The following is a 55,929-nucleotide window of genomic DNA, read 5'->3' as shown; positions in this document are numbered from 1 at the left end:
CGAACATGTAGGAGCCGTCGCCGATCGTTGCGATCACCTGGCGGCTACGGTCGCCGAGCTGGGCGCCGAGCGCCGCCGTAAGACCGAAGCCGAGACCGCCGGAAAGCGGCGTCGAGAAGAAAGACTTCGGGTGCTTGAACTCCATCACCGACGGATCGATGCCAAGTTCATTCACAACGGTGGTCTTCTCGTCCATAATGGCGGAGACGCAAGCGCTCACATAGGCTGGCGTCATCGGCGAACCATTGCCGAGGGCAGCACGCTTCGCGGCCGCTTCGAACTGGGTTGCCTTCACCTTGGCCCATTTCTCACGACGCTCAGAGAAGGTTTCGCTCGCCGGCACCTTTTCCGCCATGGCTGCTGCGAGCGCTGCGATTGTCTTGTTGGTGCCGCCGGCGAGTGCGATGTCGATCGGGAAGCTGCGGATCGGCACGCGGCTATGCTGCGGGTCCGGGCCGATTGCGATGACCTTGGCGCCTTCGGCGGGGGCAGTATGATCGGAGATCCACGGAACCGCGGCGTTGATGACCACGACCACGTCGGCTTCCTTCAGCACCTGCGTCGAGTCGCGGCCTACCATCATCGGATGATCGGAGGGCAGTGCCAGGCGGGTCGCCCACATTTCGACGGTCGGCAGGGCGTATTTGTCGATGAAGCTTGCGAGCGGCTCGAAATCGGAAGCAAGCTCCGGGCTCTGCGTAATGACGAGCGGGTTCTTTGCCTTGGCGAGCAGGTCGGCGGCCTCGGCGACAAGCGCCGGATCGGCCGGACCGTAGGACGTGGGTGCAACGGTCGAACGATGGCCAGTCACAATCTCCGCACCTTCGGCCAGTGCCTCGCGCGGCAGGCTGAGATAAACGGGCCCGCGCGGCTCGCTCATGGCAATGCTCATGGCGCGGTCGATGACGATTCCCGCCTGTTCCGGATAACGCAGCTCGTAATCCCACTTGACCGCTTCGCGCACCATGCCGGCCTGGTCGAACATCTCCTGGCCCCAGTGGATTGGCGAGGAGCGCGAGCCGAAGCGGCCATGTTCGGTGATCGGCGTGCGGCCGGAGAACATCATGATCGGCACGTTCTCAGACCGGGCGTTGATCAGGCCCATGACGGAGTTGGCGAGCCCGACATTGACGTGGACGATCACGCCTGCCGGCTTGCCGGTCATCAGGTAGTAGCCGTGCGCCATGCCCACGGCGACGCCCTCATGCGGGATGACCAGTGGTTCGGGCATCTCCAGCCCCGTCTCCGACTGGCGGGCAAAGGCCTCGATGATCGATGGGAAATCGGTCCCGCCGTTGGCGAAAAGCACGTCGATGCCGGCAGCCTTCATATGGGTCAGCACGGCTTCCGCGGCGAAAGGGCCGGTCGGTTTTACATGTTTCATGGCAGTCTCCTCCTGAAAACTCTTGATCTAAAAATCCGCCGGCTCAAGTGATGCTGATCGTCTTCGTGACCATGTAAGCCTCTACCCCTTCGATGCCGACTTCGGAGCCGTGACCGCTGTATTTGACGCCGCCGAAGGGCGTCTCCGGCATGGAGATGTTGAAGGAGTTGATGCCCACCATGCCGGCTTCCAGATTGTCGGAGAGCCGGGCGATGGTTTTGTGCGAATTGGTGAACCCGTAGGCCGCAAGGCCGTAGGGAAGATTGTTGGCCTTGGCGATGGCGTCGTCGAAATCGGAGAAACGGTTGAGAACCGCGACCGGGCCGAACGGCTCCTCGCTCATGATGCGGGCGTCATCCGGCACGTCGGCGAGCACTGTCGGGGCATAGAAGAAACCCTCGTTGTTGACACGGTGGCCGCCGGCCAGGAGTTTTGCGCCCTTCGAGGTCGCATCCCGCACCAGCGCCTCGATCGAATCGCGGCGGCGGGCATGCACCAGAGGCCCCATATGGCTCGAAGGGTCGAGGCCGTCGCCGACCTTCAGCTTCGAGGCCTTTTCCGCAAATCCGGCGCAGAAGGCCTCGTAGGACTTGTCCTGGATGTAGAAGCGGGTGGGCGAGACGCAGACCTGGCCGCTGTTGCGGTATTTCCGCTGCACGGACATCTCCAGGGCGGACGTCTGGTCGGCATCGTCGAAGACAAGCACCGGCGCATGGCCGCCGAGTTCCATCGTGGTCCGCTTGAGGCCTTCCGAAGCAAGTCGGATGAGGTGCTGGCCGACCGGCACGGAACCGGTGAAGGAGATCTTGCGGATGACCGGCGAGGCAAGCAGGTGACGCGAGATGAAATCCGGCACGCCGTAGACAACGGCGATGACGCCCGCCGGCACGCCCGCATCGATCAGGCACTGGGCGACGGCCGCTGCCGCTGCAGGAGCTTCTTCGCCCGGCTTGTAGATCATCGTGCAGCCGGCGGCCAGCGCCGAGCCCATCTTGCGGGCGGCGTTGCCGACCGGGAAATTCCAGGCGGAAAAGCCGGCGGTCGGGCCGACCGGCTCCTTGACCACCTGGAAGCGGGTCTCGCCGAGACGGCCCGGAATGACGCGGCCGTAGGTGCGACGGCCCTCCTCGGCGAACCACTCCATCTCCTCGCATGCGAAATGGGTTTCCAGCCGCGCCTCGGCGATCGGTTTGCCCATTTCAAGGGTCGCGAGGCGGGCGATGTCTTCCTGCCGCTCGTGCATGAGGTGGGCGGCGCGTTTCAGGATGCGGCCGCGCTCGCGCGGGCTCGTGGCGCGCCACAGCGGAAAGGCCCGGTTCGCCGCTTCCAGCGCCCGGTCGAGGTCTTCGGCCGTGGCATGCGGCACGGTACCGATCGCCTTTTCGGTGGCCGGATTGATGACGGGCTGCGTCTTGCGATCGCTGTCCTCCAGCCAGACGCCGTCGATCAGCAGGCGCGGGGATTTATACGCCTCGAAAGAGGGGGGAGAACTGGTCGCGATGTTCATGGTCGTTCCTCCGGCTTCAATAGAAAGGTGCGTTGCCATTCGTCATTTGCACGCGTGACGCCGCAGTTCGCCGCCTCCTGCTTTCAGGGGATAAAACAGGGAGCCTGATATTGTCAATTCCGGCATTTCGCCATACCCTGGATCGCTGCATGTTTCAGATCGCAACGGTGCCGCCGTCGATCGGGATGACCGCGCCGGTCATGAAACTGGACGCTTTCGAGCAGAGCAGCAGGGCGAGTCCCATGATCTCGTCGGTCTCTGCGATGCGGCCGAGCGGCACGGTGTCGGCGAAGGCCTTTTCCACCTCCGGTTCGCGGATGCGACCGCCGGCGATATTGGTGCGGAACGGGCCTGGCGCGATGCCATTCACCAGCACGTTATAAGGTGCCAGCTCCCAGGAAGCCTGCTTGACAAGGTTGACGACGGCGCCTTTGCTAGAGGCATAGGCATAACCGGTCATTGGGTCGCCCCGCAATCCGGCTATGGAGGCGATCGCGACGATGCGTCCGCTCGTCTGCTTCTTCATATGTTTGGCAGCGGACTGGATGGCGACGAAGGTGGCGGTGAGGTTCACATCCACCACCCTTTTCCACAGCTCGTCACTGACATTCTCGATGGCGCCCGCGTTGGTGCGGGAATTAGGGCCGCCGCTGATGCCGGCATTGGCGACGAGAATATCGAGACGACCGTGCCGCTCGGCGACGCCGTCGATCGTCGTCCGCAAGGCGGCGCTGTCCGACACGTCGACCTCATGGTTTTCGGCGGAATAGCCGTGGTCCTTCATCCACTTGGTGGCGGCTGCTAGCGTGTCCGCGTTCAGGTCGAGCAGTGCCACATGCGCACCATTGGCCGCGAGCGTCTTGGTGATCGCCAGTCCCAGCCCGCTCGCCGCCCCAGTGACCACCGCCACATGGCCTTTCAGATCGAACAGTTCTTCCGCCTGCATTTTCTCCTCCCAGCGGCTCTGGTGAGCCGGCTATGCCCTCCCGGGAGGAGCCACCTTTGTATGCAATCGTCAAAGAAGCAAGCTAGAAATTTGCTATTATCAATCAAAATTTGACAAAATCATATTGACCCACCCGAAAAGGTTATACAGATTGCCGCCAGTTGCGGGTGCGGAGGAGCATCTGCCATTTGCGGTATCGAGCAAGCCGGGGAGGTAGGACGCCGATGAGCTTTACCGAAAGCACGGAAACCATAACCGGCTGCAAGATCCGGTTCATGCGGGGAGGCAAGGGCGCGCCGCTGCTCTTCCTGCACGGTTCGAGTGGCGCCCCGCGCTGGGCGCCCTTCATGGAAAAACTCTCCGAGACCTACGAGGTCATCGTGCCGGAACATCCAGGCTTCGGCGCGTCCGATTCTCCGGAATGGCTGGACGGCATGTCCGATCTCGCCTTCTTCTATCTCGACGTCATCGACCATCTCGGCCTCGACAAGGTCAATCTCGTCGGTGGTTCGATCGGCGGCTGGCTCTCGGCCGAGATCGCCATCCGCAACAGCACCAAGCTCGCATCGCTCACCATGATTGCGCCGGCCGGCATCCGCGTGAAGGGCCTGCGCAAGGGCGACGTCTTCATGTGGAATGCGGAACAGACCGCCCGCAACCTATTCCACGACCAGGCCTATGCAGAGCAGATACTGGCGATCCCGCCATCCAAGGAGGGGCTCGAAACCACTCTGAAGAACAAGCTCACCACGGCCAAGCTCGCCTGGGAACCGCGCTTTTATAATCCCGACCTGCACAAGTGGCTGCACCGCATCTCGGTGCCGACGCTGATCGTCTGGGGCGATGACGACAAGGTCGTGCCTGCTGGATACGGACCGGCCTGGCAGGAGCTCATCCCCAATTCGCGCCTTGAGATCATCGAAAATTGCGGCCACCTGCCGCAGATCGAAAAGACCGACCGTTTCGTCCAACTGGTCGGCGGCTTCATTGGGGAGGCAACGCGATGAAATTCTACTTCATGCACCTGATGCCCTATGCGGATCTCGATCTGTCCTATGACGAGAAGCACGATTCCGCCTGGGTGACGCTGCCGAACAGCTATTTCGACCCGAAGAAGGGCCATCAGCTCTACAACCGTTACCTGGACGAGCTGGAATATGCCGACCAGCTCGGCTTCGACGGCATCTGCGTCAACGAGCACCATTCGAACGCCTACGGTCTGATGCCGATCCCGGGTGTCATGGCCGGCGCGCTTGCCCGCCGCACCAAGAATGTCAAGATCGCCATTCTCGGCCGCGCCCTGCCGCTCCTCAACAACCCACTCACCGTCGCCGAAGAATTCGCGATGGTGGACAACATCACTGGCGGCCGCCTGATCGCCGGCATGGTGCGCGGCATCGGCGCCGAATACCATTCCTGGGGCGTCAACCCAGCCTTCAGCCACGAGCGCTTCCAGGAAGCGCACGACCTTATCCTGCAGGCCTGGACCCAGCCGGGGCCGAGCGTCTTCGAAGGCAAGCACTACAATTTCGAATACGTGAACGTCTGGCCGCGGGTCTATCAGGACAATCCGCATCCGCCGATCTGGATCCCAAGCCAGGGGTCGAGCGAAACGATCGAGTGGGCCGCCCATCCGGACCGCAAATACACCTATCTCCAGACCTTCGCCTCGGTTTCGACCGTCGCCCGTTACATGAAGATGTATAAGGACGTCGCTGCCGGTTACGGCTATGAGGCAACCGAGGACCAGCTCGGCTGGTCGCTGCCGCTTTACGTCGCCGAAACCGACGAGATTGCCCGCAGGGAAGCCAAGCAGCATATCGAGGCCTTCCTGCAGAAGTTCCTGCGTATGCCGATGGAGATGCTGCTTCCGCCGGGTTACACCTCGGTCAAATCCATGGTCGGCGCGCTCTCCGCCAAGGCCGGCCATTCGATGAAGCAGACGATCGACAGCGTCATCGAAGAGGGCAAGTTCATCTGCGGCAGTCCGGCGACAGTGCGCGAGAAGCTGGAGGAATACCAGGCTGAGATCGGCTTCGGCCACCTCCTGACGCTCCTGCAGTTCGGCACGCTGCCGGCGGAGCTGACACGCAAGAACATGGAGATCTATTCCAAGGAAGTCATGCCCTATCTCAGGAACGTGACGGCGAAGAAGGCGGCTTAGCCCGGATCAACCCACGTTACCTGCTTCATGCTCCAGCGATCCCGAGGCTGTCGGCAGCAGCGAGAAGAGGTGGGCGTTCATGGCCGCTTGCGCCCATTCGGGGTTGCGGGCCTTCAGCGCCGAAAGAATTTCCCGGTGCTGGGCGTGGGTGCGGCGGGTGCGCATTTCGACGGGCTCGGAATAGCGGTTGAAGATCGAGGCCGGCAGCTCCAGCGACGAGGCGAGGATCTTTTCCAGCCGTGGACTTTCGGCGGCGGACGCGATCACCGCATGGAATTCGGCGTTCAGCTTGTCGAAACCTTCGAGATGTTCGTTCCAGCCGAGTTCCTCGAACTGCTTCTCCATCACCCGCTCCAGGTCCTGAAGGCGGTCGAGGTGGGTATCGGAAATCCGCGTTGCGGCTCGGCCGGCCGCATGGCCCTCCAGGATTGCGCGCAGGCGAAAAATTTCGATCGCATCTTCGAGCGAGAAATCCGCCACGATTCCGCGGCGGTAGCGTTCCAGCACCACGAGGCCTTCGGCATTCAGCCGGTTCAGCGCTTCGCGGATAGGTGTGCGGGAGACGCCGATTGTGGTGGCGAGCTGGTTTTCGAGCAGCTTGTCGCCGGAGCGCATCTCGCCGGTGAGGATCATATGCCGGATGCGGCGATAGGCTGTTTCGACCGCGCTCTGCGTCGCTGCGTCCTTGCTGCCCTCTCTGGTCATCTCGTTCTTCAAGCTGCCACCCATGGTTCGCATTCATCACGGGAAGATAAGGCAGCAGTCGATAAAGGCCAATCGTCAAAAAGTGTATACCAATTTTGGGAAACTTATTTAATAATGACATGTAAGGCTTGACTTATTCGTAAACGGTATACAAAAATTTGATCAGGATGCCTGATAAGGCAGTCGGCTTCGGCCGAGGGAGGAGGAAATGATCATGGTCCAGACCAGAAAGCCGTTCATCGTCGGCATCGGCGGCACGCAGCGCCCCGGTTCGAGCTCCGAGCTCGCCCTTCGCTATTGCCTCTCCGTCGCCGAAAGGGCCGGCGCCGAAATCGACATCATCTGCGGCGCAGCACTTGAGCTGCCGCTCTTCGATCCCGGCGTTTCTCATCGCACGCCGGCCGCACGCCGCCTCATCCAGGCGCTCCGTCGCGCAGACGGCATCGTGATCGCGACGCCGAGCTATCACGGCGGCATGTCGGGCATGATCAAGAACGCCATCGACTATACGGAAGACATGCGCGAGGACGAGCGCTCCTATTTCGATGGTCGCGCCGTCGGCTGCATCGTCTGCGCCAGCGGCGACCAGGCGCTTGGCACGGCGCTGGCCGGGCTGCGTTCCATCGTCCATGCATTACGTGGCTGGCCGACGCCCTATGCGGCGACGATCAAGTCCAACGACAAGCCCTTCGTCGATGGCCAGCCGGCGAAGCGCGAAGTCGCCCAGGCACTTGAAATCGTCGCCTTGCAGGTCGTCAGCTTCGCCGAAATGGCAATGGCGGCCCGCGTCGAAGAGGTCGCGCCGCGCCTCGTCGCGGCCCACTGATCCCTCTTCTCTTTCGTCATCACCGGAACCGCCTGGCATCTTAAGGGACGGCGGTCTTTGCGGAGTTTTCCATGAAGTTCAACTTCTTCCACCTGATGCCCTATCCGGATTATGACAAGCTGCCGCACGAGTGGCCTGTCAGCACCCGCGATATCGACAGCCGGCGCATCCAGGCGCTCTACAAGGAATATGTCGACGAGATGGTCGATGCCGAGAATTACGGCTTCGATTGGGTCGGCTGTAACGAGCACCATTACAGCCCCTATGGCCTGATGGCGAACCCCAACCTGATCGCTGGCGTGCTCGCTCGCCAGACGGAGAAGGCGAAGATTGCGATCGTCGGCAACCTGCTGCCGCTGCTCAATCCAATCCGCGTTGCGGAGGAATATGCTATGATTGACGTTATGTCCGGTGGCCGCCTGATCGCCGGCTTCCTGCGCGGTATCCCGCATGAATATATCGCCTACAACATCCCGCCGAGCGAATCCCGCAGCCGGCTCCGCGAAGCGACCGAACTCATCATCAAGTGCTGGACCGAGGACGAACCCTTCGGCTGGGAGGGCGAGCACTATCAGTTCCCGGCCGTCTCCATCTGGCCGAAACCGATCCAGAAGCCCTATCCGCGCATCCTGATGTCGGCGAGCAATGAAGAATCGGCGGAATTCGTCGCCAAGATGCGGGCGATCATGGGCATCACCCTCATCCAGGATCTGGGGGCAGCCAGGAAGGCGATCGAGCACTTCAGGAATGTCTCCCGCGGCTATGGCTGGGAACCGACGCCGGACGATATCCTCGTCGGCCAGCAGATCTGCATCGCCGATACGGATGAGGAGGCCAAGGAGCACATGGCCTCCGCCCAGACCTATTTCCACCAGACGCTGATGCGCCCGCAGCGCTCCGCCCAGCAACTCGTGCTGCAGCAGAGCCGCTACTATACCGGCACCGATGTCGGCGAGAATTTCCAGAAGCGGCTCGCGATGCTACGCAACCGCACCGTCGACGAGCAGATCGAGGCGGGCTCGATCATCTGCGGCAGCCCGGAATCGGTCGTCAAGCAGATCACCCGCCTCAACCAGGAGCTCGGCTGCGGTTTGCTCAACCTGACCATCAAGGTCGGCAACATGCCGGGCAGTGTCGTCCGCCGTGGCATGGAACTGTTCCGCGATCGCGTCGCGCCGCATGTTGCTGGTCTTTGAGAGGGAGGTTTGATCCATGACTTTTGAAATCAAGACGATCGAGCTTTCCTGCGACAAGCTCAATTATCATGTCGGCGGCGCCGGTACGCCGGTCCTTTATCTGCACGCTGCCGGCGGCGTTATGCTCACCGAGCCGCTCAAGGCGCTGACGAAGAGCCACACGGTCTACGCGCCAATCTGCCCCGGCTTCGACGGCACCGAGGGCGACGAGCGCCTGAAAACCGTGCAGGACTGGGCGGCTATGGTCGCCGAATTCGCCGAGAAGGTTATCGGACCGCGTTTCGACGTGATCGGCTCCTCCTTCGGAAGCTGGACGGCGCTGTGGCTCGCCGCCAATAACCCGAAGATGGTCGATCACCTGATCCTGCAGGTGCCGGCCGGTTTCCGCTTCGGCGGCAAGGGCGGCCTTCCGGCCGATCCCGAAGCGCGCTTCAAGGCGCTCTATGCCCATCCGCAGAAGATTACGTCTGCACCGAAGTCGCCGGAAGTCATGGCGGCCAATGGCAATACCTACGAGCGCCTCGCCAACAATGTTCAGGTTGATGAAGCGCTCAGCGCGCGCCTGCCTTCGATCGAGGCGGTGACGCTGATCCTGCTCGGCACGGAGGACAAGGTCGTGCCGGCAGAAGCAGGCGCGTACCTGAAACGCATGATCCCGACCTCGCAGCGCGCTTTCATCTTCGATGCGGCTCATTCGATCGAGGTCGACCAGCCTGAGCGAACGCTCCGTCTCTGGACCGCCTTCCTGAAGCGCGGCCCGGGTTATGTGCTGAACCAGGGGCCGGAAGCCGCTTGAGAGATATCCCTGGGATTTCAATTCCCCCCTCCCAGGGAAGCTTGGCCCGGACTTCGGTCGGGGCCTTTTTTCTTTGGGGGAACGGATGGCGGCAACTTCTCCTCCGTCTTCCCTGTGACAAGCATAGGAATGACGCAGCTGCGTGGTCACGATCGCAATCGCTCAAAAGCGAGTCGCGATGGTCAATTCCAGTCGATCCCAAAGTTTCAACATTGACGGATTGAGTATGTCTATTATGAATTAAGTTGCGTTTTGCATCGGGATGGCCCAAAGCCACGGGCAGATCGCCATCGTCCCGAATACGTGGCACGGTGTGCAAGGGAGGAATAGCATGATCGGTGAAGAAGTCAGGCGCAAGGAAGATCTCCGGTTGATCACCGGCAAGGGTCAATATGCCGATGACTTGAAATACGAGAACGCGGCTTATGCCGCCTTCGTCCGTTCGCCGCATGCCCATGCGATCATCAGAAGCATCGATACCTCCGCCGCTCGCGAAATGCCGGGCGTGCTGACCGTGCTGACCGGCGAGGATATCGTCGTGGCCGGCATCAAGCCGATTCCCCATGCGATCGGCAGCTCGCAATTCGGCTCCGACATCCGCATCAGGAACCGTGACGGCTCGGAGCGGGCCCGCACCCATCATCAGGCGCTGCCCACCGACAAGGCCCGATTCGTCGGCGAGGCGGTCGTCATGGTGGTGGCCGAATCCACCAACCTCGCCAAGGATGCGGCCGAAGCCGTGGTGGTCGACTGGGAGGAGTTGCCTTCCGTCGTGCGCGGCATCGACGCGATCGAGGAGGGCGCGCCGCAGCTCTGGGAGCATGTGCCGGGCAACCGGGCGATGGATGGTGAAGTCGGCGACAAGGCGGGCACCGACGCCGCCTTCGCCATGGCCGCGCATGTGCTGGAATTCGAAAGCTGGGCGCAGCGCGTCACCGGCGTTCACATGGAGCCGCGCTCGTCGTCCGCCGAATACGATCCTGAGACCGGCAAGTTCACGATCCATGCTTCCGGCGGCCATGGCGTCGTCATGATGCGCGAGCAGATCGCCGCTTCGCTCGGCGTCGATATGGCCTTCGTGCGGGTCGTGGCGCCGCGCGATGTCGGCGGCAATTTCGGCACGCGCAACGCCACCTATCCGGAATTCGTGCTCTTGCCCTATGCCGCGAAGCTGATCGGCCGGCCGGTCAAGCATCAGGCGGAGCGTATCGAGGCCTTCCTTTCGGATTTCCAGGGCCGCGACTTGCATGTTCGGGCCAGGCTCGCGCTGGACAAGGACGGCAGGTTCTTTGCCTTCCGCTCGACCAACGTCAGCAATATCGGCGCGCACACGGTTTCCTACACCGCCCTCAACAAGGGCCTGCAGCTGATGACCAGCCTTTATCGCGTGCCGGTCGCGCATGTGGACTTCTTCGCGGCGATGACCAATACCGTACCGACCATTCCCTACCGCAGCGCCGGCCGGCCGGAAGCCATGTATATCATAGAGCGGATGATCGACCTTGCCGCCCGCAAGTTCGGTTTCGATCGGGTCGAACTGCGCCGGATCAACATGATCCCGGAAGAGGAATGTCCCTATGCCAATCCGTTCGGCGTGAGCTACGACAACGGCGACTATATCGGCTGTATGGACAAGGTGCTCGCCATGGCCGACTGGAACGGTTTCGAGGCGCGCCGGGCGGAAGCGCGGAAGCGGGGAAAATATCGCGGCATCGGCCTTTCCAACTATATCGAAGGCACCAGCGGTGTGCCGCGCGAGCGCGCCGAGATCACCGTCGACCCGACATCGGGCATTGTCGATGTGGTGATCGGTACCCAGAACACCGGGCAGGGGCACGAGACGGCCTTTGCCCAGCTGGTCGGTTCTTTCCTCGGCATTTCCCATGAGGTCGTTCAGATCCGCGCCAGCGACACGGATTTCGTCTCCGCCGGCGGCGGCTCGCATTCCGGTCGCTCGCTGCGTTTCTCCTCGATCGTGATGCACAAGGCGACCGCCGAGATCATTGAGCGCGGCCGGAAGATCGCCGCCTTCATGCTGAACGTCGTGCCGGACGCGATCGACTATGCCGAGGGCCATTTCCGCGCCCGCGGGTCGAATGGCGTAATCAGTCTGTTCGAAGCGGCGGAAGCCGCCGACAAGAGTCTCGGTCTGCCGGACGAGCTGAAGGGCGTGCTCGCCGCAATTGCCGACGAGACGACCCACGGACTTGCCTATCCCTATGGCGCGGCCGTCTGCGAAGTGGAGGTCGACCCGGACACCGGTTACTATGAGATTCCGCGCTATTCGACGGTCGACGACGTCGGCAAGGCGCTGAACCCGATGATCGTCGACGGCCAGACCCATGGCGGTATCGTGCAGGGCGCCGGCCAGGCCATGTATGAATGGTCGCATTACGACCGCGAAACCGGCCAGAACCTTTCGGCGACCTTCATGGACTATCAGATCGGGCGCGCCTCGGATTTTCCGAGCTTCGATACGGTGATCAGCGAAGTGCCGGCGAAGAGCCATCCGCTCGGCTTCCGTCCGGGCGGGGAGGGCGGTACGACTCCCTCGCTGGGCGTGGTCGTCAATGCGATAACAGATGCACTCACCGATCTCGGCGTCACTCATATCGAAATGCCGGTGACGCCATCCCGCATCTGGCAGGCGATCCAGCAGGCCAAAGCCAATCAATAGGGGAGGAAAAATTGTCCGAAGTCCTGATTTCCACGAAGGGGAACGTCCTCGAAATCATTCTCGACCGTCCCGACAAGGGCAATGCGCTGACGCCGGAGATGGCGGAAGCCATCACCGCTGCACTGAAGTCGCTGTCGCCGGAAACCCGGGCCGTGCTGATGAAGGCGAACGGGCCGGACTTCTGCACCGGCCGGAGTGCGGCCATGCCGGCGCCGGGCACGCGCGCCACGGCGCTCGATCTCCGCAACGCGATCTCCGACCCGGTGCTCGATTTCTATGAAGTGCTGCGCGAGATTCCCGTGCCCTTCATTACCGCTGTTCAAGGGAAGGCCGCCGGCGTCGGCTGCGCCATCGCGGCGCTTGCCGACGTGGCGATCGCCTCCGACACCGCCACTTTCCAGGTGCCGGAAATGAACCACGATATCGCCCCGACGCTGGTCTTGAACGCGCTCGCCGACCGCATCTCGCGCGCAGCGCTTGCCCGCATGGTCTTTACCCGCGACGTCATTCCGGCGGCGGAAGCCAAGGTTCTTGGCCTGATCGCCATCACGGTTCCGGCCGACGGGCTGGAAGCGGAAGTCGCACGCGTGGTGGGTCAACTGGAAAAGAATTCGGTGCCGACCGTGCGCGGCATCAAGGCCTTCATCTCGATGAGTCCGGAAACCTCGTCTGCTTCGCGTAAGGAACTCGCCGCGCTGATCAACTGCGTCGCGACGGCGGAGAAGTTCAGATAGGTGCTTATTTGCCCCCATGCTAACCTTCTCCCCGCGAGTGGGGAGGGAGGATGGCGGCAGCCGGAAGCTGAAGTTACAGCGCCAGCCCTTCCGTAACGAAAGGCGTCAACGCTTCGGTCGCTGCTGGCGAAATCTGCACGATCGCCCGTGCATCCAGATCGAAGACGATGGCGATGGACTGCATCGAGCCGAATACTCGGCCGGTGAAGGGATCAACCATCCAGAAGATCAGCGACATGGTGCGCTTGTCGGTCTTCTGCAGTCCCGCCCAGATCTCGAAACAATCGCCGAGGCGGGGCGTCTCACCGTAGATGATGCGGAATTCCAGCACGGCCCCGCCGATCTTGCCGAGCCGTGCCTCCGCGTGCTCGGCAACCAGCGCCCGGATCGGTCCGGTGAGCTGTTTTACGCCGCCGCCGACCGCGCCGATGAACTTTTGCGATCCCATCCGTCCGAAGGCATCGCAAGCGTCCAGCTCGATCAGGCTCATTGCCGTGCGCTTCAGGTCCAGTTTCAAGGCCCGCTCGCGCGAGGCGGTCAGCGCCACCGGTTCGTCGTCCGTGCCACGCGGCGCGGCCTCCTTCGGCGTCTCGACCAGCGAGGTCGAGGCCCTTTTCCGGAAAGTCGCCGGCCAGGGCTGCGGAGTGGTGCCGTCCGCCGCATCGACATGCGTGAGCCGCACCCGGAAGGTCGCAGCCACCTGCCCGCTTTCGCTGTGATGAAGCACGAGCACAGCGAAAGCTGTCGTCTCACCCACTTGCAAGAAACCGCCGGTCATGTGCAGCGGCGCGCCGGCATGCGCTTCGCGATGGAAGCGGATATGGTGCTCGTTGAAGGCGACCGTCGTGGGCGACGAGGGCGAGAAGAGACCCGGCAGGCCGTTGAAGCCGAAGAGCATGGCGAGACCTTCATTGGCACGCGCCACGTAATATTGCGTGTTCCAGTGGCCCATCTCGTCCACTTCCCATTGGCGCACGCTGCCGCGCCATACTTCGGTCATCTCGCCGCTCAAGCCGTTTCTCCCTGAAGCACGATGCGACCCTTGACGGCGCCTTTGAGAAGGCGGTTCATCGCATCGTTGACGTCGGACTTCGGCACGGTTTCATAGGGAATGGCGTCGAGCTTGCCGCTTTTTGCCAGGTCCACCAGTTCACGCAATTCCTGAAGCGTGCCGGTGATGCTGCCGATGAGGCTCAAACCACCCTGCGCCATGCGCATGGTCGGAACGGTGAGCTGGCCGCCGTACATGCCGACCATGATGATACGGCCGCCGCGCGCCAGCGCCGGGAAGGAGAAGGCGGTCGTTTCACTGTTGTTGACGAAATCGATGATGGTGCGCACCGGCCCGCCGACCGTTTCGACGATCTTCTGTGTCACGTCGCCGCTGCTCGAAAGCACCGTTTTATGAGCACCGGCTTCCAGCGCAGCCTTCAGCTTTTCTTCCGACATATCGACCACGACAATGTTCTCGTGGCCGAGTGCCTTCAGAATGACGATGCCGCTCAGACCTAACCCGCCCGCGCCGACCACGACCACTGCCTCATCGGGACGCATTGGCATGGCCTTGCGGACGGCGGAATAGGCGGTGAGCCCCGAGCAGGCATAGGTCGCGGCAAGCGCCGGATCGAGGTCGTCCGTGTCGATCAGGTAGCGGCCGTGCGGCACGACCACATGGCTGCCGAAACCGCCGGGCCGTTTCATGCCGAGCTGGCGGGCCTGCATGCAGAGGTTTTCCCGTCCAGTGCGGCAGGTATCGCAGGTGCCGCATCCGAGCCAGGGATAAACAAGGCGGCGGTCGCCGATCTTCACGCCGGTCGCCTCCGGTCCCATGGCGGTGACGGTGCCGAGGATCTCATGGCCGAGAGTGAGGGGCCGCGTAAGCCCGATGCTGTCGATCGACACCTTGCGGTCGCCCATGTCGAAAATGCCCTTCCAGAGGGTCAGGTCGGAATGGCAGAGCCCGCAATGGGATACCGAGACGACCACCTCACTGCCGGTGGGCTCAGGCGTTGCCTCCTCGACTTCTTTCAGCACCTCCGACGCTTCGAAGACCTTCCATGATCGCATGATACCGTTCCTCCCAGATATCCGAGAGTGAATATCAGGTTGCCTGTCATGTCGCAATCCGGGAAATGGCTATTCCGCCTTCTCTTGCTCTTCCAACGCCGCCTCCGCTCCGGCAATCGCCTTATCCAGCAAGGAAAGGAAAGTCTGCCGTTCCTCGATCGAAAGGTGCCGTAAAAGGTCCGCTTCGTGTTCCGGTATGGAAGCCTCCACCAGGGCGGCCGCCTCGAACCCGGCCCTGGTCAGCCGGAGTTCGTAGACCCGGCCGTCGTCCGCCGAACGGATGCGTTCGACAAGCTTCTGTTTGATGAGGGGGCCAAGCGATTGGATGAGCGTCGGCGCCTCGATCCTCAGCCGCCTTGCGAGCGCGATCTGGCTGATGCCGGGATGGCGGTGGATCAGGAGCAGAACGCCGCCCTGCACCGGCGTGACGGCAAGCCCGCGGGGGCGGAACCAGCCCTGCCAATGGCTGCCGAACAGCGACTGCAGCCGCCTGATGCGGATGCCGACGACACCGGGCAGCAGGACAGCTTTGCCAGCCTCCTGTTCCGGGGCCTTCGGATCGAAACTCATTTCCTGTTCCAGTTGTCGTAGACCTTCACATCCATCGTGCCGATGCCCTCGAAAGTGCCATGCAGGATATCGCCCGCGGCGATCGGTGCAACGCCTTCCGGCGTGCCGGTCATGATGATGTCGCCGGGATAGAGCGTATAGGCCTTGCTGGTGAATTCGATCAGCTTCTGGACGTTGAAAATCAGCATCTTCGTGTTGGACTTCTGGCGTGTTTCGCCGCCGATGGCCAATTCGAAATCAAGATTGTTCGGATTCGGGATTTCGTCTGCGGTAACGACATAAGGGCCGAGCACACTGAACGTGTCGAGCGACTTCCGGTAGCTGCGCTCCTCCGGGCCGCGGATGGTGATGTCGTAGCCGATCGCATAGCCGGCGACGTAATCTAGCGCATCCGCCTCCGACACGCGAAAGGCCTTCTTGCCGATAATGACGGCGAGCTCGATCTCGTGGTCGGTGCGGCGGTCGTCCCAATCGACGACGATGCCTTCCGAAGGACCGATCAGCGAGCTCACCGCCTTGAGGAAAACGCCGGCCTCGGCGATCGGCTTGATCTTCATGCCGTGATGCAACTGGTCGCTGTCCAGCACCTCGTCCAAATGGAGCCGGTAGTTGACTGGCGCACCGACGATCTTGCCGGGATTGGCAATAGGGCTCAAGAGAGCCACATCGGCGAGCTTCTTTGACGGCGCGATCTTCGCCATCTCCTCCATGACGGGCCTGAGCTCGGCGAAATGCGCCATGAACTGGTCACCATGCGGGAAGGGGTAGCGGTAGGCCGGCAGGCGGTCGAGCACGGCGGTGACGTCCTTCACCTCATCGCCGACGACCACGCCCAGACGATTATCGTCGAAGCGACAGAAACGCATTTTTCTCTCCTCGGGTTCTACAGATGGCGGTGCTCAGACCTTGGCGCGGTCTTCGCGGAAATAGCCGAGCTTCTCCTGCGCGACGCGATCGGAGAAGCAGAAGACGACGACGTCTTCGTTCGTCTTGAACGAGCGCCACGACCAGCCGGGCACAACGATGACGTCCTTGGGGCCGAAGTCGAAAGTCTTCGTACCGATTGTGATCGAGCCGGTGCCTTCGGCGATGCACATGACGATATGGTCGGTGGAGCGAATCTTTGTCGTCTCCATGCCCTTCGGGAAATGGCTTAGCCAGGCCGACATGGTCGGCATGGTCCAGCCGCCGTCAAGCGGGTTGGCATAACGGAGCGTCGTGCCGATATGGGCGTCGATCTCCTCGCCGCGCGAAGACCTGTAAAGCGCCTCGCGGCTGCGCTCGTAAGGGTAGTTGAAGATCGGCGTCGTCTGGCCGTAGGGGCTGGCACCTCCGATCGGCAGCATGCCGGAGCCGAAACGAAAGAGCGAGTCGCCTTCCGGCCGGAGAATCTCCTGCTCGGCGTCGTTGTAGTCTTCGCGGAAGACTGCTTCAAAGAAGGCGATCATCGGCACGTCAAGGCCGTCGAGCCAGGCGGCCGGGTCGGAGCCGTCATTGCCGTGGTCGTGCCAGGCCCAGACCGGCGTGATAACGAAATCGCCGAAGGCCATGCGGGTGCGCTCGCCGCCAACCGACGTATAGGCGCCGGAGCCTTCCAGCATGAAACGCAGCGCCGACGGCGTGTGACGGTGGGCAGGGGCTACTTCGCCCGGCATGATGATCTGGATGCCGGCATAAAGCGTCGAGGTGGCGCGCGACTGGCCGGGGAAGGCTGGGTTTTCGAGGATCAGCACGCGGCGTTCGGCCTCTTCCGCCGTCAGCAGGCTGCCGGATTCCAGGATCAGCGGACGGATATCGTCATAGCGCCAGCGATGCGCCTCAGCCTTGGATTTCGGCTCCGGCGGCAGCATGCCCTTCATCACTTCCCAGAGCGGCGCCATGTTGTGTGGCTTCAGACGTCCGTAGAATTCCTCGCGTTTTGCGACGGTGACTGCATCGATCTCGTGCATAGAATCCTCCCTATGGTTTCCTCAAGCCATAGATCGTAAGGTATACTAATTATTTTGAGCGCGTCAATTGATGACGATGATTGGAGGAAGAAGCGGTACGGCAGACCCAATGCGGTTTCTCCCCTGAGGGAGATGTCACTGAAAATGACGGAAGGCGGGGCTTCCTCTCAGCAGTTCTACAAACAAGGGTATGGCTATTAGGACAACGAACTATCGCCCCGCAGCACCCTTCGCCTTCGCCGACTTCGGTGCTGTCGGAGGGGTTTCGTTTTCTTTGCCTTTCACGCCGCGGCTGGAGGCACCGAGCCGTTCTGAAAGCCGGTGTGTTGCCGTCAGCAGCGCATCAAGCGTCTGCTTTTTCCGAGGGCCGGAGAGTTGCTTGTCGGACCCAAGAACGGTCATGGTCGCGACGATGCGGCTGCTATAGTCGAAGACCGGCGCAGCGATCGCGGCGAAACTCGAATTGATGCTGTTGACCGTCATCGCATAGCCTTGGCGGCGTACGGTCTCGACGATCTTCTGGATATCCTTCACCGTCGTGACGCGGGGTGCAAGCGAAGCAGTCTCTTCAGAATGATCCCGCTTGGCGGCGGCGATCTCGTCCTGCCGTACCGCGGCAGTCTCGCTCTCATCGAGATAAGTGAGGAAGACCTGGCCGGTCGCGGAGGTCAGGAGCGGCAGGACATAGCCAAGACGCACGGCGAGCGACCCCTGCCGTTGGCCGTCGACCTTGGAGACGATGCCCGGGCCGCGATCGCCCCAGAGCGAGAGGTACGTCGCAAAGCCGGTCGCCCGCTGCAGCGTGGCCAGTTCTTCGCGGGCGAGTTCCACGACATCGAGCTGCCGGATGGCCGACAGACCGAGCTGGATTGCAAAACGCCCGAGCCCGTAATGGCCGGTGACGGGATCCTGGAAGGCAACACCTTCCTTGACGAAGCTGACGAGATAGAGATGCGCCTTGCTCGGCGGCATGCCGGCAGCAGCAGCGATGTCCCGCAACGGCAGCGGACCGTTGGCCGCCTCCATGGCGCGGATCACCTGGAAGCCGACCTCGATCGACTGAATGCGGCGCTGGGTCCACTCCTCGGCTGGCTTTCCTTTATCTGATGCCATTCTAAATCCCTCATGTTCCCAGATGATTATCCTTATATTCGAATGAGGTCGAGCCTGCTTCAACTGTGGTTTTCCACAGCCCGGAACGCGGCTGCGAGGTCATCGGCATCGAGTCCATGTTCCTGGTTGATCAGGAACGGGCTTTTCGCGCAGGCGAGAGCGAGGCTGTCGATCGCAGCGTCATCCACTGCCGGCAACCCGAGATCGGCGAGCCTGCGCGGCATGCCGATCTCGTCGTAGAAGGAAAACAGCGTTTCGAGCTCACCTTCCGAACGATCCTCGGCGGTCGCCTGAACCAGCGTGCCATAGGCCGCATGTTCGCCATGCAGCGACTGCTTGCGCACCGGCTCGATGGCGCCGAGTTCGGTCGCGACCGCATGGGCGACAGAGAGGCCCGTATTCTCGAAGGCGACGGCACTCAGCCAGAGGATGGCTTCGATCAAGGCTTCCAGGTCCGGCGTCACTTCGCCGGTGCCGGCGACGTGCATGGCCCCCGGCCCGTGTTCGAGCAGCATGCGGTAACAGAGATCACCGAGCATCACGCCGGTTTTGAGCGGTCTTGTGCCGTGCTTGGAAAGCCCGGTTCCCTTCCAGGTGCCTTCCGCCTCGAATTTGGCGGTGAGCGCATCGCCGATGCCGCCGCGCAGGAGCCGGGCAGGGGCCCTGGCAATGACTCCCGTATCGACGATCACGAAAGCCGGATTGTCGTCCATCTGCTCGACGGCGATCATCGCATGGTTGTCGTCATAGATGACGATGCCGCGCGTTGCGGGCGCATCGGTAGAGGCGACCGTCGGCACGCTGACGAAAGGCAGACCGGTGCGGCGGGCGACGCCCTTGGAGACATCGAGTGTGCGGCCTCCGCCAATGCCGACCACCACTTCGCCGCCTTTGCGGCGTACCTCTTCGGCCAGCCGGTCCATCTCTCTATGGGTGACGTCCGCATCGAAGAGGATGATCGTCGGCTCGATATCCTGCCGGGTGAGCGTCTTCGCGAGCTCGGCTTCAATGTGGGGAAACACGGCGGCATCGCAGACGGCGACGACCGAACGGCCGAGCGTAGCCGCCTTTTCGCCGAGCAAACCGAGACTGCCGGGGCCTTGTATATAAAAAGCCGGCGCTCGGAAAATACGTGTCATGGACCCCCCCCAGATGCTGTCACGTAGAACGCTATACAACATTATCAAAGGAATGGGAGTTTGGCGAAGGCCGAATTGACTTGCGACGGGTCTGTACCGATCGGCCGAGGATCAAGCGAGATCGGCGAGATAGGTGTTTTCCGCCCTTGACTGGGCGTAAGCCGCCGGATTGATGTCTGCGATGATCAGTGCCTCGCCTTCGGCGGGTGCTTCGGCCAGCAGCTTGCCGTCCGGCGCGGCAATGCGTGAGAGGCCCGCATAGGCGAACAATTCGTCGGAGCCTGAGTGGTTGATATAGGCGACAAAAACCTGGTTCTCGAAAGCACGGACCGGGATCATTTGGTTGGCGATGAAATCACCGGACCAGCCCTTCGGCAGCGCCGTCGGAACCACGACGAGATCGGCTCCGCCCTTTGCCAACTGGCGGACATTCTCCGGGAACTCGACATCGTAGCAGATAAGGAAGCCGAGTCTGATGCCGCCGAGAGTGACGAGAACCTGACGTCGATCCTCTTGAGCGAACCATTGCCGCTCATAGGGACCATAGAGATTGCACTTGCGGTAGACCGCTGTCTGGCCATTGCCGTCCGTGAAGAAGGCGCTGTTGAAAGTGGCTTCAGGGGTCTCTTCGGCAAAGCCGGCAACGATGGCGATGCCGTGCCTTGCAGCGATTTCCGATAGCTGGTCCGTTACGTGGCCATGGGCGGGCGTGGCAAGATCGGGAAACCGGTCCGCGGCGCCGTAACCGGTCAGCGCTAGTTCTGGCGCGATCAGCAATGCGGCGCCCTGAGCCGCCGCCCTTTCCGCCGCGGCCCTGATCTTTGCCAGATTGGCGTCGACATCGCCGACGACCGGCTGCATCTGATAACCGGCAATTTTCATCGGTCCGCCCTCTATTTGTCTTCCGACATCGCGCCAAGCAGCTTCGGCAGGTCGCCGAACCGTGCCACCAGGCCGAAGACAACCGCAGCGACAACCAGGAACAGCATCGTCACCGAGGCCATGGTCGGGGTATAGCCGTAGCGCAGCGCGTTGAAGATCTTGATCGGCAAGGTTTCCATCGTGAAGCCTACCGTCATGTAGGCAACAATGTATTCGTTGAGCGACAGGACGAAGGCGAAGGCATAACCCGAGATGAGATAAGGCAGGATCAGCGGCAGCACGACGGTGCGGAACACCATTTTGTCATCGGCACCCATCGTGGCGGCCGCTTCCACCAGCGAGCGATCGATCGCTGAAAAGCCGAGCGACAATGTCACCAGCGGCAGGGTGACGAAGAAGATGCCGTGGCTGATGACCGCAGTCCAGGGCTGGCCGTAGAAACCGGTCGTCGCCCAGAAGGTGAGCATCCCGAGCGCGGTGATCACCGGCGGCAGAGTAAAGGGCGCGATGCCGAGAAGTTGGAAAATATTCGCCCAGGGGGCAATGCGCCGCCACAGGAACCAGGCGAGCGGCAGCGCGATCAAAAGCGCCAGCAGGGCCGAAAGGGCGGCAAGCGTCAGCGAGGCGATCAGCGCGTTCCGCCATTCCGGATTGGTGAAGATCTGACCGTACCAGGCGAGCGAAAAGCCCTGCGGCGGGAAGGTCAGCGACTGGCGCTGGTTGACCGAGACGCCTGCGACGACGATCAATGGCAGGGCGAGGAACAAGCTGACGATGAAGAAGAACAGGCGGCGAAGCGCGGTCATTTGGCCTCCTTCTGCCGGCCCGCATAAAAAGCGAGGCCTACCAGCGCCAGCGACACCAGCACGAGAAATACGGCCATGGCGGCGGCGAACGGCATGTTCGACTGGTAGATCGCCTGGTCGGTGATCAGCACCGAGAGCGTCCAGTGCTGAGGCCTTCCGAGAAGCTGCGGCAGCAGATAGGAGCCGAGCGCGAAGATGAAGACCATGATCAGCGTCGCGAGGATCGTATTCCGCAGTACCGGCACGACGACTGTGAAAAATGCCTTGACGGGCGAGGCGCCGAGCGTGCGCGCTGCTTCCGTCAGCGTCGGGTCGAGCCGCACCAGCGCCGGATAAAGCACCAGGATCGTATAGGGAAAGGCCTGGTATGTCATGGCGGTCATGACGGCGGTAAAGCTTGGCGTCAGCGCCAGCGCCTGTTCCATCAGTCCCAGCCAGACAAGCAAATTGGTGATGCCGGCGGTGCGGGAAAACAGTGTTGACCAGGCGAAGCCGATCATCACTTCCGAGAGCGACAGGATGGAGAGGAGCGCTACCAGCCAGACGATCTGGACGTTCCGCTTGGAGCGAGAAAGGAGATAGGTGAAGGGAATGCCGACCACCACGCAGGCAACCGCCACCGCGATCGCCAGAAACAGCGAGAAGCCGAGCACCTTGCCGAAGAACAGGCTCAGGAACCGGGCGTAGTTGTCGAAGACGAAAGCCGGCGTATAAAAGCCGCCCTGCTGCCGCTGGAAGAAGGAGACGGCAATCATCGTGGCGAAGGGTACCACGAAGAATACGGTCAGCATGCCTGCCGGAAAGACAAGCGGTCCGTAATCGACAAGGCGCTGCGGTGGTTCGCGTCTCATTTCGCAAGCACCACGCTGGTCATCGGATCGAGCCGGATGCCGACTTGCTGTCCGACCGAAACCTCGGGCCGGCTGCGCGGCGAGGAAACGGCGATAATCTGCTGGCCACCTGCTTCCACGAAGGTCTCGATGGCGCCGCCGAGATCGCGGATAAAGGTCACGATGCCGGAAATCGCGCCATTCCCAGGGGCGGTGAGCTGCACGTCTTCCGGCCGCACCGAGAGCACGCCCTTTGTCGCCCCGGCGGATAGCATCAGTCCCTCGACGGCCTGCCCCAGCACCCTAGCACGGCCGGCACTGTCGGCCTCGACGGGCAGGAGGTTGGTCTGGCCGATGAAGTCGGCGACAAAACTGTCGGCCGGACGGCGGTAGATATCGACGGGAGCGGCGGCCTGGCGAATCTCGCCCTTGTTCATCACCACGACCGTATCGGCCATGGTCATCGCTTCGCGCTGGTCATGGGTGACGACGATGGTGGTGATGCCGAGCCGCTGCTGCAGCTGGCGCAACTCCACCTGCATTGCCTCGCGGAGCTTCGCATCGAGCGCCGAAAGCGGCTCATCAAGAAGGAAAAGCTTCGGCGAGATGGCCAAGGCGCGTGCGATCGCCACGCGCTGTCGTTGGCCACCAGAGAGCTTGTTGACGGAACGGTCGGCGAAACCCGGCAGATGGATCATCGCCAACAACTCGTCGACGCGAGCTTTCTGCACGTCCTTCGCCACGCCGCGAATGCGCAGCGAATAGGCGATGTTCTCGCCGACTGTCAGGTGCGGGAAAAGCGCCAGCGATTGGAAGACCATGCCGAGATCGCGCTTGTGGGTCGGAACCTGGGTAATGTCGGCGCCGCCCAATCGGATCGCACCGCCGGTCGGCAGGTCGAGCCCGGCGATCATCCGCATCAGCGTGGTCTTGCCGCAGCCCGAAGGGCCGAGCAGGCAGACGAACGTGCCGTCGGGCACGGAGAGGCTGACGTCGTTGACGGCGGTAAAGGTGCCGAACTGCTTCGTCACATGCTCAAGGTTCAATCCGGACATTCGGTCTCCGCGCTCAGTGTGGCGGCTGTCAATAACATGAATTGCCCCTCACCCTAACCCTCTCCCCGCTCGCGGGGAGAGGGGACGTGCCTCGCGCTGTCGGAGAGATAGCGGAAGCGGGTGCGGCATATCCCTTCTCCCGTCAAAACGGGGAGAAGGTGGCGGCAGCCGGATGAGGGGCTGCCTCTAACGATAGTGTTATCTCAACCCGCGATCATCTCCGTCCACTTCTGGTTCAGGAAGTCGGACTTGGTCTGGTAGAGATCATAGCGCGGGACGATCGGTTCGACATCGGAAGACACGGCGGCGAATTCCTGGTCGGTGAGATCAGTCAAGCCACGCTGGACAGTCGGTGAGGTGCCGACTTTGCGGGAAAGTGTCGCCTGGATTGCCGGCTGGCACATGTAATTGATGAAGACATGCGCCTCTTCCGTCTTCTTCGAGGCGCGCGACAGCGCCCAGCACCCACTGTCCTGGATGCCGCCTTCCTTCGGGAAGGTGGAGCGGACATGGAAACCGTCGGCGATCGCAAGGCCGGTGACGTCGTGATAATACTGGCCCATCGGGATTTCACCGGACTTCAGCGCCTGTTCGAACTGCGCCTCGTCGCGATACCACAGCCGGACGTTTGGCTTCAGCTCGGCAAGCTTTTCGAGCGCCTTGATGATGCCTTCGTCCGTGTCGAGCGCGTTCGTGCCGCCCATGAAGGTTTTCGCCGTCACCTCAAGCAGGAAGGAATTGGAGACGAGCGCGAGCAGGCCAAGCTTGTCTTCCTTGTCCTTCTCCCAAAGCGCGCTCCAGGAGGTAGGCGCGTCCTTGAACACGTCCGTGTTGGAAACCAGCGTGATGTACCAGGAGACGGCGCCGATACCGGCAACGCGGCCGTCCGGATATTTGTTGACGAAGCGTTCGATCAGGTTTACGGCGTTCGGAAGCTTGGAAAGATCGAGCGGCGCCCAGAGATCCGTCGACTGACCTTTCAGCATCGCGACCTGTGACATCATCGAGACGTCGGCTGGCGCTGCACCCGCCTTGGCGGCCTGCTCGAGCTGTACGAGCCAGGCCTCACCTGTCGGTTCGGCGATCGATTCGATGGCAATGCCGGTCGTCTTGGTGAAATCCTCGAAAATATTCTTGTCGAATGAATCCTTGAAGTAGCCGCCGTAGACGCCGACCTTCAGGCTCTTGTCCTGGGCGCGCAATACCGCCGGCATGGCAAGCATCGAAGCGCCGGCGAGACCGGCGCCGAGCACGGTGCGACGGCCGATCCTGGCATTGAAGATATCAGACATGATGTCTCTCCTTTGTGTGCCCACCGGTCCGGTGCCGCATGGGCGGGTTCCCACTCTTGTTATCTAATTTACTTCAAGCCCGGCCCTTCACGGAAGGGCTGAAGATCATCAGGCTCAGGATTTCGAACAGCATCTGGGCACCTGCATGCGCGGTGTTATTGGTCGCGTCATATTGCGGCGCCACCTCGACCACGTCGCCGCCGACGATATTAACGCCCTTCAAGCCACGGATCAGTTCCAGCACTTCACGGGTCGTAAGTCCGCCGATCTCCGGCGTGCCGGTGCCGGGCGCAAAGCTCGGGTCGAGGCTGTCAATGTCGAAAGAGAGATAGGTCGGACCGTCGCCGACGATCTTTCTCGCCTTCTCGATGATCGCCGGAATGCCGAGGCCGGCCACTTCCTCGGCATGGATCACGGTCATGCCGGACTCGTAGGAGAACTCCCAGAGATATTCGGCGGCACCGCGGATGCCGATCTGGATCGTGCGGGTCGGGTCGAGCACGCCGTCCAGCACCGCGTTGCGGAACGGGCCTCCATGGTGGAACTTCGTCTCGTCGAAGAAGCCGCTTGTATCGCAATGGGCATCGATATGGATCAGGCCGACGGGGGCCTTTTTGCCGACCGCTTTCAGGATCGGATGGGTGATCGAATGGTCGCCGCCCACGGACAGGGGGAGCACGCTGGCATCGACGATCTGATTGATACGCTTCTCGATGTCGTCATGGCTCATCTCCAGCCGATAGCGGCTGCGGAAAGGTACGTCGCCGATATCCGCAACCCGAAGCTCATGGGTCGGCGCGCATTCCAGGACGTGGTTGTAGGGGCCGACGCGCTCGATGGCACGCAGCGCCCGCGGCCCGAAGCGCGAACCTGGCCGGTTGGTAACGCCCAAGTCCATCGGCATGCCAATCATTGCCACCTGAAGATCGCCGAAATCCGGGTTTTCCGCGTCAACGGGTAGGTAAGGTGCGTCGAGAAGGGTCGGAATGCCGGCATAGGGGGCTACGCGGGTGCCCGCCTTGTTGAAGATCTTCTCGCCCACCTTGCGAAATTTCGGATCGAATATCTCGCCGCCCTGGCTGTCGAGATATTTCGCCCGCAACTCCTCGAGCTTCTTGCCGTCGAATGCCATGATTGCCTCGTCTATCCTAATATTGTTTGAGCGCAGCCTAAATTTTGTTCCCTTTGGGCGGCAGCCCTTGTTTTCATCATTATCCGCCGAGACGAGGTGGAAAAGCAATTGAGATTGTTCTAGCGGTTGATGTGAGAAAAACTAACAATAAGGTTCAGCGTGACGAGCCGCCTGCCGCCCCTCAATCCGCTCCGCGCCTTCGAGGCGACCGCCCGTCGAGGCTCGGTTTCGGCCGCCGCGCGTGAGCTCAACGTCACCCATGGTGCGGTCAGCCACCAGATCAAGGCGCTGGAGGTATCGCTCAACGTTCCGCTCTTCGAACGCGGCGCAAAGCGCCTGAAACTCACCTCGGAGGGGGCGCTGCTGCTGCCGGCCGTTACCCAGGCCTTCGGTGAGATTGCGGCTGCGACCGCTCAGATGAAGCGGCCGGCCACCACCGGCGAACTCTCGATCACCTGCGTGCCGGCGCTTCTTTCCTTCTGGATCGTGCCGCGCCTCAATTCCTTCACCGAGCAATTTCCGGGCGTCAGGCTGAAGCTCACCGCATCTAACGATCCCGTCAGACTGCATTCGCCCGATGTCGACGTCTGCATTCTCTACGGCGATGGCAACTGGCCTGATGTCTGGACACGGCTGTGGAGCAATCTGCGGCTTTTCCCCGTTGCAAGTCCGACTTTGTTGAACAATCGCCCGCTACGCTCAATGCGTGACCTGGAGGATCACATCCTGCTGCATGGCGACGCGGACGGGCGGGAATGGAATACCTGGTTGGCGGCAGCGGATGCCGTAGACCTGCCTCGCCGTCAGCAATATTACATGGGCGATGCGCGTTTTTCGACGGAAGCCGCCCTGCACGGGCAGGGGATTGCGCTCGGGGATACGATCACGGCCAGCAACCTGATCGCGCGGGGAGAGCTTGTCGTTCCCTTCGACCTGAGCGTGGCGGCAAACGATTCCTTCTATGTCGCCTGCCGCCCCGCGATGCGCTCCACACCGATCGTGCGCGTTTTCATCGAGTGGATGTTCTCGTCTCTGGAGGCCGACCATCTGGCGGAGCCGCAGACCTCGGCCCGCACGCTACTTCGCGGCCGGAGAGGATGACGTTCGCCTCGTTTGTCCTAAATCCTCGAGATGTCGTAGCGTGTAGGAGAAGTTCCATGTTGGCAAAGCTCGTGAGCGGCCTTGCATTTTCTCTCATGGGCCAGATGACGGCCTCGGCCGAGATGCTCGAACTCAAGGTCGCGAGGGCGGAAGCGAGCCGGGACAATGTGCCGCCAGGCGGTGCGGTCGATGTTCTCCTGACGGATGAAAGCGTCGAAGCTGCGGCTTTCACGGAAAGCAGGGTGGGTAGGCAGATCCACATTCGTGCCGACGGAATTCTGCTGATGTCTCCTTTTATCGGAGGCCCGATGAACGGTCCGACGATCCAGCTGAGTGGGGGGATGACGCCGGAAGCAGCGAAAAATCTCGCTTTTCTGCTCAACCATAGCGCCAAGCTGACGATCGATGATGAACCGGTCAAATAGATCGCTCATTCGTGTTAGTTTCCTGCGATTGATTCCCTTTGGTCGCACAGCATGGAAACCTCGCTCTACGCGCCCGTCAAAACCTTTCTGGAAAGCTTCGGCTACGAAGTGAAGGGCGAGGTGGGCGGCTGCGATCTGGTGGGCTTGAGCGAAACCGACCCGCCGGTCGTGGTGGTTTGTGAGCTGAAGCTCAGCTTCAATCTGGAACTCATTCTTCAGGCGGTTGACCGAGCGGCAACATCCGATGAGGTGTGGATTGCTGCGCGGGTTTCGGCAAGCGGCCGTGGCCGCGAGGCTGACCAGCGGTATCGTGATCTCTGCCGCCGCCTCGGCATCGGGATGCTCGGCGTGTCGGGTGCGGGCGAGGTGAGCGTCATCGTCAGTTCCGTCTCGCCCATGCCGCGCACCAATCCAAAGCGGCGGACGCGTCTCGTCAAGGAACATCGCAGGCGGCGAGGTGATCCGGCCATCGGCGGCAGCACCAAGGTACCGGTCATGACCGCCTATCGTCAGCAGGCGCTTGCCTGCGCGGCGGCGCTCGTCCACGGGCCACTCCGGCCCCGGGACATGAAGACGGCGGCTCCGAACGCGGGTTCAATCCTGCTTGCCAACTATTACGGCTGGTTCCAACGGGTGGAGAAAGGCGTCTATGCGCTGACCGAACTCGGGCGACAGTCTCTGGAGCGCTGGCCCGAGGCAAGCCTCATCCCCACGACGCCGGATGACGCCATTTCGAATGTCTGACCTGAAGAAGCCGCCCGCTGTAAAAGGCGGGCGACCGTTGGTTGATGCATGAACGGCTTACGGCTGGGTGCCCGTGCCACCCGCACCACCACCTGCTGGCGGAGTCGCCGGAGTTGCATTGTCCGCCGGCGGGGCACCCGGCATAACAGGTGCCGGAGCCGGCGACTGATCCGTTGCTGCCGGCGGTGTTGTCGAAGACGTAGTCTGTGTGTCGGTGGGCGAGCCGCCCATCTGGGACCATACAAAGGCGCCGACAAGGATGACGGCGATCACGGCGACCCAAGCCATCCACGAGGAACTCCGGCCTCGGGCCGGCTCGGAACGGTAATCGGGCTGTCTGTCATTGGGATCAAAAGTCATGATTGCTTCCTCCTACGCAGGAGACAATGCCGGCGAGCAGGATTTGTTCCAAGAAAATCACTTTTCCGGGAGCGGCGAGTGAACGATCATTCCTTCGACGTCGATCGTGCGTAGTCCGGAATACGGAACCGACGGCGATAGACACCGGGTGCCAGGCCCGTGATGCGCTTGAACAATCGGCGAAAGAAAGCGGGCTCCTCATAGCCGACTTGCCAGCTTATCTCATCGACCGATATGTCGGTGGTCTCCAGGCGACGCTTGGCATCCTCAATCCTGAGGCGCTGCACATAGGCCATCGGGCTGACACCGGTGGCGCGCGTGAAGCGCCGTTTGAAGGTGCGTTCGGTGAGACCGGCCCGCCGCGTCATCTCTTCAAGCGGATTGGCTACGGAGAAGCGGGTCGCGACCCAATCCTGTGCCACCTGGATCGCAGTGTCCCCGTGGTCATTGCGCCCTTCGAAAACGATGTAGGGCGCGAGCCCGTCCTGATGCCATTGAAGCGCAAAAAAACGCGCTATGGTCTGCGCTGCCGCAGCTCCCATATGGCGGCTGATGAGGTAGAGCACGAGGTCGTGCCAGGTCATGGAGGCGCCCGAGCTGATCAGTTCCTCTCTCCGTCCGGAAACGACGAGCACGCGCTCCGGATGGATTGACACATGCGGAAAGGCGGCTGAAAAGGCGCTGGCATAACCGAAATGAACGGTCGCCTCTGCACCATCGAAGAGCCCTGTCTCGGCAAGCAGAAATATGCCGGAACAGGCCGAACAGAGAAGAGCGCCGCGGTCATGCATTCTGCGAACCCATTCGACCAGCTGCGGATATCGACCTTTCCGCCAACCACCGGGACCAAGCAGGATCGACGGAACGATGATGATATCGGTGGCATCGAGATCGTCGATGCTCCGCTGCACGGTGATCGGCACCTGACTTGCCAGTATCAATGGGCCCGCTTCCAACCCGACGATCTGCACTTCAAACGGTTGTGCTTCTGTAAGTCCTGGCGGCAGGACCGAGAATGCGTTCATGACATCAAAGACGCCGCTCAGTGTCGAGACTACGGCATCGGGAATGGCCACAAGGCTTACATGTCGCGGCTTCAAGCGCGTCCGATCTGCCTCATTCGGCATATCCCTCCCTCCGACATTTATTGCCTATACCCAGCCGCGATGTGGCGCAAACGGCCCGATCTTGGACTTTCCCGCTCTGCCAACCCCGGATTTCATCTGCAATCTTCCGATCATCATCACAACCGAACGAACAGGAGATAGCAACATGGATTATCTTACAACCAATTCCGTCGATCCGGCCAAGCTGGACGCGATCGTCTCGCGCGCCATCGGCGATCTGTCAGCCGGCTATGGTGGCGTCATGATCAGCATCGGCCACCGCCTGGGCCTCTACAAGGCCATGGCAGGCGCCGGACCGCTGAATTCGCGCGAGCTGGCGGCCCGTACCGGTTGCGCCGAGCGTTACCTGCGCGAGTGGCTGAATTCCCAGGTCGCCGGGGGCTATATTGCCTATCACGCGATCAGCGACAGCTTCGAACTGACGCCGGAACAGGCGCTGGTGCTCGCAAACGACGAGAGCCCGGTCTTCATCGCCGGCGCCTGGGCGGTGCCGGCCTCGATGTGGGCGGACGAAGACAAGGCGCTTGAAGCATTCCGCACAGGCTCAGGCATCCCCTGGGGCGACCACGACGGTCGTCTCTATTGCGGCGTGGCGTCATTTTACCGCAACGCCTACAAGGCGAGCCTCGTCCCCGAATGGTTGCCGTCGCTCGATGGTGTAATCGACAAGTTGAAGAGCGGGGCCCTGGTGGCGGATATAGGTTGTGGCTACGGCAATTCCACGGTGCTGATGGCGGAAGCCTTCCCGGCATCGCACTTCCACGGCTTCGATACGCATCCGGAGTCGGTCGCCGAGGCTCGAAAGATCGCTTTGGACGCCGGCGTTGCAGACCGGGTCACATTCGAAAAGGCGCGTGCGGAGAACTATTCCGGCAAGGGATACGATCTGATCTGCTTTTTCGATTGCCTGCACGACATGGGCGATCCGCTCGCCGCGGCAAAGCACGCCGCGCGCACGCTTGCTCCGGGCGGTACCGTCATGTTGGTGGAACCCTTCGCCAATGACCGCGTGGAGGACAATATCTCGCCGGTCGCCCGCTTATATTACGCGGCGTCGACGACGATCTGCTGCGCGCATGCTATCTCGGATGGCGGCCACATTGTGCTGGGCGCGCAGGCCGGTGAGGCGCGGCTGAGGGAGGTATTCTACAAGGCCGGCTTTACGCACTTCCGGCGGGCCATGGCGACACCGTTCAACCTCATCCTCGAAGCGCGGCTTTGATGTAGCCCGAGGGATCAAGCGGGGCCGTTTTCGGCAGGTCCCGCTTGCCTGGCTAGTTTCGCGCCAGGGTCGTCCGCGGCGAGATCCAATTGTGCCATTGTTCCACGCTGCCGTGGAAGACGTTGAGGTCGATCTTGCCGTCGACGCCATGCGACAGGCCGGAGCCGGAATATTGCCAGAAGAGCCATTTGCGGCCCGGATAGACCTTCGAGGGGTGCTGCGCGACAGCACGCAACCAGAAAGGATAATCGAGGAATTTTCCCCTCAGGTTGTCCTTGTAGAAGTCCGGCGCGGTGTAGATGATCGGGCGCTGGCCGTAATACCGTTCGAGCTTGTCCATGAAGACCTGCATCTTTTCCACCACCCGCTTGGGCGACAGGCGCTGCCTGCAGCTGGATTCGTGGTTCCATTCCACGTCTATGACCGGCGGCAGCGCATCGGGATCCCGAGGGACGTTGCGGATGAACCAGTCAGCCTGTTCGCCGGCGGTACGGCACCAGTAGAAGAAGTGGTAGGCGCCGCGCTTCAGACCGGCCTCTTTGGCTCGCCGCCAATTGGTCTTGAACATCGGGTCGAGATGGTCGCCCCCGTCGGTCGCTTTGATATAGGCGAAATTGGCGCCCTGAGTCCTGAGTTTCCCCCAGTCGATCTCACCCTGCCAGCGAGAGACATCGACGCCGTGGACTGCATAGTCCTTCGGCGAGACACGGCCAAAATTGATCGGCTTGGCGTCGCGAAAGCGACGGCTATAGATCTGCATGCGCCGCTGTAGCGGAGCTTCGACCACCGACCTGTCGGGCACCAGCATGGCAACCGGCCTTTCGGAAGGGACAGGCATGCCGACCGTCGTTTCCTGCACGAAGGCCTGTGGCGCTGGCATCGAGCCGGACCAGGCAAGCGTTTCCGTCTGCGGCTCTTGCCGAACCTGTGGGGTACTGATCCGCGAAGTCTTGCCGACACTGACGGATGGAACGGGCGCTACCGGCTGGGTGATCGAGCCAGTGGTTTCCCTTGGTGCAACGCCGGCCACGATGTCCTCCGGACCAGAACTGGAGGCGCAACCTGCCAGAGCGAAACAGGCAAAGAAGAGAACTGGTACAGCCGACAGACGACGCATTTGGAAACCCGTACGCAAAACAACCAAGACGGCGTCCCCAATGCCGTCGATAATCCCTGAGAGGAATTGCTAATGGAAAATTACCAAGAAATGCTGAATCCAATCTTTATGTGCACCAGAAAGGGAATCAGCCGCGCGGCTTGATGGCACGAGCCGGATTGCCGGCAACGGTGATGCCAGCCGCAACGTCGCGCGTGACGACCGCGCCCGCGCCGATAATGGCGCCATCACCGATCGTCACGCCACCGAGGATGATTGCGCCGCCGCCGATCCACACATCGGAGCCCAAGGTGATCGGACGGGCGATCTCGAGCCCCTGGGCGCGAAGGGTTGGATCACGATGGTGGTCAGCACAATAGAGCTGCACGGAAGGGCCGAGCATCGTGCAGGCGCCGATCCTGACCGGTGCGGTATCGAGGACTGTACAACCAGCATTCAGATAAACGCCCTTATCGAGAAAGACATTGAACCCGTAGGCGCAATGGAACGGCGCTTCCAGAAAGACGGTTTCGTGAACCGCGCCGAAAAGAGTCCGCAGGTTTGGCGCTATCGTGCCGCGCTGGTCAGGCGGCAGCGTATTGTGGGCGTGGCAGGCGATCCGCGCGTTGTTGCGCAGGGCGTCGAGTTCCGGATCCAGACAGGAATACCAGTCTCCCGCCGCCATTTTTTCCCGCTCGTTCGCCATATCTTGCCGTCCCCGCTTTTTGCTTCACCGTTCAGCACCAGCCTTGATCCGGGCCGCCTCGCGTCGAGCCAGGCTTTCCGGCGGCCACAGCGCCCTGGTGCTGTAATATTCCTCGAAGACCTTGGCATCGTCCGGCAGTTCGACCCAGGGCACTTTCGAGCGGGTGAAGATATGGACATCGGGTGTGAATTCCGTCCGTCTGTCGAGGGTCGATACGCGGATGAAAAGCATCCACCTGCGCCGGCCATAGTCACTCCAGAGCGCTATCTGGCAATCGGGACAACGGTAGATGTCGTGCGGATGGCCGCTGTCGGTCTTCATGGCGACCGGCACAGGCTCGCCATCGACGATTTCGATGTACTCTGCCTCGATCAGCGCGTTGATAGCGAAAGCTCCACCGGTCTGGCGCTGGCAATCCGTACAGTGGCAGCAATGGATGAACATCGGCTGCCCGTTCATGCGGTAGCGGATCCTGCCGCAGAAACAACCTCCTTCGAACATCTCGCTCATGTCGCTTCCTGGCACCCTTCAGTGCGGTAAGCCTATCATGAAATGTCGAGTCGTCGCTTCGCAATACAAAATTGGGGAGACGGGAGCGACCCGTTCTGCTTAACTTGAATGATGTGGAAGAGTGGGAATGTGCATATGACAACAGAGCGTATCGGCGTGGTTGGACTCGGCCGCATGGGTGGTGCCATGGCGGAACGCCTTGCAAAGCAGGGTTTTTTCGTGACGGGCTGGACCCGTAGCGGTCTTTCGCCGGAAAAGGCCTCGGCATTCGGGATCGCCGCGGCAAGCGACCTGCCGTCGCTCTCGGCTGCTTCCGACATCATTGTTCTTGCCCTGCTCGACGATCCCGCCGTGCATGCCGTGCTCGACGAACTCGCTGCCATCCAGCTTACGGGAAAACTGATTGTCGACACGAGTACGGTCAGTCCCGAGACGCTGCGCGCCCATGAAGTCAGCATAAAGGAGAAAGGGGCATCGCTTCTCGATGCGCCGATTTCCGGCGGACCGGAAATGCTGCTCGCGGGCACGGTCGGTTTTTACGTCGGCGGTGCTGAGCAGAATTTCCAGCGCTTCCTGCCGGTCGCCGGAGTTCTCTCAAATCGTATCCATCACGTCGGAAAGCTGGGAGACGGCGCATCGGCGAAGCTCGTCAACAACATGATGCTGATGGGGCTCTGGCAGATCATGAAGGAAGCTGTCCAGCTTGGCGGCAAGGCCGGGCTTTCGCGCGACAAGATGATCGAAATCCTATCCGGCAGCCCGGCTGCGAGCCCGGCTATGCGCTCGCGGCTTCCCGTCATCCTCGGCGAGACCGATAATGTGGGCTTTCCCGTCTCCGGCGTCCTCAAGGACATGGGCGTCGTCTTCGAGCTCGCCAGTCGGCTGGGTGTTGCGACACCCGCCATCGAGGCCGCGCATGCGAGCTTCAAGGAGGCCGCCGCACTCGGCCATGGCGAAGCCGATCTCGGCACCGTCGTACGGTTGGCGCTCGAAGGGAAGACCTGAGCAGCGGACTGCCCAGCCTTCCCGAAAGATCAGAATGTGCGGCTAAGACGAGCGTCGACTGAGTGGCTGTTGCCGCCGCGAATTGCGAAGAACAGGAAGATGGCAGCCCAGAGAATGGACTTTTCCGCCCCCATCAAACCCTGATTCTGCACGATGCCATGGAAATAAACGGTGACCAGCAGCACGATCATGGCCGCGAATGATGCAGGACGGGTGAAAAGGCCGATGGTGACGAGAATGCCGCCGAAGAATTCGGTGGCCGCCAGCAGCGGTGACCAGAAGACGCCCGGATAGAACCCCAGGCCTTCGACCATGGCGATAGTACCGAAGGGGTTGGTGATCTTGCCGAAACCATGCGTGACGAGCAGCAGGCCTGCGACCACGCGCAGGATCGTCTCGACGGTCTCGTGGGTGGAGGTATAGACAGGGGCAAGTGCCGGGATAATGAGGCGGGAGCGAGTGGTGGATTGAAGAGCCATCGAAGACCTCCTTGTGGCAGAGAGAACAATACGTCGTGGTCACCAATTGACGTGGAAGCTGCTCCTGTCGAGATGCGTAAATTCAAAAACATGACTATTTAAGGTGACATTATCGTGAGGTCCATTTGAATCGGCGGAAAGGTGAAACCGATGGAAAAGGCGCGCATTACCATTCTCTACTGTACGCAGTGCAATTGGCTGCTTCGGGCTGGCTGGATGGCTCAGGAACTCCTGCAGACCTTTGCCGACCAGCTTGGCGAAGTCGCGCTCATCCCCGGCACCGGCGGCAATTTCGAGATTCGCCTGAATGGTGAACTCATCTGGGAACGCAAGCGCGACGGCGGTTTTCCTGGACCGAAGGAGTTGAAGCAGCGGGTGCGCGATGTGATCGACCCCGAGCGGGATCTCGGCCATGTGGACCGCGCGGCGAAAGAGAGCGGCGAGGTTTGAGACCGTCAGCGATCAACCGTCAAAGGTTTTTCCACGGGTGACATGGAAACTTCAAAAAGCTAGTTGACAGGCAGGAGCCACCCCCTTACATGGCTCTCCGTCGCCCAGATGGCGGAATTGGTAGACGCGCAGGTTTCAGGTACCTGTGCCGCGAGGCGTGGAGGTTCGAGTCCTCTTCTGGGCACCAGAATTCCGTATGTAGCTGTCTATAGGCAGCCCAAAAAGCTCGGATTTCCGGGCTTTTTCTTTGTCTGGACGTCGAAGGTCGACCAAAGCCGTCTCTTGGTATTTTTTGAGCGGCCGCCGACGGTCGGCAGGATGGCGGGAACCGGGTTGCCGATTGACCAGGCGGAAAAGTTCATCTTGCTTTCCCCTCTGCCGGACAAAGGCCTTCTCCGAAGAAAGAGCGCCGCCGGTCGTCACAATGTCGGCCGCATGATCGAGGCCCGGGATAATTTCCACTTCGCCGCCATTGCGGCGGCCGGTTTCCAGACGAACGCGTGCGCGCGCTGGTCGTTGATCTCTATTCCCTAAGAGCGGCGATCTCGAACATGGGTGCCATCGCCGACAGCACTGATCCATTCTGTCCGTTCGGAAAGCCTACGATCCGACGTCAGGATGCCCAGCCAGACACCGATTTGACGATCATGTATTCCTCGATCCCCCAGACGCCGCCTTCGCGCGCGCCGCCCGAGTGGCGGATGCCGCCGAAAGGTGAACCGGCGCCGCGCGGCTGGCCGTTCATCTCCACCATGCCGGATTGGAGGCGCCGCGCCAGCCGGTTGCGCCGGGCGCCGTCGCTGCTCTGCACGTAATTCGTGAGACCGTAGGGCGTGTCGTTGGCGATGGCCACGGCATCTTCCTCGTCCGAGAAGGGAAGGATCGAGAGCACTGGGCCGAAAATCTCTTCACGCGCGATCATCATATCGTTGGAAACGTCGGCGAACACGGTCGGCTGTACAAAGAAGCCCCGATTGAAGCCGGCGGGCCGTCCGATACCGCCGGCGACGAGGCGCGCGCCTTCGCGGATGCCGGTCTCGATCAGCGACTGCACCCGGTCGAACTGGCGTTCCGAGATTACGGGACCCATATGGGTCCCTTCCGCCGACGAGGGTCCGACCGCGATCGACTGTGCCGCTGTTCGGGCTTTTTCCACGGCTTCGTCGTAGATCGAACGCTCGACCAGCATGCGCGTCGGAGCATTACAGTTTTGCCCGCTGTTGATGAAGCATTGCCGAACACCGCGCTCGACCGCATCCTCCTCCGCATCGGCGAAAATGAGGTTTGCACCCTTGCCACCGAGCTCCAGCGCCACGCGCTTGAAAGTGTCGGCCGCGCCTTTCATGATGCTGGCACCGGCACGCGTCGAGCCGGTGAAGCTGATCATGGCGACATCGGGATGTTCGACCAACCGCGCTCCCGCCGTCAGGCCATCACCCTGGATCAGATTGAAGACGCCGGCCGGGGCGCCCGCCTCATGAATGATCTCGGCGAGCAGGACGGAGGAAAGCGGGGCAAGTTCCGATGGCTTCAGCACCATGGTGCAACCGGCGAGCAGTGCCGGCACGACCTTCAACGCCACCTGACTCATCGGCCAGTTCCAGGGTGTGATCATGCCGACGACGCCGATCGGTTCCATCAGGATACGGTCGTCGGGCGCATGGGGTCCGAGTTGCCGAACGAATTCGAAATGCTCCATGACTGCCAGGAAATTGGTCATATGGCGAAGTGCAGCCGGTGCCTGTCGCGTGCGTGCGAGCTCGATCGGCGCGGCCATCTCCTGCGAAATCGCGCGCGCCATATCCTCGACGCGCTCCGAATATATCTCCCGGATCCGTCGGATCAGCGCCATGCGCTCGCCCGGCTCGCTTGCCGCCCAGGCCGGAAAGGCGAGCTTCGCGGCCATGACCGCGGCGTCAACGTCGTTGCGCCCGCCAAGCGCCACAGTGTCAAAGGGCTGCTCGGTGGTGGAGTCGATCAGCGTATGCCCGGCCGTCGACAGGGCCGGCACCCAGCGGCCGCCGATGTAGAATTCCCGCAATTTCCGCATGTCCTTCTCCTTTTCGGCCGTCAGGCGTCTTCGGCCGATGCCAGCTCTGGTATCGGAGCAGCGTCGAAGAAATGTATGTCGCCCGGTGTCACGGCGAGACGGATCTCATCGCCGGGCATGGCCGACGTTCGCCCGCGAACGAGTATGCGAATGAGCTGGCCGGCAAGGCGGGCGGTGATCTGAGTTTCCGACCCGGTCGGCTCGACGATGGAAACCGTGGCGGGCCAGCCGGTTTCGGCGATGACGAAATGCTCCGGCCTGACGCCGATGGTGACCTGCCTGCGTTGCTTCGGATCGGCCGCCGGAAGACCGAGCACGGTGTTGTCTTCAAGCCGCAATCCGTTTCCTTCGATGATCTGGCCTTGCAGGAAATTCATCGGCGGCGAGCCGATGAAGGCAGCAACGAACAGGCTCGCCGGCCTGTCGTAGAGTTCGAGCGGTGGACCTTCCTGTTCCACGACGCCGCCGTTCATCACGACGACCCGGTCGGCGAGCGTCATCGCTTCGATCTGGTCGTGGGTGACGTAGATCGTCGTCGTCTTCAGCCGCTGGTGCAGTTCCTTGATCTCCGAGCGCATCTGCACGCGCAGCTTGGCATCCAGGTTCGACAGCGGCTCGTCGAACAGGAAAACGTTGGGATCGCGCACGATCGCGCGGCCCATGGCGACGCGCTGGCGTTGCCCGCCCGAAAGCTGGCGCGGCTTGCGGTCCAGCAGATGCTCGAGTCCGAGGATCCGAGCTGCCTCGTTGACGCGCTTTGCGATCTCAGGCTTTGGTACGCGGCGCTGCTGTAGAGCGAAGCCCATGTTGTCCCGTACGTTCTTGTGCGGATAAAGGGCATAGTTCTGGAATACCATGGCGATATCCCGGTCTTTCGGCGCTACGTTGTTGACCACACGGTTACCGATAGCGATGTCGCCACCGCTGATGCTTTCGAGACCGGCGATCATCCGGAGCAGGGTAGATTTGCCGCAACCAGACGGGCCCACGAGCGCAACGAATTCGCCGTCCTCGATGTCGATCGAGATCCCATGCAGAACCTGGACCGCGCCATAGGACTTGCGGACCTCGCGTATTTGCACCGTACCCATTCGGAACTCCTCCCATTTCCTGCCCTTTCCCCGGGCATAGTTTGCTTTGTTCACCGCAAAGGGGCGGTGCCTGCCCCGTCAGGTCTGGCGGCTGCGGCCCCCGTTCGGCATTTCCTCGATCATCCGGATCAGGAAGTCACCGGTGTTCTTCTCGTGTTGATTGACCATTGCCGCCGCGGCTGCATAGTCGCCGCCGCGCAAGTGATCGCGGATTTTCGTATGCTCCTTCAGTGCTTCCCTCAGGCGTGCCGGCTGCGGGGGAATGCCATGGCGCTGGGCCGACATCAGCCCATGCATGTTTTCGAGCAGCCGCTTGCACCATGGCGATTCCGGGTTGTCGCAGAGCAATTGGTGGAATTCGTAGTTCTTCTCGGCGAACAGTGCGAAATCGTCCGCATCGAGCGCCCCGGCCGACGCCTCGAGATTCTCATCGATCCTGCGCAACCGTTCCTCGTCGAAACTCGCCGCGCCGAGTTCCACGGCCAGACCGCAAACCAGGCCGCGCAGCGCGCTGATCTCGCGGATCTGCTCGACCTTGAGCCCCTGGACCACGGCGCCGATATGATTCTGCACCGCAAGCCAGCCTTCGGAGGCAAGGCTGCGGATGGCCTCCCGGATGGGGGTCTCGCTGATGCCGAGCGCGTCGGAGACTTCGCGCGTGGTGATGCGGTCGCCAGGGCCTACTTTGCCGGAGAGGACCATGGACTGGATATGCTGCCGGGCCAGCTCGGTCTTGGTGGTGAAGGTCTTCGGTTGTTGCATGAAATCCATCCAGTTGTGGTTGCACAAGCTTGCCGCGATCTATCCCTTCGTCGCGCCGTCCGCCAAGCCTTTGATAAGCCATTTCTGAACAAGCAGCGCAAAGATCACGACCGGAACGACAGTGATCGTGCCGACGGCAGTGAGCGCCCCCCAGTTCGCGCCGTTCACGGTGTCGCCCGCGATGCCGGCGATGGCGACTGGAATGGTCGAGGCATAGCGGTTGGTCAGCACCAGCGCGAACAGCAGTTCTTCCCAGGCGAGGATCATGCTGAAGATGAGGGTCGACAGCAGGCCTGGCAGCGAGATCGGCAGGATGATCTTGAAGAAGGCGCCATAGCGGGAGCATCCGTCGATCATGGCCGATTCCTCGAGTTCTTTTGGCAGGGCGAGGAAGAAGCCGCGCATCAGCCACATGACATAGGGGATGAGGAAGGTGCTGTAGGCGAGGATCAACGTGATGTGCTTGTCGGTAAGCCCAAGTTTACGCGCGACCAGAAACATTGGTACCGCGAGCGCAATGGGCGGCACGCCGCGCGACAGGAGGATGATGAGCCCTATCGTCCCGGCGCCCCTGAGCCGGATACGTGCCAGCGCATAGCCGGCCATGGTGCCGACGACGATGGACAACAGGCCCGAGCCGGCGGCGACGATGATCGTGTTGACGATGCGCCTGACGATGTCGGCGCGCCGCATGTACTCTTTGTAAGTGGCGAGCGTCGGCTCGAAGAAGAAGGTCGGCGGATTGGTGAAGATGTCGACCTGCTGCTTGAACGAGGTCAGCACCATCCAGTAGATCGGAAACAGGAAGACGATACTGACGAAGATACCGGCGAGGATGCGGAGCCTGTGGCCCAACGTGTTGCGGGCATCGTAGGAGACGGCCGGGGCCCTGGCGCTCAAAACAATTCCTCCAATTTGCGGCTGCCGCGCAGGAAGATGCCGGTCAGCACCATGGTCAAGACCAGCACGATCACGGCCATGGCGGCGGATTCGGCAAAGCGCAGCGACCGGAACGCTTCCTCGTAGATGAAGAGATTGATGATGTTGGTAGCCTTGCCGGGGCCGCCATAGGTGGCGGCGAGCACGATGTCGAACATCTTCACCGCGCCCAGCCAGCGGATGACGAAGGTCGCCGCGATGATCGGCACCAGCAGGGGCACAGCAACCGACCACAATGTCGACCACCAGTTGGCACCGTCGATCTTCGCTGCCTCGAACACGTCCTTGGGCAGTGCCAGCAGGGCGGCAGTGGCAATCAGCACGATGAACGGGGTCCAGCGCCACGTGTCGATGATGATGATCGCGGCCATGGCGAGCTTCGGATCGCCGAACCAATCAAGCGAGCTGATACCGGCAAGTCCCATCCAATAGTTCATGATGCCCCAGAGCGGATCAAGGATCATGCGCCACATGCCACCGGCAACCACCGGCGCCACAACCATCGGAATGATGAACAGGGCGCGCAGCGCACTGCGGCCCCACCATTCCGCATTGATAAGGAAGGCGATTCCGAAGCCGAGCGTGACCTGCAGCGGCAATGCGATGACCAGATAGATCAGCGTGACCTGCAGCGAATCCCAGAAGCGGTAATCGCCGATCACCTCCTCGTAGTTTGCCCAGCCGATCCATTCGCCGGCACCGAACGTTGCTATGTCGAAGGAGGCGAAGCTGATCTCGATCGTATAGAAGATCGGATAGGCGAGCATCACGGTCAGCACCAGGATGCTCGGCATCAGAAAGGACCAGCGTTCGAACAGGTCGCCGACCTGGTCCCGCCAGCGGGATCGACTGACGTCAGTTTTCGCCGGAGGTACGGATTTCATCATGATCGCTGCCCTCCTTCGCCGACTGCGCGATAGATCGGTCCGCGCGCCCGTACAGGATCGAGCAGCGACCAGTCGCCTTCCTCCACTTCATAGCCGAGCGGAAAGGGCGGACGCCCCTCTACGCCGATCGCCGCCATTACCCGGTCGTCGCGATAGTAGCAGCGCGCCGTCACGGCCTCCAGAACGCCTGCAAGCTCAGGCTCGGCGGAACGAAATTCGGCGAGCAGGGCGGCCTGCTGGTCGCGCGGCAATGTCGCGAGGCGACCGCCGGCCCAGGCCTCGACAGCATCGAGTGCCTTGGAGAGCAGGGGTTTGTCTCGGCCGACCGAACGGAGAATGTCCGCATAGATCGCCGGATCGTCAGCGCCGGGCAGGCCGAATTCCGTACTCGCCGGAATCATATGCCCGACGATTGCAAGCAGCGTTTGCCTTGCATCTTCGAATGGCTCTTCCGCTGGCTGGTTTTTTTCGAGTGCTGTCATGGTCGGTTCAATCGAAAAGCTCGTAGAGACGGGACTTGATCTGGTCGGCGATGTAGAGTGCCACCGCCTGGATCGTCGATGTCGGGTTGACGCCGCCAGAGGTAACGAACACGCTGCCGTCAACGATGAAAAGGTTCTTCACGTCGTGGCTGCGGCCCCATTCGTTGACCACCGAGCGCTCGGGATCCGCGCCCATGCGGGCCGTGCCCATCAGGTGCCAGCCGGCATAGGGCAGGGGTGCCTTCGTAGTGATGTGATGGGCACCGGCAGCCTTCAGGATCTCGATGCCGCGGGCGACTGAATGATCCAGCATCTTTCGCGAGTTGTCGCTCAGCCGATAGGTAATCTTCGGCGCAGGAATGCCATCGGCATCCTTGAGATCCGGATCGAGCGTCACGCGGTTCGTTTCCTCCGGCAGGTCCTCGCAGACCGAGACCATGCCGGCGCTGTGGCCGAACAGCCGGCGGAAGGCGGCGTGATGGCCCTCGCCCCAGGGAATGAGGCCATCTGCCATGCCGTTGATCGCCGCACGCACCGGGCCGGTGCCGCGCGAGAACTGGTAACAATAGCCGCGCACGAAGCCGCGCGAGCGGTCGGTCTCGTAGAATTCGTGGCTCCAGGTGCAGATCGGCGAACCGCGATGCCCGTCCATCGGCTGGTCGAAATGGCCGCGGATCTGTGCATAGGGATGCAGCATCAGGTTCTTGCCGACGAGCCCGCTGGAATTGGCGAGACCGTTTGGAAAGCGGTCCGATGCCGAGTTCAAGAGTATGCGCGGCGTGCCTATGCCGTTGCAGGCCATGATGACGATCTCGGCCGGTTGGAAAATCTCCTTGCCGTCCGCATCGAAATAATACGCGCCGGTTGCCATGCCCGCCTCGTTTGTCTCGATGCGGCTGACTCGACAGCGGCTTCTGAGTTCGATGCGTGCGCGGATCGCCTCCGGCCAATAGGTGACGTCGGTGCTGCCCTTGGCGCCCTGTGCGCAACCGGACCCGCATTGGCCGAGATTGATGCAGGGCGCGCGTCCCTCGTATTCCCGTGTGACGATCGCGGCATCGGACGGCCACCAGTGCCATCCGAGTCTGTTCATCGCCTTGCCGAGCGTCTGGCCAGTACGGCCCATCGGGATCGGCGGCATCACCGCCTCTTTGGGCGGATAGGCCGGGTCGCCCAAAAGGCTGGATATGCCCATCATGCGGTCGTTCAAGGCATAGAAGGGTTCCAGCGTGGCATAGTCGATCGGCCAGTCCTCGGCGATGCCGTCGAGGCTGCGAACCTTGAAATCGGAGGGGTGGAGCCGCGGATAATGCCCGGCGTAGAGAATGGTGCCCCCGCCGACGCCGTTGAAATTGGCGATCTTGATCGGCGAATCGTCGTCGTTGATGGGATAATCTGCGGCAAGTCTCCGGCGGTTCGGGCTGATCGCGAAATCTTCCGAAAGCCGCGCCTCCCAATCCCGTCCGGAGCTTGGATAGCCGGACGGTTTCTGCCAGTCCCCCTGTTCCAGGCAGAGGATGCGCATCTTTGTCTCGGCGAGGCTCCAGGCCACCGCCGCTCCGGACGCGCCCGCGCCGATGATGAGGACATCCACAGTTTCATTCATGATTGAAGCATGCGCCTCCCGCCGCTCGCTCGCTAACCATCATATCGAAAGCTTCGACGGCTCGGTACGCTTCCACATGCCCGCGGCCGGGATAGGGGGATATTTCGCAAGCATCTCTTCGATGGGCTCCGTGCCCCAGCCTGGACGGTCGGGGAGGATCAGATGACCGTCCTTGTATTCCGGAACATGGGTGAAGAGTTCCTGGTCCCAGGCGACGCGGTCGATATCGGTCTCCATGATCGTGAGATTGGGTACTGCCGCGCAGAAATGCGCATTCATCATCGTGCAGAGGTGGCCATAGAAATTGTGGCAAGCAACATTGGTCTCGTAGGCTTCCGCCGCGGCCGCGATCTTCATCGACTGCCAGACGCCGTTCCACGGGGTATCGATGATGGCGACGTCGATTGCGCCTTCGCGGAAGAATGGCAGGAACTGTTGGAGACCGATCAACGTCTCGCAGGAAGCAATAGGGTGCCGGCTCTGCGAACGGATATAGGCGAGCGCCTTCGGGTCCAGCGTGTCGATCTCCACCCAGAACAGGTCGAGATCGGCGATTTCACGCAGGATCTTCACGTATCCATCGGTCTTCGCGTTGAAATTGAGGTCGAGCAGCATGTCGATGTCGGCGCCTGCTTCCGCACGCATGACCTCGAGATGCCGACGCAAATCCTTGAGTGTCTTGCGTTCGACGTTGCGGCTTGTCTCATAGGGACGGCCGAAGCCCGGCGACCAGCCTTCGATGCGATCGCGCGCATCATAATGGAAGATGTTGGTCTTAAGGGCGGTGAAACCTTTTTCTCCGACCTCGCGGGCGATCTGCTCGACGCCCGAGATATCTGTGATGCCGGGCGAATAATGCTGCGTGCGGGTGCGGTAGGATACGCAATGGGACCAATAGACCCGGATCTTGTCACGCACCTTGCCGCCAAGCAGGACATGGCAAGGCACCTCCAGCGCCTTGGCCTTGATATCGAGAAGCGCGTTCTCGATCGCACCGAGCGCCTGACCGACTACGCCGCCGGAACCCGGCCGAGTGACATTGCGCAGATCCTCGCGGATATGCTCGTGATGCATTGCGCTCTTGCCGATCATGCGACCGGAGATTTCGTTGATCACCGCCGATACCGCGGGCGAGCCGAAATATTCATCGAATTCGCTCCAGCCGACGATCCCGTCTTCGGTCGTGATCTTCAGGAAATGGTAGTTGCGCCAGGAGTTGCTGCAGGACAGGGTCCTGACTTCGCTTACAATCGCTTTCGTTGGCATCATGTTCCTCGGTCAGTTCGGGTGCGGCAGGTGCCGCCCGGATATGCGATGCCGAAAGCATCGACACGGGATTGGCTGTCCGGTCCGCGAGGCGGGCCGGTCTTCCTGGAAATACGGCCGTCAGGCGTTTCACCGGCGGCGAACGCATGGGTGCTGGGGCAGCACCCATGCGGTAGGGCCCGGTTCTTATTTGAGGACCTTGGCAATCTTGCCGGCAGCCGTCTTCAAGGCTTCCTCGGGAGAGGCCTGTCCGGCAAGGCCGCGGGCGATCTCGTCCGCCAGGATCTGCTGCGCCGCATCCGATTTCGGGTTGCGGATGCGCCACATCTTGCCTGTGGCGGCGACGTCATAGGCGTTCTGGAGGGTCTTGTAGATCGGCTTCAGCCATGCCTCGGACGGCTCGCTCGCCAGTGTGGACTTGCGCGCGGGGAAGGAACCGACCATCGAGGCGTTGATGCTTTCGCCCTGCTTTGAGGTCAGCCACTGGACGAAGGCCCAGGATGCATCGAGCTTCTCCGTTTTGCTGCTGACGCCGGCGATCCAGATGCCACGGTGCGTGCCGGCACTGGTACTGCCGACCGGCAGGACCTGCACGCCGACATCCTCCACCGTAAGCGTGGTCGACTGCTTGTCGACGGCGGTCGCCTTGTAGACGCTACCCCAGGTGATCATGTTGGCGACGATACCCTGGCGGAAGGCCTGAAGTGACTCCGAGAAGCCGTGGCCCAGCGCGCCGGGTGGTGCGAACTCCAGCAGGCGCTTGTGCATTTCCAGCGACTTGGATCCAACCTGGTTGGCGAAAGCCGGGGCACCGGATGCATCCAGCAGCGCGCCGCCGTTCGAGTTGAGGATCGACTGCCAGATTGTAGGGGTCAGCGGTTCGCGTACGAAATAGGTGTCAATCGCCCAGGAGTCCGGCTTACCGTCGCCATTGGTATCCTGAACCAGCTTCGGCGCGTTGGCGAAGAACTGGTCCCAGGTGATCTGTGGCGTCGGTTCCGGCACGCCGGCCTTTTCGTAGAGCGCGCGGTTGTAGAACATCAGCAGCATGTTGGAACGGACCGGCACTGCATATTGCTTTCCGTTCCACTCGCCGGCCGCCAGCGGTGCGGCATTGAAGTCGTCCCAGTCGTAGCCCTTGTCGGTCATGGCCGAGATCTCGTCGCTCTTGAGATCTTTCAGCGCCCCGATCTGCGCGAGTTGCGGCACCCAAGGATCATCCGCCAGAAGAATGTCGTATTCCGGCTGCGGGCTGGTAGCGTCGAGCATCATCTTGGCCAGCAGCTCGGTATAGGGCACGCCGTCGATGCGTACCTTCACGTTCGGAAACGCCTTGTTGAATTCCGGAACGAGGATCGTCTGCCAGCTGTTGGCGAAGGCCTCGTTGGCCATGATCTTCACTTCGACCGGATTACCTGTTGCGCCCAGCCCGCCTTCCGCATTTGCGGCAGCAAGGGGCATAACCGCCAGGATCAGCGATCCGGCCACACCCTTGAGGACAAATCTCCTCCCCGCGCTTGTCTTCTTCTCCATGCCTTCCACGATTTCCTCCCTTGTCGTGCTCTGCATTCCATATTCTATAGAATATTGAAAAAGAGATCGTCAAGTGGGAGGATTGCCTTGGCAATGACAATATCGATCAATCTCGTGCTGATTTCCGCGTCGGCAGAATCGGATCGGTTGGTCCTGTTGATCGCGGGGCTGGTCGGAAGGCGATGAGGCGTGGAGTTTCGAACACAATGCTCGGCCCGGAGGCAGGAGAGGATGTGCATCCGATGAGGTGGTGGCATGATCGCTGCGACCAGAGAGGCAGATAACCGTGCCTCAGGCCCCAGTTACTTTCATGTGGGAGGGTTAAACATAGGGTCAACCGGGTTGTTGAAGGGCCGCTCCATCAGTTCGCGCACCCGTTTCACTATATCATCCAGCACGGGAATGCGCTGACCACCTGAAGGACGAATCGCGAAATAAGAGACGTCGATTCTCGGCTCGAACGGGATGGCGACGACTTTGGCCCCCGCGGAGTGAAGGCTCGTACGGTCGACGATGCCTATCCCTATTCCGGATGCTGCGAAATGGCAGCAGTTCAGCATGGAGGTTTCCATCGTGCTTGCCGGCTGGTGGTCTTCCCTGGAAAACGCGCGGTCCAGCGCGAGCCTCAATGGAGAATTGCGGCCCGGGATCAGGACGCGTTCGTCCATAAGGTCGGCGGGCGTGATGATTTTCCGCGAGGCCAACCGGTGGTCTGGCGCCATTGCGGCGACAGCAGAGGAGCCATGCAGTAGGACCGCATTCTTGTCTGCCATGCGAGGGGAGCTGAAGACGAAGCCGAGATCGTAGCGGTTCTTGTCGACCATGTCCCAAATATGCCGGCTGTTCTCGACATCGATCACCAGCGGGATGTCCAGGCGGGTTCCCACGACGTCGATGATTGCCTGATGCAGGTAGGGCCGGACCAGCGAGGTTACGCTTGCGATCCTGAGCACGATGTTCTTGTGTCGGCGGATATCGTCAGCCGCCTGGGCGATCTGGTCTAGGCCGAGATAAAGCCGCTCGACCTCGCGGAAGAGCTGGGTTGCCTCGGCAGTTGGTACGAGCCGTGCCCCGACCCGTTCGAATAACGTGATCTGGACGATTTCCTCCAGATCGCGGATGAGGCGGCTGACGGCAGGCTGCGTCACGTTCATGGCGTCGGCGGCCGCGGTGATGCCCCCGGTCATCATTACGCTCCTGAAAGCTTCGACCTGTCGTGGTTTCAATCGCATGTGCGTGCCCTTCCCATAACATTAGGGCATGAACTGAATACGAAATGCAATTTTTCTTTTGCTTGCGGACGCTTTAACTGCGTTTCCAATCCGCAGGGAGAGTGCGGATTTCGGAAACACCCGGAGGAGCTCCAACATGAAATTCCTTACGATCGCAGCCGCATTGGCAGCGTCTGTTTTTGCCGTACCGTTTGCTGGCCATGCCACAGACCTGACGGTCGGATTGGCCGCATCGACCACGTCCATGGATCCGCAGTTCTACGTCGTCGGCCCGAACAGCGCGATGGCGCGCAATATCTTCGACGGCCTCGTCAATCAGGATGCGAAACAGCAGATTCAGCCGGCGCTTGCCACGTCCTGGAAAACGATCGACGACACGACCTGGGAGTTCAAGCTGCGCCCGGGTGTCAAGTTCCACGACGGCAGCGACTTCACTGCTGAGGACGTCGTTGCCAGCATCAAGCGCGTCCCTCTGGCTTCCAAGAACAGCCCGAGTTCGTTTGCCGCCTATGTGAAGGCGATCACCGAGATCACCGCCGTCGATCCGCTGACGGTCCGCATCAAGACCGATGGCCCGACGCCGCTTCTGCTCAATAACCTGAGCCGCATCGCCATCCTTCCGGCCGAAATGGAAAAGACGACAACGGAGGAGATGAATTCCGGCAAGGGCGTCATTGGCACCGGCCCGTTCAAATTCGTCTCCTGGACGCCGGACGACAATATCGTCGTCGCGCGCAACGACGATTACTGGGGCGAGAAGGCGGCCTGGGAAAAGGTGACGTTCCGGGTGTTCAAGAATGCCAGTGCCCGTGTTGCCGCCATGCTTTCCGGCGATGTCGACATGATCGAAAGCATTCCGACCGCCGACACGCGCAAGCTCCAGGCATCCGACAAGCTGAAAGTCGTCAATGTCGCGGGCAACCGGATCATGTACCTGCACATGGACCAGGGTCGCGAGGAATCGCCTTTCGCAAAAGGGCCTGACGGCAAGAACCCACTTTTGAAGCCGGAAGTGCGCCGCGCGCTCTCGTTGTCGATCAACCGCGAAGCGCTGGTCGACCGCATCATGGACGGGCAGGGGGTGCCGGCCGGTCAGGTCGTTCCGGAAGGCTATTTCGGCTATGACCCCGCCATCAAGGTCGACCCCTACGACCCGAACAAGGCCAAGCAGCTTTTGGCCGACGCCGGTTATCCGGACGGCTTTTCGCTGACCTTCCACGCCTCCAACGACCGCTATCCGAACGATTCCAAGGTCGCGCAAGCGGTTGGCCAGTTCTTCAGCCGCATCGGCATCAAGACGGAAGTGGCGACGCTGCCGGGCAGTGTCTACTTCACCCGTGCCTCGGCTCTGGAATTCAGCTTCATCATGGGCGGTGCCGCGGTCGAAACGGGGGAAGCGTCCGGCGTGCTCGGCCCCATCCTCGAAACCTACGGCGAGAAGGCCGGTCAGGGAAATCGTGGCCGCTACTCCAATCCTGAGTTCGACAAGGCGCTGAACGAGGCTCGCGGCACGCTGGACGATACCAAGCGGGAAGAGCTTCTGAAGAAGGCGACCGAGATCGCCATGACCGACCTTGGCGTCATCCCGGTCTTTTATCTCGCCAATACGTGGGCGGTTAATAAGGACCTTTCCTATGAGGGCCGTTCGGATGGCTACACGCTTCCTTATTACGTGAAGCAGAACTGACCGCGGCAGAGGCGATCCATCATGTCTTTCGGCGGCGTTTTTCCCTACCTTGTTTCGCCCATCGACCAGTCGGGTGCGGTCATGGAGGGCGTGCTGACCGACCTGGTGGATCACCTGATCGGACAGGGCGTCCATGGCCTGACGCCACTCGGCAGCACCGGTGAATTTGCCTATCTCTCCCAAGAGCAGCGGCGCCACGTCGTCGGCACGGTGATCTCGGCCAATCGCGGTCGGGTTCCCGTCGTCGCCGGCGTGGCGTCTACGTCGACCAGCGATGCCGTCGCGCAGACGGAATACATGGTCGAGGCGGGCGCTGACGGCATACTGGCTATTCTCGAAGCCTATTTCCCGATCAGCGACGAGGGCGTCGAAGCCTATTTTACGGCGATCGCCAAGGCGGCCAAGGGGCGGCCGGTCGTGCTCTATACCAATCCGCAATTCCAGCGCTCGGACCTAACCCTACCGGTCATCGAGCGGCTGAGCCATGTCGAGAACATCCGCTATATCAAGGATGCCTCGACGAATACGGGGCGTCTTCTCTCCATCATCGAGCGGACCCGCGGCCGGATGGAGGTGTTTGCCGCCTCCGCACATATTCCGGCCTGCGTGATGATGATCGGCGGAGTCGGCTGGATGGCCGGTCCCGCCTGTGTCGTGCCGCAGCAGAGCATTGCACTTTATGAAACTGCGAAGGCGGGAAACTGGGCCAAAGCCATGGAACTGCAGCGCCCGCTTTGGCGCGTCAATGAGCTATTCGCGAAATATTCGATCGCCGCCTGCATCAAGACGGCGCTCGAACTCCAGGGTTTTCCGGTTGGCGCGCCGATGGCGCCACAGATGCCGCTCGGCGAGGCGGCCCGTGCCGAGATCGGTGCGGTTCTGCGTGATGTCGGCGCGCTCTGAGCGCCGGCATGCGACTGACAATTCAAAGGCAATTTCGAAATGACTCCCATTCCGATCATCGTTGACTGCGATCCGGGGATCGACGATACGATCGCGCTCCTGACCGCTTTCGTTTCACCGGAACTCGATATCCTGGGCATCACGCCCGTTTGCGGCAACCAGCCGCTGGAACGCACCGTGCGGAATGCCCTTCAGGTCTGCGAACTCGGACGAAGAACGGAGATCCCGGTCTATGCCGGCTGTTTCCGCCCCATGTTTCGCGAGCCGATCTACGGCCAGTTCCATGGCCAGACCGGGCTTGGGAATACGGTGCTGCCGGATCCGGTGAAGGCGGTTGAAAAGAAGTCCGCCGTCGATTTTCTGATCGACACGCTGATTGCCGCAGCAGCCCTGCGGAAGCGCATCACCATCTGTTGCCTCGGACCGATGACCAATGTCGCGGTGGCGTTGCGGATGAGCCCGCAGATCGCCGAGGGCATCGAGCGCATCGTCATGATGGGTGGCGCCTATCGCGAGCCCGGCAACCGGACGATGACGGCGGAATTCAACGTGCTGGCCGATCCGCATGCCGCGCATGTCGTCTTTTCGAGCGGCATCCCGATCGTCGCGCTGGCGCTCGATGCGACGCATCAGGTGATGCTCAAGCCGGAGCACGTCGCGCAGTTCTCGAGTGTCAGCGGCCGGATCTCCGAAACGCTTGCGAAACTGATGGCGTTCTGGGATCGCAACGACGTGCGCCGTTACGGCTCGCGCGGCGGTCCGCTCCATGATCCGCTGGTGATCGCCTATCTGCTGGCGCCGCACCTCTTTAAGACCGAGCGCGCCCGTGTATTCGTCGAGCACGAAAGCGAGCTGTGCATGGGCCAGACCGTTGCCGACTGGTACGGCAAGAGTGGCCTGGAGCCCAATGCGGACATCGTCATCAGGGTCGATGCGGAAGGCGTGATCGCCTTCTTCCTGGAGCGTCTGTCACGTTATGCCGAAAAGGCCGTCGCATGAGCCGCACCCGGATCATCATCGACGCGGACCCCGGCGTTGACGATGCGGCGGCCATCCTCATGGCACTGGCATCGCCGGAGATCGACGTGCTCGGCCTGTCGATCGTTGCCGGAAACGTCCCGTTGAAGGATACGGTGACCAATGCCTGCAAGATTGTCGGCGTATCGGGACGCATCGATGTGCCGGTTTATGCGGGCGCTGCAGGTCCGCTGGTTCGCGATCAGGTCTTCGGCAAATATGCCAGGATCGGTGCGTTTAGCGATGAACTCGTCGCCCGCAGCAGTATCGTCCCTTCGGACGCACATGCGGTGCAGTTCATCGCGAGGTCGGCACGCGAAGCGGCGGAGGCCGGTGATCCGATCACAATCTGCGCGATGGGACCGATGACGAATATCGCGCTCGCCCTGATCCAGCATCCGGACGTGGCGCGCGGAATCCGCCGGATCGTCTCCATGGGAGGCGCATTCACGGCGCTCGGTCACCGCACGCCATGGGCCGAATTCAACATCTACGCAGATCCCCACGCGGCCGAAATCGTCTATCGTTCCGGCGTCCCGATCGTGGTGATGCCGCTCGACATGACCTTCCAGGCCCTGTTCACGGCACAGCATTTCGAGAGCTTTCGAGACAGGGGCGGCCGCGCGGGCGGCGCGCTCTACAATCTCTTCTCGGCCTTCGATCGCAGCGATATCGAGCGCTTCGGCCGCCTGGGCGGGCCTATTCATGACGCGACGACGATCGCGTGGCTGATCAAGCCTGAACTTTTCACGAGCCTCAGAGCTACCGTCGGCACCCAGGTAACCGGCCTCACGTTGGGTTATACCTATGCCGATTTTTACCAAAAGATGGACCGTGTCCCGAACGCCACCGTGGTGACTGACGTCGACGAGGCCGGATTCATCAATCTGCTGATCGAGCGCATCTCGCTTTACGGAAGTGTCGCGCCCGGTCCCAAATTACCGGGAGGTTGAATCTATGAGCGGTTATCTTTTAAGCCGATCGATCCAAACGGTTCTGACGCTATTCGTGATGTCGGTCCTGGTCTTCGTAGGCCTCTATCTCGTCGGCAATCCGGTCGACGTCCTGCTGAGTCCGACTGCCACGCCGACCGAGCGCCTGCAGGTCATCCAGTCGTTCGGCCTCGACAAGCCGGTCTGGGAACAATACTGGCTATTCCTGACCCGCGCGCTCTCCGGCGATCTCGGCAATTCGTTCGTCTTCAACCAGCCGGCGCTGACGCTGATCCTTAACCGTATGCCGGCGACGTTGGAGCTTGCCTTTGTCGCTCTGGTGATCGGGCTTGTTTTCGGCATTCCACTCGGCGTCTATGCTGGCCTGAAGCCAAAAAGTCTCGTTTCCAGGTCGGTCATGACCTTCTCGATCCTCGGTTTCAGCCTGCCGACCTTCTGGATCGGCCTCGTGATGGTCATGCTGTTCAGCGTCAAGCTCGGCTGGCTGCCGTCATCCGGGCGAGGTGATACAGTGTCGGTTTTCGGCGTCCCCATCAGCCTCTTCACGCTGGATGGCCTGTCCCATCTTCTTCTGCCGGCGCTGAACCTTGCACTGTTCAAGATATCGCTGATCATCCGCCTGACCCGCGCCGGCGTGCTGGAGACGATGCAGCTCGACTTCGTGCGTTTCGCCCGCGCCAAGGGCCTGCCGGAACGTCGCATCGTTCTCGTCCACGTGCTGAAGAACACGCTCATCCCGCTGATCACCGTGATCGGCCTGGAACTCGGTTCGCTGATCGCCTTCGCCGTCGTTACCGAAACCATCTTCGCCTGGCCGGGCATGGGCAAGCTGATCATCGACGCCATCGCCGTCCTCGATCGGCCCGTCATCCTCGCCTACCTGATGATCACAGTCGTGATGTTCAGCGTCATCAACCTTCTCGTCGACATCCTCTATTCGGTCGTCGACCCGCGCGTTCGTCTTGAAGGGAATTCGTGATGAGCCAGGACACAAACGCCGCAAGCTCGGTACATGCCGGCAACGGTCAGGCGCACCGCTCGCGGTCGCCGTTCCGCCAGACGATTTCCGCCCTTCTGAACGACAGGCTGGCGCTCGTCGGCATCCTTCTGGTGCTGGTCTTCATTCTCGCGGCGGTCTTCGCGCCGGTAATCGCACCGCAGAACCCCTACGACCTGTCACAGCTCGATATTCTCGACGGCCGGCTGCCGCCGGGTTCCGCGAGCATGAACGGCATGGTCTATCTGCTCGGCACCGACGACCAGGGCCGTGACCTCCTGAGCGCCATCCTCTATGGCTTGCGCACCAGTATCCTTGTGGGCATCTCGAGCGCCGCGATCGCACTGGTGATCGGCGCTTCGATCGGCCTTGTCAGCGCCTATGCCGGCGGCAGGCTCGATTCCTTCCTGATGCGCGTCGTCGATATCCAGCTCAGCTTCCCCGCGATCCTGATCGCCCTGATCTTCCTTGCCATCCTGGGGCAGGGCGTCGATAAGATCATCCTGGCGCTGATCGTCACCCAGTGGGCCTATTATGCCCGCACGATCCGCGGCTCGGCACTGGTGGAGCGCAAGCGCGCCTATGTGGATGCCGCCCGCTCGATGGCGCTCCCCGACCGGCGCATTCTCTTCCGGCACATCCTGCCGAACTGCCTGCCGCCGCTGATCGTCGTCGCGACGATGCGTGTCGCCTATGCGATCATGCTCGAGGCTACGCTTTCCTTCCTCGGCATCGGCCTGCCGGTTACCGAGCCGTCTCTCGGCCTTCTGATCTCGAACGGGTTCGAATATCTGCTGTCCGGCGACTACTGGATCAGCTTCTTTCCCGGCCTCGTTCTTCTGTTGCTCATCGTCGCGATCAACCTGATCGGCGACAGCCTGCGCGACATCCTCAATCCTCGGCGGGAGGGCTGAGCCATGTCCAATCCGATACTTTCGATTTCCAACCTCGATACCTCGTTCCGCGTCGGCGGCGAATGGCGAAACGTCGTGCGTGACGTCAGCTTCGATATCGGTCCGAGGGAGACCGTTGCCGTTGTCGGCGAGTCGGGCTCGGGTAAGAGCGTTACGGCCATGTCGATCATGCGACTTCTGCCGCCAGGCAATTCGCGCGTGACCGGCAGGATCGACTTCGAGGGGAGAAATTTGCTCGACCTGCCGCTCGATGAGATGCAGTCGATTCGCGGCAACCGCATCGGCATGATCTTCCAAGAACCGATGACGAGCCTCAATCCGGTGTTGAAGATCGGTCAGCAGATCACCGAGGTTCTCGTTCAGCATCGCGGCATGTCCCACGGCCAAGCTGAAGTCGAAGCGGTTCGGCTTCTCGAGAAGGTCCGTATTCCATCGGCGAAATCTCGCCTCAATGAGTATCCGATGAACTTTTCCGGCGGCATGCGGCAGCGCGTGGTCATCGCGATCGCGCTCGCCTGCGATCCGAAGCTGCTGATCGCCGACGAGCCGACGACGGCGCTCGATGTCACCATCCAGGCGCAGATTCTCGAGCTCATCAAGACGTTGCAGGAAGAGGAGGGCATGTCGGTCCTCTTCATCACCCACGACATGGGCGTGGTTGCCGAAATCTCCGACCGGACGGTAGTCATGTATCGCGGCGATGCGGTGGAGACGGGGACGACGCAGGAAATTTTTGCGGGCGCCAAGCATCCTTATACGCGGGCGCTCCTTTCTGCGGTGCCGCAGCTTGGTTCGATGACAGGTCTCGATCGGCCACTGCGCTTCCCGCAGGTCGACATGGCGACCGGCGAGATCCAGCCTGTCGAGCCGACGGCAGATACAGTGAAGCGCGATGCGGCTCCGATCCTGAAGGTCGACAATCTGGTGACGCGCTTCGACATCAAGAAGGGTTTCCTGCGCAAGACGGTCGGCCGAATTCATGCCGTCGAGGGCGTTTCCCTGCAAGTGCGGCAGGGTGAGACGTTGTCGCTGGTGGGTGAGTCCGGCTGCGGCAAGTCCACGACGGGCCGCTCGATCATCCGGCTGACGGATGCAAAGTCCGGCACGATCGAGATCGACGGCAAGAACGTGCTGGGCGCAGGCAAGTCGCAACTGGCGGACATCCGCCGGGAGGCACAGATGATCTTTCAGGATCCGTTCGAAAGCCTCAATCCGCGTATCCGTGTTGGTGATGCGATTGCAGAGCCTATCGTCACGCATGGGCTTGCCAATGCCACCGAGGCGAAGGAGCGGGTGGGCGAGTTGCTCGAACGCGTCGGGCTTTCAGCCTCGATGGCGGACCGTTTCCCGCATGAATTCTCCGGTGGCCAGCGCCAGCGCGTCTGCATCGCCCGCGCACTTGCCCTCGAACCCAAGCTGATCATCGCCGACGAATCCGTTTCGGCTCTCGATGTGTCGGTCAAGGCGCAGGTCATCAACCTGATGCTCGACCTGCAGGAGAAATACGGCCTCGGCTATCTCTTCATCAGCCACGACATGGCAGTGGTGGAACGGATCAGCCATCGCGTCGCGGTTATGTATCTCGGCGAGATCGTCGAAATCGGCCCACGGCAAGCCGTCTTCGAAAATCCGCAGCACGATTACACGAAGCGCCTGATGGCAGCCGTACCGATCGCCGACCCCGCTCGCCGGCAGACGCGACGGATCTCGAACGACGAAATCAGGAGCCCGTTCCGCGCGGCCGACTACGTGCCGCCGCAGCGCCGCTACCTGGAGGCGGGCGACGGCCATCTCTTCCTGGTTGCATAATAGAAGCGCATTCGGTGACGCGCCTGAAAGATCAGGCGGGAATCTCGACCTCGACATCGGTTGGAGCGGCGGCTTCACCTTGCCGCCTTTTCCCGGAAATTTCTACCGGCCGTTCTGTGCTGGTGGGTTTTCGCGCAGGGTTTTCGCGTGTTGCCTCAGCCTCGCCAGGCTGGTTGTCGAGGGTGGCAAGACGGAGTCGGGCCTTCATCACCAGGGATGCTTACCCGCCCATAATGCTCTTATTGGTTGTTCATTGCGTCGCATTGCGCCTCAGCACCGTCAGTCCGCCTGTGGGTGAAGCTGACGAAAGGCAAGAAAAACTTTCCAGATATTTGAATGGCTTAAGGGCTGGAGAGGCCAAAATGCCCCCTCGTCGCTGTCAGGTGCAGTTGACAGCGATCAAATCCGACGATCAATATATTTGTTATGGATACAGTATATTCAAATAGAATACAAGAGGAAGAGGGCGGCGTCAGACCTCTGTCCACGGTTCTCAAGACGATGGCCGTGCTGGACGTGCTTGCCGCAAGCCCGCGAGGAATGAAGCTGCCGGAGGTTGCCGCGGCCATGGAACTGTCGCGGCCAACGGCCTACCAGCGCCTCCTGACGCTCATCGAGGCCGGCTGGGTCGAGCAGGATCGGGAGATGCGCTACCGGCTCTCCATGCATGCCTGCCGGATTGCCGCTTCGGCCCTGGAGCAGGCCAATCTCGGCACCCGCGTCCAGCCGGTGCTGGAGATGCTGGTTCACCGTGTGAAGGAAACCGCCTCGCTGGCGGTACTCGACCGGGGCCTGCCCTGCATCGT

At 61.5% G+C, this 55,929-nt stretch carries 55 protein-coding genes and 1 tRNA gene (2 of these 56 only partly in view); 23 read left to right on the top strand and 33 right to left on the bottom strand.

Annotated features, from left to right (window positions below; all coding sequences use genetic code 11):
* From J2046_RS11320 to J2046_RS11310, 3 genes are all read right to left on the bottom strand, one after another.
* Positions 1-1,384, bottom strand: partial view of a thiamine pyrophosphate-requiring protein gene (locus tag J2046_RS11320; protein ID WP_210051780.1) — the 5' portion only. 317 nt of this gene lie to the left of the window's left edge; 1,384 of the gene's 1,701 nt are visible here — the first part of the coding sequence; the start codon lies at positions 1,382-1,384; its stop codon lies off the left edge, out of view.
* A gap of 43 nt (positions 1,385-1,427) precedes the next feature.
* Positions 1,428-2,891, bottom strand: coding sequence for an NAD-dependent succinate-semialdehyde dehydrogenase (locus J2046_RS11315; protein WP_210051779.1), 1,464 nt, complete (start codon positions 2,889-2,891; stop codon positions 1,428-1,430).
* 154 nt (positions 2,892-3,045) lie between these two features.
* Positions 3,046-3,837, bottom strand: a complete 792-nt coding sequence (locus J2046_RS11310) for an SDR family NAD(P)-dependent oxidoreductase (protein ID WP_210051778.1) — start codon at positions 3,835-3,837, stop codon at positions 3,046-3,048.
* Between the two features lie 224 nt (positions 3,838-4,061).
* Here J2046_RS11310 and J2046_RS11305 point away from each other — a divergent pair, with 224 nt between their 5' ends.
* Together J2046_RS11305 and J2046_RS11300 are read left to right on the top strand one after the other, a co-directional pair.
* Positions 4,062-4,844 (top strand): alpha/beta fold hydrolase, encoded by a 783-nt coding sequence (locus J2046_RS11305; protein ID WP_210051777.1) that lies wholly within the window; start codon positions 4,062-4,064, stop codon positions 4,842-4,844.
* Positions 4,841-6,001: an LLM class flavin-dependent oxidoreductase gene (locus J2046_RS11300; protein ID WP_210051776.1), complete on the top strand. Its 1,161-nt coding sequence runs from the start codon at positions 4,841-4,843 to the stop codon at positions 5,999-6,001. The genes J2046_RS11305 and J2046_RS11300 overlap by 4 nt, the downstream gene beginning before the upstream one ends.
* Positions 6,002-6,007: 6 nt before the next feature.
* Here J2046_RS11300 and J2046_RS11295 read toward each other — a convergent pair whose 3' ends face one another.
* On the bottom strand, positions 6,008-6,706 hold the full coding sequence (locus J2046_RS11295; RefSeq protein ID WP_233469697.1) for a GntR family transcriptional regulator: 699 nt from the start codon (positions 6,704-6,706) through the stop codon (positions 6,008-6,010).
* Positions 6,707-6,920: 214 nt separating this feature from the next.
* Between J2046_RS11295 and J2046_RS11290 the strand changes: the two genes are divergently transcribed.
* The 5 genes from J2046_RS11290 to J2046_RS11270 all read left to right on the top strand — a co-directional run bounded on the left by J2046_RS11290 (position 6,921) and on the right by J2046_RS11270 (position 12,935).
* Entirely contained in the window at positions 6,921-7,532 is a 612-nt protein-coding gene (locus J2046_RS11290) for an NADPH-dependent FMN reductase (protein WP_210051775.1), read from the top strand.
* Positions 7,533-7,603: 71 nt separating this feature from the next.
* Positions 7,604-8,728: an LLM class flavin-dependent oxidoreductase gene (locus J2046_RS11285; protein ID WP_210051774.1), complete on the top strand. Its 1,125-nt coding sequence runs from the start codon at positions 7,604-7,606 to the stop codon at positions 8,726-8,728.
* Positions 8,729-8,744: 16 nt separating this feature from the next.
* Entirely contained in the window at positions 8,745-9,524 is a 780-nt protein-coding gene (locus J2046_RS11280; RefSeq protein ID WP_210051773.1) for an alpha/beta fold hydrolase, read from the top strand.
* 331 nt (positions 9,525-9,855) lie between these two features.
* A complete protein-coding gene (locus J2046_RS11275; RefSeq protein ID WP_233469696.1) occupies positions 9,856-12,201 on the top strand; it encodes a xanthine dehydrogenase family protein molybdopterin-binding subunit in 2,346 nt (781 codons plus the stop codon).
* 11 nt (positions 12,202-12,212) lie between these two features.
* Positions 12,213-12,935 (top strand): enoyl-CoA hydratase/isomerase family protein, encoded by a 723-nt coding sequence (locus J2046_RS11270; RefSeq protein ID WP_210051771.1) that lies wholly within the window; start codon positions 12,213-12,215, stop codon positions 12,933-12,935.
* A 73-nt stretch (positions 12,936-13,008) separates the two neighbouring features.
* Here the strand turns inward: J2046_RS11270 and J2046_RS11265 are convergent, their stop codons facing one another.
* The 13 genes from J2046_RS11265 to speB form a co-directional block, all read right to left on the bottom strand.
* A complete protein-coding gene (locus tag J2046_RS11265; RefSeq protein WP_210051770.1) occupies positions 13,009-13,947 on the bottom strand; it encodes an acyl-CoA thioesterase in 939 nt (312 codons plus the stop codon).
* A complete protein-coding gene (locus J2046_RS11260; RefSeq protein WP_210051769.1) occupies positions 13,944-15,002 on the bottom strand; it encodes an alcohol dehydrogenase in 1,059 nt (352 codons plus the stop codon). Before J2046_RS11260 ends, J2046_RS11265 begins: the two co-directional genes overlap by 4 nt.
* A 69-nt stretch (positions 15,003-15,071) precedes the next feature.
* Positions 15,072-15,572 carry a MarR family winged helix-turn-helix transcriptional regulator gene (locus tag J2046_RS11255; RefSeq protein WP_210051768.1) on the bottom strand — a complete coding sequence of 167 codons (501 nt, stop codon included), beginning with the start codon at positions 15,570-15,572 and terminating at the stop codon, positions 15,072-15,074.
* A complete protein-coding gene (locus tag J2046_RS11250) occupies positions 15,569-16,438 on the bottom strand; it encodes a fumarylacetoacetate hydrolase family protein (protein WP_210051767.1) in 870 nt (289 codons plus the stop codon). The genes J2046_RS11255 and J2046_RS11250 overlap by 4 nt, the downstream gene beginning before the upstream one ends.
* 33 nt (positions 16,439-16,471) lie before the next feature.
* Complete coding sequence (gtdA, locus tag J2046_RS11245) at positions 16,472-17,521, bottom strand: gentisate 1,2-dioxygenase (protein ID WP_210051766.1); 1,050 nt, start codon at positions 17,519-17,521, stop codon at positions 16,472-16,474.
* Between the two features lie 210 nt (positions 17,522-17,731).
* Positions 17,732-18,634 carry an IclR family transcriptional regulator gene (locus J2046_RS11240; protein ID WP_210051765.1) on the bottom strand — a complete coding sequence of 301 codons (903 nt, stop codon included), beginning with the start codon at positions 18,632-18,634 and terminating at the stop codon, positions 17,732-17,734.
* 59 nt (positions 18,635-18,693) lie between these two features.
* Positions 18,694-19,773 carry an iron-containing alcohol dehydrogenase gene (locus J2046_RS11235; RefSeq protein WP_210051764.1) on the bottom strand — a complete coding sequence of 360 codons (1,080 nt, stop codon included), beginning with the start codon at positions 19,771-19,773 and terminating at the stop codon, positions 18,694-18,696.
* A gap of 111 nt (positions 19,774-19,884) precedes the next feature.
* A complete protein-coding gene (locus J2046_RS11230) occupies positions 19,885-20,655 on the bottom strand; it encodes a carbon-nitrogen hydrolase family protein (protein WP_210051763.1) in 771 nt (256 codons plus the stop codon).
* A gap of 11 nt (positions 20,656-20,666) precedes the next feature.
* The gene (locus tag J2046_RS11225; protein ID WP_210051762.1) at positions 20,667-21,461 is read right to left on the bottom strand and encodes an ABC transporter permease; all 795 of its coding nucleotides are present in this window, start codon (positions 21,459-21,461) and stop codon (positions 20,667-20,669) included.
* Positions 21,458-22,312 (bottom strand): ABC transporter permease, encoded by an 855-nt coding sequence (locus J2046_RS11220; RefSeq protein ID WP_210051761.1) that lies wholly within the window; start codon positions 22,310-22,312, stop codon positions 21,458-21,460. Before J2046_RS11220 ends, J2046_RS11225 begins: the two co-directional genes overlap by 4 nt.
* Entirely contained in the window at positions 22,309-23,346 is a 1,038-nt protein-coding gene (locus J2046_RS11215) for an ABC transporter ATP-binding protein (RefSeq protein WP_210051760.1), read from the bottom strand. Before J2046_RS11215 ends, J2046_RS11220 begins: the two co-directional genes overlap by 4 nt.
* A 203-nt stretch (positions 23,347-23,549) precedes the next feature.
* Positions 23,550-24,638, bottom strand: a complete 1,089-nt coding sequence (locus tag J2046_RS11210; protein WP_210051759.1) for an ABC transporter substrate-binding protein — start codon at positions 24,636-24,638, stop codon at positions 23,550-23,552.
* Positions 24,639-24,711: 73 nt separating this feature from the next.
* Complete coding sequence (speB, locus tag J2046_RS11205) at positions 24,712-25,770, bottom strand: agmatinase (protein ID WP_210051758.1); 1,059 nt, start codon at positions 25,768-25,770, stop codon at positions 24,712-24,714.
* Between the two features lie 159 nt (positions 25,771-25,929).
* On the opposite strand from speB, the gene gcvA reads away from it, so the two are divergent.
* Genes gcvA through J2046_RS11190 form a run of 3 tightly spaced genes read left to right on the top strand, consistent with a single transcriptional unit; the run spans position 25,930 to position 28,040 of the window.
* Positions 25,930-26,871: a transcriptional regulator GcvA gene (gcvA, locus tag J2046_RS11200; protein ID WP_081952661.1), complete on the top strand. Its 942-nt coding sequence runs from the start codon at positions 25,930-25,932 to the stop codon at positions 26,869-26,871.
* A gap of 56 nt (positions 26,872-26,927) precedes the next feature.
* On the top strand, positions 26,928-27,296 hold the full coding sequence (locus tag J2046_RS11195) for a SecDF P1 head subdomain-containing protein (RefSeq protein WP_210051757.1): 369 nt from the start codon (positions 26,928-26,930) through the stop codon (positions 27,294-27,296).
* A gap of 51 nt (positions 27,297-27,347) precedes the next feature.
* On the top strand, positions 27,348-28,040 hold the full coding sequence (locus J2046_RS11190; RefSeq protein ID WP_210051756.1) for a DUF2161 domain-containing phosphodiesterase: 693 nt from the start codon (positions 27,348-27,350) through the stop codon (positions 28,038-28,040).
* A 57-nt stretch (positions 28,041-28,097) separates the two neighbouring features.
* Here the strand turns inward: J2046_RS11190 and J2046_RS11185 are convergent, their stop codons facing one another.
* Both J2046_RS11185 and J2046_RS11180 read right to left on the bottom strand, forming a co-directional pair.
* Positions 28,098-28,328 (bottom strand): hypothetical protein, encoded by a 231-nt coding sequence (locus J2046_RS11185; RefSeq protein WP_233469695.1) that lies wholly within the window; start codon positions 28,326-28,328, stop codon positions 28,098-28,100.
* 158 nt (positions 28,329-28,486) lie between these two features.
* A complete protein-coding gene (locus tag J2046_RS11180; RefSeq protein WP_210051754.1) occupies positions 28,487-29,527 on the bottom strand; it encodes a GlxA family transcriptional regulator in 1,041 nt (346 codons plus the stop codon).
* A 145-nt stretch (positions 29,528-29,672) separates the two neighbouring features.
* On the opposite strand from J2046_RS11180, the gene J2046_RS11175 reads away from it, so the two are divergent.
* Complete coding sequence (locus J2046_RS11175; RefSeq protein ID WP_210051753.1) at positions 29,673-30,749, top strand: class I SAM-dependent methyltransferase; 1,077 nt, start codon at positions 29,673-29,675, stop codon at positions 30,747-30,749.
* A 52-nt stretch (positions 30,750-30,801) separates the two neighbouring features.
* Here the strand turns inward: J2046_RS11175 and J2046_RS11170 are convergent, their stop codons facing one another.
* The 3 genes from J2046_RS11170 to J2046_RS11160 all read right to left on the bottom strand — a co-directional run bounded on the left by J2046_RS11170 (position 30,802) and on the right by J2046_RS11160 (position 33,061).
* Positions 30,802-31,866 (bottom strand): glycoside hydrolase family 25 protein, encoded by a 1,065-nt coding sequence (locus J2046_RS11170; RefSeq protein WP_210051752.1) that lies wholly within the window; start codon positions 31,864-31,866, stop codon positions 30,802-30,804.
* Between the two features lie 127 nt (positions 31,867-31,993).
* On the bottom strand, positions 31,994-32,551 hold the full coding sequence (locus tag J2046_RS11165) for a sugar O-acetyltransferase (RefSeq protein ID WP_210051751.1): 558 nt from the start codon (positions 32,549-32,551) through the stop codon (positions 31,994-31,996).
* Between the two features lie 24 nt (positions 32,552-32,575).
* Positions 32,576-33,061, bottom strand: a complete 486-nt coding sequence (locus tag J2046_RS11160) for a GFA family protein (RefSeq protein WP_210051750.1) — start codon at positions 33,059-33,061, stop codon at positions 32,576-32,578.
* 135 nt (positions 33,062-33,196) lie between these two features.
* On the opposite strand from J2046_RS11160, the gene J2046_RS11155 reads away from it, so the two are divergent.
* Positions 33,197-34,066 carry an NAD(P)-dependent oxidoreductase gene (locus J2046_RS11155; RefSeq protein WP_233469694.1) on the top strand — a complete coding sequence of 290 codons (870 nt, stop codon included), beginning with the start codon at positions 33,197-33,199 and terminating at the stop codon, positions 34,064-34,066.
* Positions 34,067-34,095: 29 nt separating this feature from the next.
* On the opposite strand, the gene J2046_RS11150 is transcribed toward J2046_RS11155, so the two are convergent.
* Positions 34,096-34,545 carry a DoxX family protein gene (locus tag J2046_RS11150; RefSeq protein WP_210051748.1) on the bottom strand — a complete coding sequence of 150 codons (450 nt, stop codon included), beginning with the start codon at positions 34,543-34,545 and terminating at the stop codon, positions 34,096-34,098.
* A 150-nt stretch (positions 34,546-34,695) separates the two neighbouring features.
* Here J2046_RS11150 and J2046_RS11145 point away from each other — a divergent pair, with 150 nt between their 5' ends.
* From J2046_RS11145 to J2046_RS34225, 3 genes are all read left to right on the top strand, one after another.
* Positions 34,696-34,995 carry an Rdx family protein gene (locus J2046_RS11145; RefSeq protein WP_210051747.1) on the top strand — a complete coding sequence of 100 codons (300 nt, stop codon included), beginning with the start codon at positions 34,696-34,698 and terminating at the stop codon, positions 34,993-34,995.
* Positions 34,996-35,097: 102 nt separating this feature from the next.
* Positions 35,098-35,182 (top strand) — tRNA-Leu (locus J2046_RS11140).
* Positions 35,183-35,328: 146 nt separating this feature from the next.
* Positions 35,329-35,529 (top strand): hypothetical protein, encoded by a 201-nt coding sequence (locus tag J2046_RS34225; protein WP_210051746.1) that lies wholly within the window; start codon positions 35,329-35,331, stop codon positions 35,527-35,529.
* Positions 35,530-35,608: 79 nt separating this feature from the next.
* Here the strand turns inward: J2046_RS34225 and J2046_RS11130 are convergent, their stop codons facing one another.
* The 10 genes from J2046_RS11130 to J2046_RS11085 all read right to left on the bottom strand — a co-directional run bounded on the left by J2046_RS11130 (position 35,609) and on the right by J2046_RS11085 (position 46,843).
* Positions 35,609-37,045 (bottom strand): aldehyde dehydrogenase family protein, encoded by a 1,437-nt coding sequence (locus J2046_RS11130; RefSeq protein WP_210051745.1) that lies wholly within the window; start codon positions 37,043-37,045, stop codon positions 35,609-35,611.
* A gap of 20 nt (positions 37,046-37,065) precedes the next feature.
* The gene (locus J2046_RS11125) at positions 37,066-38,136 is read right to left on the bottom strand and encodes an ABC transporter ATP-binding protein (RefSeq protein ID WP_037145723.1); all 1,071 of its coding nucleotides are present in this window, start codon (positions 38,134-38,136) and stop codon (positions 37,066-37,068) included.
* Between the two features lie 78 nt (positions 38,137-38,214).
* Positions 38,215-38,898, bottom strand: coding sequence for a GntR family transcriptional regulator (locus J2046_RS11120; protein WP_037146128.1), 684 nt, complete (start codon positions 38,896-38,898; stop codon positions 38,215-38,217).
* Positions 38,899-38,937: 39 nt separating this feature from the next.
* Positions 38,938-39,798 (bottom strand): carbohydrate ABC transporter permease, encoded by an 861-nt coding sequence (locus tag J2046_RS11115; protein WP_210051744.1) that lies wholly within the window; start codon positions 39,796-39,798, stop codon positions 38,938-38,940.
* Positions 39,795-40,724 (bottom strand): carbohydrate ABC transporter permease, encoded by a 930-nt coding sequence (locus tag J2046_RS11110; RefSeq protein ID WP_210051743.1) that lies wholly within the window; start codon positions 40,722-40,724, stop codon positions 39,795-39,797. Before J2046_RS11110 ends, J2046_RS11115 begins: the two co-directional genes overlap by 4 nt.
* Entirely contained in the window at positions 40,721-41,206 is a 486-nt protein-coding gene (locus J2046_RS11105; RefSeq protein WP_210051742.1) for a hypothetical protein, read from the bottom strand. The genes J2046_RS11110 and J2046_RS11105 overlap by 4 nt, the downstream gene beginning before the upstream one ends.
* A gap of 7 nt (positions 41,207-41,213) precedes the next feature.
* A complete protein-coding gene (locus J2046_RS11100; protein ID WP_210051741.1) occupies positions 41,214-42,812 on the bottom strand; it encodes a GMC family oxidoreductase in 1,599 nt (532 codons plus the stop codon).
* Between the two features lie 39 nt (positions 42,813-42,851).
* The gene (locus J2046_RS11095; RefSeq protein WP_411828488.1) at positions 42,852-44,078 is read right to left on the bottom strand and encodes a mandelate racemase/muconate lactonizing enzyme family protein; all 1,227 of its coding nucleotides are present in this window, start codon (positions 44,076-44,078) and stop codon (positions 42,852-42,854) included.
* 186 nt (positions 44,079-44,264) lie between these two features.
* Positions 44,265-45,647: an ABC transporter substrate-binding protein gene (locus J2046_RS11090; protein ID WP_233469693.1), complete on the bottom strand. Its 1,383-nt coding sequence runs from the start codon at positions 45,645-45,647 to the stop codon at positions 44,265-44,267.
* Between the two features lie 272 nt (positions 45,648-45,919).
* Positions 45,920-46,843, bottom strand: coding sequence for a LysR family transcriptional regulator (locus J2046_RS11085; protein ID WP_210051739.1), 924 nt, complete (start codon positions 46,841-46,843; stop codon positions 45,920-45,922).
* Positions 46,844-46,979: 136 nt separating this feature from the next.
* On the opposite strand from J2046_RS11085, the gene J2046_RS11080 reads away from it, so the two are divergent.
* From J2046_RS11080 to J2046_RS11045, 8 genes are all read left to right on the top strand, one after another.
* Entirely contained in the window at positions 46,980-48,530 is a 1,551-nt protein-coding gene (locus J2046_RS11080; RefSeq protein ID WP_210051738.1) for an ABC transporter substrate-binding protein, read from the top strand.
* A 21-nt stretch (positions 48,531-48,551) separates the two neighbouring features.
* Entirely contained in the window at positions 48,552-49,433 is an 882-nt protein-coding gene (locus J2046_RS11075) for a dihydrodipicolinate synthase family protein (protein WP_037145732.1), read from the top strand.
* Positions 49,434-49,472: 39 nt separating this feature from the next.
* Positions 49,473-50,432 carry a nucleoside hydrolase gene (locus J2046_RS11070; RefSeq protein ID WP_210051737.1) on the top strand — a complete coding sequence of 320 codons (960 nt, stop codon included), beginning with the start codon at positions 49,473-49,475 and terminating at the stop codon, positions 50,430-50,432.
* On the top strand, positions 50,429-51,403 hold the full coding sequence (locus J2046_RS11065) for a nucleoside hydrolase (RefSeq protein ID WP_210051736.1): 975 nt from the start codon (positions 50,429-50,431) through the stop codon (positions 51,401-51,403). Before J2046_RS11070 ends, J2046_RS11065 begins: the two co-directional genes overlap by 4 nt.
* A 4-nt stretch (positions 51,404-51,407) precedes the next feature.
* Complete coding sequence (locus J2046_RS11060) at positions 51,408-52,382, top strand: ABC transporter permease (protein WP_210051735.1); 975 nt, start codon at positions 51,408-51,410, stop codon at positions 52,380-52,382.
* A complete protein-coding gene (locus J2046_RS11055) occupies positions 52,382-53,314 on the top strand; it encodes an ABC transporter permease (protein ID WP_210051734.1) in 933 nt (310 codons plus the stop codon). The genes J2046_RS11060 and J2046_RS11055 overlap by 1 nt, the downstream gene beginning before the upstream one ends.
* A gap of 3 nt (positions 53,315-53,317) precedes the next feature.
* Positions 53,318-55,123 (top strand): ABC transporter ATP-binding protein, encoded by a 1,806-nt coding sequence (locus J2046_RS11050; RefSeq protein WP_210051733.1) that lies wholly within the window; start codon positions 53,318-53,320, stop codon positions 55,121-55,123.
* A 426-nt stretch (positions 55,124-55,549) separates the two neighbouring features.
* On the top strand, positions 55,550-55,929 hold the 5' portion of the coding sequence (locus J2046_RS11045; protein ID WP_210051732.1) for an IclR family transcriptional regulator. Its footprint extends 379 nt past the window's final position; only the first 380 of its 759 coding nucleotides appear in the window; its start codon is at positions 55,550-55,552; its stop codon lies off the right edge, out of view.

It is taken from the genome of Neorhizobium petrolearium, from assembly GCF_017873175.1.
Lineage (GTDB): Bacteria > Pseudomonadota > Alphaproteobacteria > Rhizobiales > Rhizobiaceae > Neorhizobium > Neorhizobium petrolearium.
This window is presented reverse-complemented; position numbering and strand designations above follow the sequence as displayed.

What these genes read in the sequence shown, in the direction of transcription:
- J2046_RS11315 (WP_210051779.1), bottom strand. Translation starts at nt 2,891, where the DNA reads ATGAACATCGCGACCAGTTCTCCCCCCTCTTTCGAGGCGTATAAATCC.
- J2046_RS11310 (WP_210051778.1), bottom strand. Translation starts at nt 3,837, where the DNA reads ATGCAGGCGGAAGAACTGTTCGATCTGAAAGGCCATGTGGCGGTGGTC.
- J2046_RS11305 (WP_210051777.1), top strand. Translation starts at nt 4,062, where the DNA reads ATGAGCTTTACCGAAAGCACGGAAACCATAACCGGCTGCAAGATCCGG.
- J2046_RS11300 (WP_210051776.1), top strand. Translation starts at nt 4,841, where the DNA reads ATGAAATTCTACTTCATGCACCTGATGCCCTATGCGGATCTCGATCTG.
- J2046_RS11295 (WP_233469697.1), bottom strand. Translation starts at nt 6,706, where the DNA reads ATGACCAGAGAGGGCAGCAAGGACGCAGCGACGCAGAGCGCGGTCGAA.
- J2046_RS11290 (WP_210051775.1), top strand. Translation starts at nt 6,921, where the DNA reads ATGGTCCAGACCAGAAAGCCGTTCATCGTCGGCATCGGCGGCACGCAG.
- J2046_RS11285 (WP_210051774.1), top strand. Translation starts at nt 7,604, where the DNA reads ATGAAGTTCAACTTCTTCCACCTGATGCCCTATCCGGATTATGACAAG.
- J2046_RS11280 (WP_210051773.1), top strand. Translation starts at nt 8,745, where the DNA reads ATGACTTTTGAAATCAAGACGATCGAGCTTTCCTGCGACAAGCTCAAT.
- J2046_RS11275 (WP_233469696.1), top strand. Translation starts at nt 9,856, where the DNA reads ATGATCGGTGAAGAAGTCAGGCGCAAGGAAGATCTCCGGTTGATCACC.
- J2046_RS11260 (WP_210051769.1), bottom strand. Translation starts at nt 15,002, where the DNA reads ATGCGATCATGGAAGGTCTTCGAAGCGTCGGAGGTGCTGAAAGAAGTC.
- J2046_RS11255 (WP_210051768.1), bottom strand. Translation starts at nt 15,572, where the DNA reads ATGAGTTTCGATCCGAAGGCCCCGGAACAGGAGGCTGGCAAAGCTGTC.
- J2046_RS11250 (WP_210051767.1), bottom strand. Translation starts at nt 16,438, where the DNA reads ATGCGTTTCTGTCGCTTCGACGATAATCGTCTGGGCGTGGTCGTCGGC.
- gtdA (WP_210051766.1), bottom strand. Translation starts at nt 17,521, where the DNA reads ATGCACGAGATCGATGCAGTCACCGTCGCAAAACGCGAGGAATTCTAC.
- J2046_RS11240 (WP_210051765.1), bottom strand. Translation starts at nt 18,634, where the DNA reads ATGGCATCAGATAAAGGAAAGCCAGCCGAGGAGTGGACCCAGCGCCGC.
- J2046_RS11235 (WP_210051764.1), bottom strand. Translation starts at nt 19,773, where the DNA reads ATGACACGTATTTTCCGAGCGCCGGCTTTTTATATACAAGGCCCCGGC.
- J2046_RS11230 (WP_210051763.1), bottom strand. Translation starts at nt 20,655, where the DNA reads ATGAAAATTGCCGGTTATCAGATGCAGCCGGTCGTCGGCGATGTCGAC.
- J2046_RS11225 (WP_210051762.1), bottom strand. Translation starts at nt 21,461, where the DNA reads ATGACCGCGCTTCGCCGCCTGTTCTTCTTCATCGTCAGCTTGTTCCTC.
- J2046_RS11220 (WP_210051761.1), bottom strand. Translation starts at nt 22,312, where the DNA reads ATGAGACGCGAACCACCGCAGCGCCTTGTCGATTACGGACCGCTTGTC.
- J2046_RS11215 (WP_210051760.1), bottom strand. Translation starts at nt 23,346, where the DNA reads ATGTCCGGATTGAACCTTGAGCATGTGACGAAGCAGTTCGGCACCTTT.
- J2046_RS11210 (WP_210051759.1), bottom strand. Translation starts at nt 24,638, where the DNA reads ATGTCTGATATCTTCAATGCCAGGATCGGCCGTCGCACCGTGCTCGGC.
- speB (WP_210051758.1), bottom strand. Translation starts at nt 25,770, where the DNA reads ATGGCATTCGACGGCAAGAAGCTCGAGGAGTTGCGGGCGAAATATCTC.
- J2046_RS11195 (WP_210051757.1), top strand. Translation starts at nt 26,928, where the DNA reads ATGTTGGCAAAGCTCGTGAGCGGCCTTGCATTTTCTCTCATGGGCCAG.
- J2046_RS11190 (WP_210051756.1), top strand. Translation starts at nt 27,348, where the DNA reads ATGGAAACCTCGCTCTACGCGCCCGTCAAAACCTTTCTGGAAAGCTTC.
- J2046_RS11185 (WP_233469695.1), bottom strand. Translation starts at nt 28,328, where the DNA reads ATGGCTTGGGTCGCCGTGATCGCCGTCATCCTTGTCGGCGCCTTTGTA.
- J2046_RS11180 (WP_210051754.1), bottom strand. Translation starts at nt 29,527, where the DNA reads ATGCCGAATGAGGCAGATCGGACGCGCTTGAAGCCGCGACATGTAAGC.
- J2046_RS11175 (WP_210051753.1), top strand. Translation starts at nt 29,673, where the DNA reads ATGGATTATCTTACAACCAATTCCGTCGATCCGGCCAAGCTGGACGCG.
- J2046_RS11170 (WP_210051752.1), bottom strand. Translation starts at nt 31,866, where the DNA reads ATGCGTCGTCTGTCGGCTGTACCAGTTCTCTTCTTTGCCTGTTTCGCT.
- J2046_RS11165 (WP_210051751.1), bottom strand. Translation starts at nt 32,551, where the DNA reads ATGGCGAACGAGCGGGAAAAAATGGCGGCGGGAGACTGGTATTCCTGT.
- J2046_RS11160 (WP_210051750.1), bottom strand. Translation starts at nt 33,061, where the DNA reads ATGAGCGAGATGTTCGAAGGAGGTTGTTTCTGCGGCAGGATCCGCTAC.
- J2046_RS11155 (WP_233469694.1), top strand. Translation starts at nt 33,197, where the DNA reads ATGACAACAGAGCGTATCGGCGTGGTTGGACTCGGCCGCATGGGTGGT.
- J2046_RS11150 (WP_210051748.1), bottom strand. Translation starts at nt 34,545, where the DNA reads ATGGCTCTTCAATCCACCACTCGCTCCCGCCTCATTATCCCGGCACTT.
- J2046_RS11145 (WP_210051747.1), top strand. Translation starts at nt 34,696, where the DNA reads ATGGAAAAGGCGCGCATTACCATTCTCTACTGTACGCAGTGCAATTGG.
- J2046_RS11130 (WP_210051745.1), bottom strand. Translation starts at nt 37,045, where the DNA reads ATGCGGAAATTGCGGGAATTCTACATCGGCGGCCGCTGGGTGCCGGCC.
- J2046_RS11125 (WP_037145723.1), bottom strand. Translation starts at nt 38,136, where the DNA reads ATGGGTACGGTGCAAATACGCGAGGTCCGCAAGTCCTATGGCGCGGTC.
- J2046_RS11120 (WP_037146128.1), bottom strand. Translation starts at nt 38,898, where the DNA reads ATGCAACAACCGAAGACCTTCACCACCAAGACCGAGCTGGCCCGGCAG.
- J2046_RS11110 (WP_210051743.1), bottom strand. Translation starts at nt 40,724, where the DNA reads ATGATGAAATCCGTACCTCCGGCGAAAACTGACGTCAGTCGATCCCGC.
- J2046_RS11105 (WP_210051742.1), bottom strand. Translation starts at nt 41,206, where the DNA reads ATGACAGCACTCGAAAAAAACCAGCCAGCGGAAGAGCCATTCGAAGAT.
- J2046_RS11100 (WP_210051741.1), bottom strand. Translation starts at nt 42,812, where the DNA reads ATGAATGAAACTGTGGATGTCCTCATCATCGGCGCGGGCGCGTCCGGA.
- J2046_RS11095 (WP_411828488.1), bottom strand. Translation starts at nt 44,078, where the DNA reads ATGCCAACGAAAGCGATTGTAAGCGAAGTCAGGACCCTGTCCTGCAGC.
- J2046_RS11090 (WP_233469693.1), bottom strand. Translation starts at nt 45,647, where the DNA reads ATGCAGAGCACGACAAGGGAGGAAATCGTGGAAGGCATGGAGAAGAAG.
- J2046_RS11085 (WP_210051739.1), bottom strand. Translation starts at nt 46,843, where the DNA reads ATGCGATTGAAACCACGACAGGTCGAAGCTTTCAGGAGCGTAATGATG.
- J2046_RS11080 (WP_210051738.1), top strand. Translation starts at nt 46,980, where the DNA reads ATGAAATTCCTTACGATCGCAGCCGCATTGGCAGCGTCTGTTTTTGCC.
- J2046_RS11075 (WP_037145732.1), top strand. Translation starts at nt 48,552, where the DNA reads ATGTCTTTCGGCGGCGTTTTTCCCTACCTTGTTTCGCCCATCGACCAG.
- J2046_RS11070 (WP_210051737.1), top strand. Translation starts at nt 49,473, where the DNA reads ATGACTCCCATTCCGATCATCGTTGACTGCGATCCGGGGATCGACGAT.
- J2046_RS11065 (WP_210051736.1), top strand. Translation starts at nt 50,429, where the DNA reads ATGAGCCGCACCCGGATCATCATCGACGCGGACCCCGGCGTTGACGAT.
- J2046_RS11060 (WP_210051735.1), top strand. Translation starts at nt 51,408, where the DNA reads ATGAGCGGTTATCTTTTAAGCCGATCGATCCAAACGGTTCTGACGCTA.
- J2046_RS11055 (WP_210051734.1), top strand. Translation starts at nt 52,382, where the DNA reads ATGAGCCAGGACACAAACGCCGCAAGCTCGGTACATGCCGGCAACGGT.
- J2046_RS11050 (WP_210051733.1), top strand. Translation starts at nt 53,318, where the DNA reads ATGTCCAATCCGATACTTTCGATTTCCAACCTCGATACCTCGTTCCGC.